The sequence below is a fragment of the Aeromonas sp. ASNIH7 genome (assembly GCF_002903485.1).
Taxonomy (GTDB): domain Bacteria; phylum Pseudomonadota; class Gammaproteobacteria; order Enterobacterales; family Aeromonadaceae; genus Aeromonas; species Aeromonas caviae.
Genome location: NZ_CP026226.1, coordinates 1,713,272 through 1,765,000, shown reverse-complemented (window position 1 = coordinate 1,765,000; position 51,729 = coordinate 1,713,272). Strand labels below are relative to the sequence as shown.

General features: G+C 62.0%; 45 protein-coding genes, 1 tRNA gene, 2 rRNA genes and 1 pseudogene (2 of these 49 only partly in view). 32 read left to right on the top strand and 17 right to left on the bottom strand.

All coding sequences use genetic code 11. The annotated features are described in order from the left end of the window. The 3 genes from C2U47_RS08300 to C2U47_RS08290 form a co-directional block, all read left to right on the top strand. A 23S ribosomal RNA gene (locus C2U47_RS08300) occupies positions 1-833 on the top strand; it begins 2,056 nt to the left of the window's first position. A gap of 121 nt (positions 834-954) precedes the next feature. Next, positions 955-1,069 (top strand): 5S ribosomal RNA (rrf, locus tag C2U47_RS08295). A gap of 98 nt (positions 1,070-1,167) precedes the next feature. Then, positions 1,168-1,244, top strand: a tRNA-Asp gene (locus C2U47_RS08290). Between the two features lie 1,301 nt (positions 1,245-2,545). Here C2U47_RS08290 and C2U47_RS08280 read toward each other — a convergent pair. From C2U47_RS08280 to C2U47_RS08260, 5 genes are all read right to left on the bottom strand, one after another. After that, positions 2,546-3,532, bottom strand: a complete 987-nt coding sequence (locus C2U47_RS08280) for a helix-turn-helix transcriptional regulator (RefSeq protein ID WP_029313511.1) — start codon at positions 3,530-3,532, stop codon at positions 2,546-2,548. A 286-nt stretch (positions 3,533-3,818) separates the two neighbouring features. Then, positions 3,819-4,205, bottom strand: a complete 387-nt coding sequence (locus C2U47_RS08275) for a SirB2 family protein (protein ID WP_039040394.1) — start codon at positions 4,203-4,205, stop codon at positions 3,819-3,821. Then, the gene (locus C2U47_RS08270; protein WP_043154446.1) at positions 4,202-6,058 is read right to left on the bottom strand and encodes a monovalent cation:proton antiporter-2 (CPA2) family protein; all 1,857 of its coding nucleotides are present in this window, start codon (positions 6,056-6,058) and stop codon (positions 4,202-4,204) included. The genes C2U47_RS08275 and C2U47_RS08270 overlap by 4 nt, the downstream gene beginning before the upstream one ends. Before the next feature lie 70 nt (positions 6,059-6,128). After that, positions 6,129-6,728: an NAD(P)H-dependent oxidoreductase gene (locus C2U47_RS08265; RefSeq protein WP_042881940.1), complete on the bottom strand. Its 600-nt coding sequence runs from the start codon at positions 6,726-6,728 to the stop codon at positions 6,129-6,131. Between the two features lie 59 nt (positions 6,729-6,787). Beyond that, entirely contained in the window at positions 6,788-7,630 is an 843-nt protein-coding gene (locus tag C2U47_RS08260) for a LysR family transcriptional regulator (RefSeq protein WP_041212185.1), read from the bottom strand. A 140-nt stretch (positions 7,631-7,770) separates the two neighbouring features. On the opposite strand from C2U47_RS08260, the gene C2U47_RS08255 reads away from it, so the two are divergent. The 6 genes and pseudogenes from C2U47_RS08255 (at position 7,771) to C2U47_RS08230 (ending at position 15,994) form a co-directional block, all read left to right on the top strand. After that, a complete protein-coding gene (locus C2U47_RS08255) occupies positions 7,771-8,493 on the top strand; it encodes an SDR family oxidoreductase (protein ID WP_010672575.1) in 723 nt (240 codons plus the stop codon). 76 nt (positions 8,494-8,569) lie between these two features. Further along, complete coding sequence (locus C2U47_RS08250) at positions 8,570-8,893, top strand: hypothetical protein (protein WP_041214286.1); 324 nt, start codon at positions 8,570-8,572, stop codon at positions 8,891-8,893. A gap of 45 nt (positions 8,894-8,938) precedes the next feature. Further along, a complete protein-coding gene (locus tag C2U47_RS08245; RefSeq protein WP_043154436.1) occupies positions 8,939-9,370 on the top strand; it encodes a DUF411 domain-containing protein in 432 nt (143 codons plus the stop codon). Positions 9,371-9,658: 288 nt separating this feature from the next. Next, positions 9,659-11,823, top strand: a pseudogene (locus C2U47_RS08240) (S9 family peptidase). Positions 11,824-12,370: 547 nt separating this feature from the next. Then, positions 12,371-13,342 carry a TAXI family TRAP transporter solute-binding subunit gene (locus C2U47_RS08235; RefSeq protein ID WP_043154457.1) on the top strand — a complete coding sequence of 324 codons (972 nt, stop codon included), beginning with the start codon at positions 12,371-12,373 and terminating at the stop codon, positions 13,340-13,342. 87 nt (positions 13,343-13,429) lie between these two features. Further along, on the top strand, positions 13,430-15,994 hold the full coding sequence (locus C2U47_RS08230) for a TRAP transporter permease (RefSeq protein WP_069785123.1): 2,565 nt from the start codon (positions 13,430-13,432) through the stop codon (positions 15,992-15,994). Positions 15,995-16,082: 88 nt separating this feature from the next. Here C2U47_RS08230 and C2U47_RS08225 read toward each other — a convergent pair whose 3' ends face one another. Beyond that, entirely contained in the window at positions 16,083-16,241 is a 159-nt protein-coding gene (locus C2U47_RS08225; RefSeq protein WP_005332188.1) for a hypothetical protein, read from the bottom strand. A gap of 172 nt (positions 16,242-16,413) precedes the next feature. Here C2U47_RS08225 and C2U47_RS08220 point away from each other — a divergent pair, with 172 nt between their 5' ends. Further along, a complete protein-coding gene (locus C2U47_RS08220; protein ID WP_039040401.1) occupies positions 16,414-17,040 on the top strand; it encodes a lysoplasmalogenase in 627 nt (208 codons plus the stop codon). A gap of 60 nt (positions 17,041-17,100) precedes the next feature. Here C2U47_RS08220 and C2U47_RS08215 read toward each other — a convergent pair whose 3' ends face one another. Further along, positions 17,101-18,654: a DHA2 family efflux MFS transporter permease subunit gene (locus C2U47_RS08215; protein ID WP_042864576.1), complete on the bottom strand. Its 1,554-nt coding sequence runs from the start codon at positions 18,652-18,654 to the stop codon at positions 17,101-17,103. Next, positions 18,654-19,706, bottom strand: coding sequence for an HlyD family secretion protein (locus tag C2U47_RS08210; RefSeq protein WP_043154430.1), 1,053 nt, complete (start codon positions 19,704-19,706; stop codon positions 18,654-18,656). The genes C2U47_RS08215 and C2U47_RS08210 overlap by 1 nt, the downstream gene beginning before the upstream one ends. Positions 19,707-19,803: 97 nt before the next feature. Between C2U47_RS08210 and C2U47_RS08205 the strand changes: the two genes are divergently transcribed. Together C2U47_RS08205 and C2U47_RS08200 are read left to right on the top strand one after the other, a co-directional pair. Beyond that, positions 19,804-20,706, top strand: coding sequence for a LysR family transcriptional regulator (locus C2U47_RS08205; RefSeq protein ID WP_069785472.1), 903 nt, complete (start codon positions 19,804-19,806; stop codon positions 20,704-20,706). A 240-nt stretch (positions 20,707-20,946) separates the two neighbouring features. Next, positions 20,947-21,261 carry a putative signal transducing protein gene (locus C2U47_RS08200; RefSeq protein ID WP_010672587.1) on the top strand — a complete coding sequence of 105 codons (315 nt, stop codon included), beginning with the start codon at positions 20,947-20,949 and terminating at the stop codon, positions 21,259-21,261. A 15-nt stretch (positions 21,262-21,276) separates the two neighbouring features. Here C2U47_RS08200 and C2U47_RS08195 read toward each other — a convergent pair whose 3' ends face one another. Further along, positions 21,277-22,560 (bottom strand): dicarboxylate/amino acid:cation symporter, encoded by a 1,284-nt coding sequence (locus C2U47_RS08195; RefSeq protein ID WP_041214291.1) that lies wholly within the window; start codon positions 22,558-22,560, stop codon positions 21,277-21,279. Between the two features lie 208 nt (positions 22,561-22,768). Here C2U47_RS08195 and C2U47_RS08190 point away from each other — a divergent pair, with 208 nt between their 5' ends. Together C2U47_RS08190 and C2U47_RS08185 are read left to right on the top strand one after the other, a co-directional pair. Then, on the top strand, positions 22,769-23,014 hold the full coding sequence (locus C2U47_RS08190) for a YecH family metal-binding protein (protein WP_103261582.1): 246 nt from the start codon (positions 22,769-22,771) through the stop codon (positions 23,012-23,014). A gap of 101 nt (positions 23,015-23,115) precedes the next feature. Next, positions 23,116-23,715, top strand: coding sequence for a YhgN family NAAT transporter (locus C2U47_RS08185; RefSeq protein ID WP_010672590.1), 600 nt, complete (start codon positions 23,116-23,118; stop codon positions 23,713-23,715). A gap of 59 nt (positions 23,716-23,774) precedes the next feature. Here the strand turns inward: C2U47_RS08185 and C2U47_RS08180 are convergent, their stop codons facing one another. Beyond that, positions 23,775-24,752 carry a LysR substrate-binding domain-containing protein gene (locus C2U47_RS08180; protein ID WP_010672591.1) on the bottom strand — a complete coding sequence of 326 codons (978 nt, stop codon included), beginning with the start codon at positions 24,750-24,752 and terminating at the stop codon, positions 23,775-23,777. 293 nt (positions 24,753-25,045) lie between these two features. Here C2U47_RS08180 and tatA point away from each other — a divergent pair, with 293 nt between their 5' ends. The 3 genes from tatA (at position 25,046) to C2U47_RS08165 (ending at position 27,161) form a co-directional block, all read left to right on the top strand. Further along, positions 25,046-25,210: a twin-arginine translocase TatA/TatE family subunit gene (gene tatA, locus C2U47_RS08175; RefSeq protein WP_010672592.1), complete on the top strand. Its 165-nt coding sequence runs from the start codon at positions 25,046-25,048 to the stop codon at positions 25,208-25,210. 10 nt (positions 25,211-25,220) lie between these two features. Next, positions 25,221-25,523, top strand: coding sequence for a YfcZ/YiiS family protein (locus C2U47_RS08170; RefSeq protein ID WP_010672593.1), 303 nt, complete (start codon positions 25,221-25,223; stop codon positions 25,521-25,523). A gap of 216 nt (positions 25,524-25,739) precedes the next feature. Then, entirely contained in the window at positions 25,740-27,161 is a 1,422-nt protein-coding gene (locus tag C2U47_RS08165) for a lytic transglycosylase F (protein ID WP_010672594.1), read from the top strand. Between the two features lie 5 nt (positions 27,162-27,166). Here C2U47_RS08165 and C2U47_RS22830 read toward each other — a convergent pair whose 3' ends face one another. Continuing rightward, positions 27,167-27,331, bottom strand: coding sequence for a hypothetical protein (locus C2U47_RS22830; protein WP_158657393.1), 165 nt, complete (start codon positions 27,329-27,331; stop codon positions 27,167-27,169). A gap of 72 nt (positions 27,332-27,403) precedes the next feature. Here C2U47_RS22830 and C2U47_RS08160 point away from each other — a divergent pair, with 72 nt between their 5' ends. Next, complete coding sequence (locus C2U47_RS08160; protein ID WP_103261581.1) at positions 27,404-28,657, top strand: phospholipase D-like domain-containing protein; 1,254 nt, start codon at positions 27,404-27,406, stop codon at positions 28,655-28,657. 469 nt (positions 28,658-29,126) lie between these two features. Here the strand turns inward: C2U47_RS08160 and C2U47_RS08155 are convergent, their stop codons facing one another. Further along, complete coding sequence (locus C2U47_RS08155; protein WP_039040410.1) at positions 29,127-30,245, bottom strand: fatty acid desaturase; 1,119 nt, start codon at positions 30,243-30,245, stop codon at positions 29,127-29,129. A gap of 149 nt (positions 30,246-30,394) precedes the next feature. Between C2U47_RS08155 and fabR the strand changes: the two genes are divergently transcribed. Both fabR and C2U47_RS08145 read left to right on the top strand, forming a co-directional pair. After that, the gene (gene fabR, locus C2U47_RS08150; protein WP_010672598.1) at positions 30,395-31,015 is read left to right on the top strand and encodes an HTH-type transcriptional repressor FabR; all 621 of its coding nucleotides are present in this window, start codon (positions 30,395-30,397) and stop codon (positions 31,013-31,015) included. A 19-nt stretch (positions 31,016-31,034) separates the two neighbouring features. Further along, the gene (locus C2U47_RS08145) at positions 31,035-31,400 is read left to right on the top strand and encodes a YijD family membrane protein (RefSeq protein ID WP_010672599.1); all 366 of its coding nucleotides are present in this window, start codon (positions 31,035-31,037) and stop codon (positions 31,398-31,400) included. A 33-nt stretch (positions 31,401-31,433) separates the two neighbouring features. Here C2U47_RS08145 and C2U47_RS08140 read toward each other — a convergent pair whose 3' ends face one another. Together C2U47_RS08140 and rsmD are read right to left on the bottom strand one after the other, a co-directional pair. After that, positions 31,434-31,748, bottom strand: a complete 315-nt coding sequence (locus C2U47_RS08140) for a DUF1145 domain-containing protein (RefSeq protein ID WP_010672600.1) — start codon at positions 31,746-31,748, stop codon at positions 31,434-31,436. 108 nt (positions 31,749-31,856) lie between these two features. Then, positions 31,857-32,486, bottom strand: a complete 630-nt coding sequence (rsmD, locus tag C2U47_RS08135) for a 16S rRNA (guanine(966)-N(2))-methyltransferase RsmD (protein WP_042864572.1) — start codon at positions 32,484-32,486, stop codon at positions 31,857-31,859. 110 nt (positions 32,487-32,596) lie between these two features. Here rsmD and ftsY point away from each other — a divergent pair, with 110 nt between their 5' ends. From ftsY to hutH, 10 genes are all read left to right on the top strand, one after another. Further along, positions 32,597-34,339 carry a signal recognition particle-docking protein FtsY gene (gene ftsY / locus C2U47_RS08130; protein ID WP_103261580.1) on the top strand — a complete coding sequence of 581 codons (1,743 nt, stop codon included), beginning with the start codon at positions 32,597-32,599 and terminating at the stop codon, positions 34,337-34,339. Positions 34,340-34,561: 222 nt separating this feature from the next. Further along, positions 34,562-35,230 carry a cell division ATP-binding protein FtsE gene (gene ftsE / locus C2U47_RS08125; protein ID WP_010672603.1) on the top strand — a complete coding sequence of 223 codons (669 nt, stop codon included), beginning with the start codon at positions 34,562-34,564 and terminating at the stop codon, positions 35,228-35,230. Next, positions 35,230-36,183, top strand: coding sequence for a permease-like cell division protein FtsX (gene ftsX / locus C2U47_RS08120; protein ID WP_029313524.1), 954 nt, complete (start codon positions 35,230-35,232; stop codon positions 36,181-36,183). Before ftsE ends, ftsX begins: the two co-directional genes overlap by 1 nt. Positions 36,184-36,635: 452 nt before the next feature. Next, positions 36,636-37,490 (top strand): RNA polymerase sigma factor RpoH, encoded by an 855-nt coding sequence (gene rpoH, locus C2U47_RS08115; RefSeq protein ID WP_029313526.1) that lies wholly within the window; start codon positions 36,636-36,638, stop codon positions 37,488-37,490. A gap of 127 nt (positions 37,491-37,617) precedes the next feature. After that, a complete protein-coding gene (gene can, locus C2U47_RS08110; protein ID WP_010672606.1) occupies positions 37,618-38,277 on the top strand; it encodes a carbonate dehydratase in 660 nt (219 codons plus the stop codon). 10 nt (positions 38,278-38,287) lie between these two features. Continuing rightward, the gene (gene hutC / locus C2U47_RS08105) at positions 38,288-38,992 is read left to right on the top strand and encodes a histidine utilization repressor (RefSeq protein WP_010672607.1); all 705 of its coding nucleotides are present in this window, start codon (positions 38,288-38,290) and stop codon (positions 38,990-38,992) included. Positions 38,993-39,148: 156 nt separating this feature from the next. After that, positions 39,149-40,384, top strand: coding sequence for an imidazolonepropionase (gene hutI / locus C2U47_RS08100; protein WP_180911318.1), 1,236 nt, complete (start codon positions 39,149-39,151; stop codon positions 40,382-40,384). Beyond that, a complete protein-coding gene (gene hutG, locus C2U47_RS08095) occupies positions 40,377-41,315 on the top strand; it encodes a formimidoylglutamase (protein ID WP_103261578.1) in 939 nt (312 codons plus the stop codon). The genes hutI and hutG overlap by 8 nt, the downstream gene beginning before the upstream one ends. Before the next feature lie 45 nt (positions 41,316-41,360). Further along, positions 41,361-43,064, top strand: a complete 1,704-nt coding sequence (gene hutU / locus C2U47_RS08090; protein ID WP_042015303.1) for a urocanate hydratase — start codon at positions 41,361-41,363, stop codon at positions 43,062-43,064. A gap of 1 nt (position 43,065) precedes the next feature. Continuing rightward, positions 43,066-44,598 (top strand): histidine ammonia-lyase, encoded by a 1,533-nt coding sequence (gene hutH / locus C2U47_RS08085; RefSeq protein ID WP_010672611.1) that lies wholly within the window; start codon positions 43,066-43,068, stop codon positions 44,596-44,598. 193 nt (positions 44,599-44,791) lie between these two features. On the opposite strand, the gene C2U47_RS08080 is transcribed toward hutH, so the two are convergent. Both C2U47_RS08080 and C2U47_RS08075 read right to left on the bottom strand, forming a co-directional pair. Then, positions 44,792-45,889: a calcium:proton antiporter gene (locus C2U47_RS08080; RefSeq protein ID WP_010672612.1), complete on the bottom strand. Its 1,098-nt coding sequence runs from the start codon at positions 45,887-45,889 to the stop codon at positions 44,792-44,794. 151 nt (positions 45,890-46,040) lie between these two features. Then, positions 46,041-47,576 carry an EAL domain-containing protein gene (locus C2U47_RS08075; RefSeq protein WP_069785512.1) on the bottom strand — a complete coding sequence of 512 codons (1,536 nt, stop codon included), beginning with the start codon at positions 47,574-47,576 and terminating at the stop codon, positions 46,041-46,043. A 517-nt stretch (positions 47,577-48,093) separates the two neighbouring features. Between C2U47_RS08075 and C2U47_RS08070 the strand changes: the two genes are divergently transcribed. Beyond that, positions 48,094-50,013: an EAL domain-containing protein gene (locus tag C2U47_RS08070; protein WP_010672614.1), complete on the top strand. Its 1,920-nt coding sequence runs from the start codon at positions 48,094-48,096 to the stop codon at positions 50,011-50,013. Here the strand turns inward: C2U47_RS08070 and C2U47_RS08065 are convergent. Next, entirely contained in the window at positions 50,010-50,924 is a 915-nt protein-coding gene (locus C2U47_RS08065) for a 1-aminocyclopropane-1-carboxylate deaminase/D-cysteine desulfhydrase (RefSeq protein WP_052224786.1), read from the bottom strand. The genes C2U47_RS08070 and C2U47_RS08065 overlap by 4 nt on opposite strands. A gap of 120 nt (positions 50,925-51,044) precedes the next feature. On the opposite strand from C2U47_RS08065, the gene C2U47_RS08060 reads away from it, so the two are divergent. Further along, a protein-coding gene (locus C2U47_RS08060; protein WP_069785482.1) for an MSHA biogenesis protein MshI crosses the window boundary here: on the top strand, positions 51,045-51,729 show its 5' portion. It continues 179 nt past the right edge of the window; the window shows 685 of its 864 coding nt (coding positions 1-685); the start codon lies at positions 51,045-51,047; its stop codon lies beyond the right edge, outside the window.

The window sequence follows — 51,729 nt, the reverse complement described above, 5'->3', positions numbered from 1 at the left end:
CTTTACTACAGCTTGGCACTGAACATTGAACCTACATGTGTAGGATAGGTGGGAGGCTTTGAAGGCGTGACGCCAGTTGCGCTGGAGCCGTCCTTGAAATACCACCCTTGTATGTTTGATGTTCTAACGCAGGGCCCTGAATCGGGCTCGCGGACAGTGCCTGGTGGGTAGTTTGACTGGGGCGGTCTCCTCCCAAAGAGTAACGGAGGAGCACGAAGGTTGGCTAATCCTGGTCGGACATCAGGAGGTTAGTGCAATGGCATAAGCCAGCTTAACTGCGAGACGGACAGGTCGAGCAGGTACGAAAGTAGGTCATAGTGATCCGGTGGTTCTGAATGGAAGGGCCATCGCTCAACGGATAAAAGGTACTCCGGGGATAACAGGCTGATACCGCCCAAGAGTTCATATCGACGGCGGTGTTTGGCACCTCGATGTCGGCTCATCACATCCTGGGGCTGAAGTCGGTCCCAAGGGTATGGCTGTTCGCCATTTAAAGTGGTACGCGAGCTGGGTTCAGAACGTCGTGAGACAGTTCGGTCCCTATCTGCCGTGGGCGTTGGATGATTGAAGGGAGTTGCTCCTAGTACGAGAGGACCGGAGTGAACGAACCTCTGGTGTTCGGGTTGTCACGCCAGTGGCACTGCCCGGTAGCTAAGTTCGGAATCGATAACCGCTGAAAGCATCTAAGCGGGAAGCGAGCCCTGAGATGAGTCATCCCTGACCCCTTGAGGGTCCTAAAGGGCCGTTGGAGACCACAACGTTGATAGGTGGGGTGTGTAAGCGTAGCGATACGTTGAGCTAACCCATACTAATTACCCGTGAGGCTTAACCATACAACACCCAAGAAGTGTTTCTGGCCTTGTAGCGAATGAACGAACTACTCAAATTCAGTGGTAATGACAACGCACACTAGCGAAGTCGTTATTCACGTCAGCTTTCTGGATTAAGATTTTGCCTGGCGGCAATAGCGCAGTGGAACCACCTGACCCCATGCCGAACTCAGAAGTGAAACGCTGTAGCGCCGATGGTAGTGTGGCATTCGCCATGCGAGAGTAGGACACTGCCAGGCACCCAATTAAACGGTGACGTGAAGAATCACATGACTGGCTGCGAGGATGACACCTCACAAACAAGCAGCAAAAGATTTAGCGAAAGCTAACCGAATGCGGAGCGGTAGTTCAGTCGGTTAGAATACCGGCCTGTCACGCCGGGGGTCGCGGGTTCGAGTCCCGTCCGCTCCGCCACTAAATTGAAAGGCCTTCCCTATCGGGAAGGCCTTTTTGCTTTCTGACATTTACCCAATCCCTCATCCTCAGTGCCAGGTGGCTTGGCCGGGTTATCCTCACCTCCCTACACGACCATCTCCGCCTTGCCGAATGGCATCCACGCTTCATTCGTGGTCACACATATAGACAGTTCAGGGATGACTCAACAATCTGCCTGGCTGAGCAGAAGTCAGTGGCCATCGTTACCTGGAGTTAGTCGCCAGGAAATATCCTGGTTGGTTGCGGCTGATCTGCTGCGTTCTGAGGGCCTAGTGGATGTCGCTGAGCAAAGACGAGGGAGGGCGCAGGAAAGGTAAGGTGCGCTACTGTGGCTGAATCTGATGGGGTTATCCAGGATGCAGAGGATATCTGGTAAAAGCGTGATGTTGTAGGACCGCTCAGGCTGATCCCATTCTCTGATGTGTGGCCGCACAAAAGAAAAGGGGACAGCAGATGCTGTCCCCTCAAGTCATTTCGTCCATTCCCTGAACTGCCATGCTCCCTGCAATCCTTGACGCTATCCTTTCCTTTGGAAATTCCCCTTCCCAATCCGTTGGGGTGTCCTGTGGCCTTCCTAGCCTGGCAATCTGTCCTGATTGCTTCACCCTCTCCTTCCTGGAGGTGTCCATTACCACATCCCGTGGTGTTCCTGCGTCATCCTGACTGATAACCATCCTGGCTATCACGCTTCATCTTGAAGCTGTTCCTGACCGCGTCTTGCGGTGTCCTTTCATCCTTGATGAGCGACAATCCGTGCCACTCAACCTCATCCCGAGGTATCCAACTGCCACATCCTGCGGTTGTCCTGTCGATCCTTGTGATAACCATCCTGGCTATCAACCCCATCCCGAGGTGTTCCTTGCCCACATCCTGCAGACTATTCCTTGTTTATGCGCTGTTTCTGCATCCTGCCGAATCAGCTCGTCCTTGTGAGACCCATACTAAGGCAATTACGGGCTCGAACAAGGTGTGCATTCGGCTTGGGTTCCGTGACATGCGGTGCAGAAATGGGCTTGTGTGGAATATTATCTACGTTTATCAGTTACTTAGATAGTTTCCACGGAAAGCATACCCAGTGCGGGATGGCTTCACGTACGGTTCAACACTGAGGGGTCTTACAGGGGGAATGGCAGATCTCTTACAAGCAGAAATCGGTAGGAAAACGATGGTACAGCCGCTTCAATCAGGGGTGTAAGAGTTCAAAATTAATTGAATACTTATGCTTTAAAAGTAGACAAAAGCCGAGATAAATCTCGGCTTTGTATTGTCTGCTGGTTTCTTTAGCTGACCCTTGTCCCAGGAGTCGGGTAGGCCTTGCGCAGTGATTCGGGTGCAAGTACCTCCAGGTTGCCGCTCATGTTGTTCAGCCAGGAGCGGAACTCGGGCGTATCTTGCACTTCGGTCTCCACCACCACGCTGCGCTTGTCGTAACGGGTCATACGCGGGTTATGTCCCGGGATTTGTCCATCGATCAGGGTCGGGCAGTTGGCATCGATGCGCCCGACGAAGCGGATCGGACCGCTGACGTCCTGATAACCCTGGTCGCGGATTAGCTTCTGGATATTGAAGTCCTTCGGCTGGGTCGCGCTGAAGTTGGTCAACTCCACGTTCTTGATGTGATCGAACGGGATGCCGTAGACCTTGGGATCCAGCTCGGAGAGGGTACAGAGCAGGATGGGGCCATCGGGCTGGTTCAGGATGCCGAGGGGATTGATGCGGTCATAGCAGAGCCAGACAGTACGCTCCTTGATGACACGCTGGATCTCGGCGCTGAACTTGCGGCCACGCCAGAGGGCGTCGCGGATCAGGGTGCTGCGGCGGATCTCAGGATTGCCGGCGAAGGGGCGAGGTGACTGGTGCACGCTCTCCAGCCAGCGCTCGGCCAGTTCGCTCTGGCTGTCGCGGATCACCTGACCAGCCTTGTCGATCAGCGGGTTCAATTCGGTCAGCACGCTTGCCGGCAACAGTTGGCTTGCCTGGTCGCTCCAGGTTTTCAGGGCCACTGCCAGCGAGAGCGGCATGATGTTGGCAAAGTCATTGAGACCATGGCGCTCGAAGCACCAGCCATGAGGCTTGCTGCGCTCATCGGAGGTGAGGTCGAACAGTCCCATGCCGGACATCTCTTCCAGGTCCCGTTGCACGGTACGGAGACTGACGTGAATGCCTTCCTCTTCCAGTTTTACCTGGAGTTGGCTGGCGGTCAGCTTGTAAGGGCGGTGCGGGATGCAACGCGCCAAGGTCAGTTGTCGTAACAGCTTCTTACTCATGGTGCATGCCTTCACTGGTTTAGCGTTGAGTGTATCCTAGCCATGGCCTGCGACAGTCTATGTCGCAAGTTTTGCTGCGACAACTGTCGCCATTTTCATACATGAAGAACCAAGGTGTTGATAAATAAGATAAAATAACAAGTTAAAGGGGTTGTTTGAGCCCTTTTTTTATTGAAAACAAGCCTTGCGAGAATGCTCGCGACCAGGGTGACTGGAAGGAAATGGAAGCAATATGGAGGGGGAGGTGGGAAGGAGGTGAGGGACGGACCCCCACCTCGACACGTCGTTACGCCAGCCAGGACCAGGCTGATTTGGTGATGGCTGCGCCCACCATGTAGCCGAATACTGCGAGAGCGGCCACTCCGGCCACCAGCTTCTGGCCGCGGGCAGGACGCTTGAGCGCCATGACGCCCAGGCCGATGTAGATCACCAGGGCAATCAGCTTGGCCATCAACCAGGGCTGCTGGCCAGGGCTCATCTGCAGGGTCACCGCCAGCAGCACACCAAACAGCAGCAGGAAGGTGTCGTTGATGTGGGGTAGCACCTTCAGCCATTTCTGTTGCAGCCGCCCGCTGCCCGCCAGCGCCAGGCTCCAGCGGTAGAGGAAGAGCAGCAGGCTGACCAGGGCCAGGGTCATGTGAAGGTGTTTGAGCATGGGGTAATAGGCAATCATGTTGCTTCCTTGTCGTTGTCGGGCAGACCGCTGTTCCATTGATGGGCGTGGGTACGCTCCTGTCCTTCCTGATCGTCTTGCAGCAGGTCGGAGAGGATGTCGCGGTATTGCAGGCTCTTGTTGATATAGGTGTGCTCGTCGTCCAGGTAGTTGACCTGTTCCCGCAGCAGCCGGTTGTCATACTGCTTGAACATCTGCCCCGCACGCCAGGCCTGATTGGCCCTGAATCCCAAGAGGGTGAGTGCTTCTACCCCAAGATCCACGGCCGACCCCAGGGTTTCGCGGTGCACGCTGTCTATCCCGTGGCGCAGGATCTCGTGGGCATGGGGTCTATCCTGGGCACGGGCCAGTATTCTGAGGTGCGGGAAGTGCTTTTTCACCATCTCGATCACTTCGAGGGAGGTGGCCGGATCATTGAGGGAGAGCACCAGCAGTTTGGCCTTGTGGGCGCCGGCCGCGTGCAGCAGGTCGAGTCGGCTGGCATCCCCATAAAACACCTGGTAGCCGTACTTTCTCAGCATCTCTATCTGGCTGGCATCCTGCTCCAGGATGGTGGTGCCAATACCGTGGCCGTGGAGCAGACGCCCCACTATCTGACCGAAGCGACCGAAGCCCGCGATGATGACCGGGTGTTCCACCAGCTCGGGCTGTTCGTGTTCGGGGGTGTCGCTCTGGTTGCGGTAGTCGAACCAGGGCTGGATCACCCGATCGTTGAGGATAAGCAGCAGCGGTGTCAGCGCCATGGAGAGGGCGACGACCAGAGTCAGCAGTGAGATGGTGCTGCCCGGCAGTACCTTGTTCTGGGCGGCGAACGAGAACAGCACGAAGGCGAACTCACCGCCTTGGGCCAGGGCCAGGGCGAAGGTCCAGCGCTGGTTCGGGGAGAGGCGAATGACAAAGCCGAGCCCCATCAGCACCAGCCACTTGAGCACCATCAGACCGATCACCAGTGACGGGATCAACAGGGGATGGGCGGCAAAGAGGCTGAAGTCGATGCCGGCACCCACCGACATGAAGAAGAGGCCGAGCAGCAGCCCCTTGAACGGCTCAATGTCCGCTTCCAGCTCGTGGCGGTATTCGCTGTCCGCCAGCACCACGCCGGCGAGGAAGGAGCCGAGGGCGGGGGAGAGGCCGACGGATTCCATGAGCACGGCGATGGCGATCACCAGCAGCAGGGCGGCAGCGACGAAGATCTCCCGCATGTGGGACTGGGCGATGGCGCGAAACACCGGCCGCATCAGGTAATGGCCACCTAGCACGATGCCGGCGATGGCGGCCACCACCAGCAGGCCGTGCTGCCAGCCTGCCAGCTCCGAGCTGCCGCTGCTGGCGACCGGCGCGATGGCCAGCAGCGGCAGGATCGCCAGGATGGGGATGACGGCGATGTCCTGGAACAGCAGCACGGCGAAAGCGGAGCGGCCGCTTTCGCTCTGCATCAGTTTGCGCTCCTGCAGGCTCTGCAGCACGATGGCGGTGGAGGAGAGCGCAAGAATGAGACCGATGGCGAGCCCCTGCTGCCAGGGCAGACCCAAAAGATAACCCACTCCGGTCAGGGCGACACTGGTGAGCAGCACCTGCAGACCCCCGGTGCCGAGGATGGGCCCCTTCAGTTGCCACAACAGGGCCGGGCGCAGCTCCAGACCGACCAGAAACAGCATCAGCACCACCCCGAACTCGGCGAAGTGCATCACGTCTTTCTGCTCGCCCACCAGACCAAGCAGGAAGGGACCTATGATGATCCCCGCCAGCAGGTAGCCAAGGACGGAGCCCAGCCCCCACCGCTTGGCCAGCGGGACGGCGATCACCGCCGCCGAGAGGTAGATCAGGGCATCAAACAGCAATCCATGTCCCATCAGCGGCTCCTCCTTAACATGATGAATGCCGGTGAGGGCTGGCCGGGCCTGCGCCCGGATCGAGTGTGTGTCATGGGAGTACTCCCAGCAGATCGCGCAGATAGGGGCTCTCGGCCAGCTGGGCCGGGGTCAGCTGCTCGTCCCGCAGGGCGCACAGCAGTTGGCGATAGTCCTGGCCGCAGCGGCGCAGCGCCTCGGGATCCTCGATCTTGTGGAAAGAGTGCAGCACGAAAGGGGGCAGCCAGCGCATGCCGCACAGCTGTGCGGTCTGCTGGAAGGGGAGCAGGAAGTCGAGCAGCGGGCGCTGGTTGTAGCCGGCGCGGCAGTAGGATTCGGGGCCACCCCCCGTGGTGATGGCGCTGAGCCACTGCTTGCCGCTGAGGGCGTGGGCCTCGGGGCCGTAGGCATAGCCGTACTCCAGCACCAGGTCCATCCACTCTTTCATGATGGCCGGGCAGGAGTACCAGTAGAAGGGGTGCTGGAAGACGATGATGTCGTGCTCCGCCAGCAGGGCCTGTTCCCGTTTCACGTTGATGAACATATCCGGATAGCGCTGGCAGAGATCGTGCAGGGTGATCCCCTCCAGCCCCTCGATGGCGTGCAGCAGTTGCTTGTTGGCCCGGGAACTCTGCAGCGCCGGGTGTGAAAAGATGACCAGAATGCGTTTCATGGGATTCCTGAAGAGGGTCTGCTGCCGGCACATGCGACAGACTGTGAGCTGAAACGTTATCAAGAAGCTCCCTGGCCCGCCAGTTCCGGGATCAGTGCGCGCAGCGCCGGATTCAGGGTCTGGTGGGCGGGGTAGCAGAGGCCGATGCGGCGGAACATCCGGGGGCCGCTCACGGGCAGGGTGCACAGGCCCGCTTCGTCCTCCACCAGCCCGTCGGGCAGGAAGCTGATGCCCACTCCGGCCAGCACCAGCGCCATCACCAGCCCCTTGCTCTCGGCCTTGGCCACCAGATTGAGGGTGAGCCGGTCACAGGCCAGCAGGCCTATGGTTTGCTGATGGGCTTCGCAGGGGGGACACTCAATGAAATCATGGTGTTGCAACTCAGCCAGCTCGATACGCGCCCTGCCCGCAAGAGGGTGTCCCCTAGGAACGCACAGCACGTACTCCTCTTCCCAGAGCGGCAGGAAGATCTCGTCCTCCCGGCGCAGGGCATCCAGGGTCAGCCGGCAGTCGGCCGGGGTGCCGTAATCGGAGAGGGTGAGATCCAGCTCGGGCAGCACCCCCTGCACCCGCCGAAGCAATCCCGCCAGCCGACGGCGGCTGAGGTCGGGCATGATGGCCATGTTGAGTCTCGCACGCGTCGCCTTCTGGCGAAACAGGGTCGGCAGGCGACGCGCCTCTTCCACCAGCTTGACGGCGTGGGGATAGAGATAGTGGGCCGGATCCTTCGCTTCCACCCCCTTCTTGCCCCGGATGAAGAGGCTGTCCCCCAGGCTCTCTTCGAGCTGGCGAAGGCCGGCGGAGAGGGAGGGTTGGCTCACGTGGCAGCGGGCTGCCGCCGCCGTGATGTTCTTCTCTTCATAGATGGCGATGAAGAAGCGCAGCAATCTCAGGTCCAGCATGGGGATACCATAGTTAATTCAGATGATAACCAGCGGAAAACTATATTTATCGCCGATGGATGTAGCGACTATAGTGACTGGGTCCCGTGCTGGCCAGCCCTTGTTTGACGCCCATTTCAACGCATCAGAAGGAAAACTCCATGTCCAAGTCCCTCGTGGTGATCACCGGCGCGTCCGCCGGGATCGGTGCCGCCATTGCCCGCGCCTTCTCCGCCGCCGGCCATCCGCTGCTGTTGCTGGCCCGCCGGGTCGAGCCCATGCAGGCGCTGAACCTGCCCGATACCCTCTGCATCGGGGTCGATGTCACCGACACCGCCGCCATGAAGGCCGCCGTGGCGCAGGCGGAGGCGCAATTCGGCCCGGTGGGATGTCTGGTCAACAATGCCGGCGTCATGCTGCTGGGACAGGCCGACGTGCAGGATCCCGCCGAGTGGCAGCAGATGCTCAACATCAACGTGATGGGGGTTCTGAATGGCGTGCATGCGGTATTGGCCGGCATGAAGGCCCGCCGCAGCGGCACCATCATCAACATCAGCTCCATCGCCGGTCGCAAGACCTTCCCGAACCATGCCGCTTACTGCGCCACCAAGTTCGCCGTTCACGCCCTGACCGAGAATATCCGGGAAGAGGTGGCCGATGTCGGCGTGCGGATGGTGACCATCGCTCCGGGCGCGGTGGAGACCGAGCTGCTCAGCCACACCACGGACGAGCGCATCAAGGCGGGCTATCACGACTGGAAGGATCAGATGGGAGGCGTCATTGCACCCGAGGTGATCGCCGACGCCGTGCTCTACGCCTGGCACCAGCCGGCCAACGTCTGCGTGCGGGAGATCGTGCTGGCAGCCACCCGTCAGCAACCCTGATGCAAACGGGGGAGGGGTTGACCCTCCCCCTGGGCCAAGGGTTACCATAGGCCCTCTTTCGTCATTGAGTCGTCTCATGGTCCTGACCCGTCGCCAACTCGCTCGCGCCCGCCGCTGGCTCCCCCTGTGGAGTCTGGTGCTGGTGCTGATGTCGTTTGGCAGCCGTGCGGCCACCGATCTCTGTACCCTGACGCCCCATTGCAGCCAGAGCGAGCGTACCCTGGAAAAAGCCATGCCCTGCGGCAGCTTCACCTCGGCGCTCGCCATGACGGTGCTCACCAGCGACAGCCTGACGGTTGCCCGGCTTGAGCCCGACAGGCCGACATACCTCTCTCCCTCTCTGTTCATGCCGGAGGCGCCCCTGGAGCGTCTCGAGCGTCCGCCCCGTCACCACGGCTGAGTCGAGTTTCCCTTTCCGGGCATTTCTTCTTAACCGAGGTGAGATATGTACAAGTCCCTGTTACTGGCCGTGCTGGCCGGTACCATCAGTTTTTCTGCTCTGGCAACCGGGCAGATGACCGTCTACAAGTCCCAGTATTGCGGTTGCTGCAAGACATGGATCAAGCACATGGAAGAGAACGGCTTTGAGGTCAAGGTCGTGGAAACCGAGCAGCTTGACCCGATCAAGCAGCAGCATGGCATCACCCCGCAGCTGGCCTCCTGCCACACCGGGGTGGTGAATGGCTATGTGGTGGAGGGGCATGTGCCCGCTGCCGACGTGCAGAAGCTGCTCAAGGAAAAACCGGCGATCCGCGGTCTGACCATTCCGGGGATGCCCCAGAGTGCGCCGGGCATGGATATTCCGGGGCAGCCCTATCAGGTGCTGAGCATCAGTGACGAGGGCGCGACCAAAGTCTGGTCGAGCTACCCCGGCTGATGGATGCTGACCGTGAGCAGACACACTTCCATCATGTGAGGCACACCTGAGCGAACCCGTGTCGCCTACGGTCAGGGAGGAGGGCCGCCATCGCGAGATGGCGGCCCTTTTTCGTCGATTTGGGGGGGAATGTCCGGGGAGCCCTTGCAACCCCGGGCGACAAGGGGCAGATTGATCGCCAATTTTTATTTTCTCAGGGACGCTTTTCCCGCTGCCTGCCGGTGTGCCGTCTGGATGCGTGCAGCACCAGCGGGAGGGGCGGCCCTGTGACAGCGCAAAGGATGCGACATGTTCACCTTTTCCCGGGGGTTGCTGCTGGCTTGCCTGCTTGCTGCGCCCTGTTCCCATGCCAACGAAGAGTCCGCCATGCCTACAAGCGATACTTCCACCCAGCCTGTCATTGTCCCCCCGGTGGCTGCCAAGCACCCCCATACCCTGAAAAAACACGGGGACACGCGCGTCGACAACTACTACTGGCTGCGTGACGACGAGCGGCAGAAGCCCGAGGTGCTGGACTATCTCAAGGCAGAGAATGCCTACACCGAGGCCATGCTTGCACCGATCAAGCCGCTGCGCGAGCAGCTCTACAAGGAGATGGTGGCCCGTATTCCCCAGCAGGACGAGTCTGTCCCCTATGTGAAGAACGGCTACCGCTATCAGACCCGTTACGAGCCGGGCAAGGAGTACGCCATCTACTCCCGCAGCAAGGTGGAAGGGGACGGGGCGCCCGCCCTGCTGCTGGATGGCAACCAGCGTGCCGAAGGCCACGAGTTCTATGCCCTGGGGGCGCTCGAGGTGAGCCGCAACAACCGCTGGCTGGCGGTGGCGGAAGATTATCTCTCCCGCCGTCAATACAGGATCCAGTTCCTCGATCTGGAGAGCGGCGCCTGGGCCGCCGACACCCTCGAGAACACCTCCGGCAACCTGGTGTGGGCCAACGACAGCAAGACGGTCTTCTACGTGCGCAAGCACCCCAAGACCCTGCTGCCCTACCAGGTCTATCGCCACGAGCTGGGCACGGATCCCGCGAAGGATATCCTGGTCTACGAGGAGAAGGACGACTCCTTCTATGTGAGCCTCTACGCCACCACCTCGGAAGATTTCATCGTCATCTCCCTCTCCAGCACCACCACCAGCGAGGCGCGCCTCATTGATGCCAATGTGCCGGGCCAGACGCCACGCCTGTTCCTGCCCCGTCAGGTGGATCACGAATACAGCCTGGATCACTACCGTGGTCGCTTCTATGTGCGCTCCAACAAGGACGGCAAGAACTTCGGCCTCTATGAGACCAAGGAGAGCCCGGTGGATCGCTGGAAGGCGGTGATCGCCCCCAATCCGGACGTGCTGCTGGAGAGCTATGCCCTGTTCAGGGACTGGCTGGTGCTGGAGGAGCGCAGCCAGGGGTTGACCCGGTTGCGTCAGGTCAACTGGCAGAGCGGCGAACAGAAGGAGATCGCTTTCGATGATCCCGCCTATGTCACCTGGCTTGCCTACAACCCGGAGCCGGACACCAGCGCCCTGCGCTATGGCTACTCCTCCATGACCACGCCGTCCTCCACCTATGAGCTCGACATGGACAGCGGCAAGCGGACTCTGCTCAAGCAGCAGCCGGTGGCGGGCTTCGTGCCTGCGCAATATGCCAGTGAGCGGCTCTGGATCACCGCCCGTGACGGCGTGGCCGTGCCGGTGTCGCTGGTCTATCGCAAGGACAAGTTCAAGAAGGCAGGGGGGGTGCAGGCACCAATCCCCTGCTGGTCTACGGCTATGGCTCCTACGGCGCCAGCATGGACCCGGACTTCAGCAGCTCACGCCTGAGCCTGCTGGACCGGGGCTTCGTCTACGCCATCGCCCATATCCGGGGTGGCGAGGAGCTGGGCCGCACCTGGTATGAAGAGGGCAAGCTGCTCAAGAAGCAGAACACCTTCAACGACTTCATCGACGTGACCGAGGCGTTGGTGGCGCAAGGCTACGGCGCCAGGGATCAGGTCTATGCCATGGGAGGCAGCGCCGGCGGCCTGCTGATGGGGGCCGTCATCAACCAGGCGCCCCAGCTCTATCGCGGCGTGGTGGCCCAGGTGCCCTTCGTCGACGTGGTCACCACCATGCTGGACGAGTCCATTCCCCTCACCACAGGGGAGTATGACGAGTGGGGCAACCCGAACCAGAAGCGCTACTACGACTACATGAAGGCCTACAGCCCCTACGATCAGGTCAAGGCCCAGGCCTACCCGAATCTGCTGGTGACCACGGGGTTGCACGACTCCCAGGTGCAGTACTGGGAGCCGGCCAAGTGGGTGGCCAAGCTGCGTGAGCTGAAGACGGACGACAACCAGTTGCTGCTCAGCACCGACATGGAGGCCGGTCATGGCGGCAAGTCGGGCCGTTTCAAGGCCTATGAGGACATCGCCCTGGAGTTCGCCTTCATTCTGGAGCTGGCTGGCAGCAAGGCGTGATGGCCGGGCCCAAATGAAATCAGCTTGTTACCAAACCCCGTTCCGGCAGCCCCGGATCGGGGTTTTTGCATCTTGGCGACAAAAGCGTCATTAACGTCGTGTTTATGCTGTTCAGTAAGCACTTCGCAATATAACGGACCAGGTTTCTAATCCTTGCCAGTCAAGGGTTGCGAAAGAATCTGGGCGTGCTTTTTATTGCTTCCCTTTGATAGTTCATGTAATTAATCTGCCCTTGAGAAATGAATGATCCGCTTCAAACTTCTCGCTATTTAAATCCGCCATTTTGCTGTTTTGTTTGATTTATGTTGGTGTTATGTGCTTAATCGGGGCGTTAATGCTTTTGAACTGACCCGTTTCTGGTCAGATCACCTCCGATCGGCATGACGCTGATTATCTCACCGCAGGATGATGGTGGCTTCTGGAAGGGCGCGTGCCGCTCGACCATTTCCTCGTACGAGGTCGTATAGGCGAACCCAGTCTTGATGCGGGTCTGTCTCATATTCTCCCGGGAAACGGGTGAAATAAATCAATGAAAAGGATGAAGAACATGAAAGGATTATCCTTGGCGTGCGCCTTGTCGGCGGCTCTGGTCGGTGTGTCGTTTGGTGGTCCGGTGCAAGCGCAGGAGCGCTTCGTGACCATAGGCACCGGCGGTCAGACCGGCGTCTACTACGTGGCGGGCCAGTCCATCTGCCGCTTCCTCAACCGCGGCGCCGCCGATCACCAGATCAAGTGCAACGCCCCGGCCAGTGGCGGTGGTGTTGCCAACGTCAACGGCATCCGCTCCGGCGAATTCAACTTCGGCATCATGCAGTCCGACCATCAGTACAAGGCGATGAAAGGCGTCGAGCCGTTCAAGGCCGAAGGTCCGATGGATGACATCCGCGCCGTCTTCTCCCTGCAGAGCGAAGTGTTCACCATCCTGGCCCGCAAGGACGCCAAGGTAGCCAGCTTCGACGACCTGAAGGGCAAGCGCGTCAACATCGGCAACCCGGGTTCCGGTCAGCGTGACACCTTTGAAGAGATCATGACCGTGAAGGGCTGGGACAAATCCGCCTTCAGCCTGGTCTCCGAACTGAAACCCGCCGAGCAGGCCTCTGCCCTGGGTGACAACAACATCGACGCCATGAGCTACTTCGTCGGCCACCCGAACGGCGCCATTCAGGAAGCCTCCACCACCACGGACACCGTGCTGGTGCCGGTCACCGGCCCCGAGATCGACAAGCTGCTGGCCGAGAAGAGCTACTACAGCAAGGCCGAGATCCCGGGTGGTCTCTACAAGGGCAGCCCGACCCCGACCCCGTCCATCGGTGGCAAGGCGGTGCTCTCCACCAGCGCCAAGGCTGACCCGGAAGTGGTCTACCAGCTGGTCAAGTCCGTGTTCGACAACCTGGACCGCTTCAAGCGCCTGCACCCGGCCTTCGCGGATCTGAAGGAAGCCGACATGATCAAGGTGGGTCTCTCCGCTCCGCTGCATGAAGGCGCTGTGCGCTACTACAAGGAACGTGGCTGGATGTAATCCGGCTGCGTCTTCGGATGTGCCCCGGACTCGCTCCTCCTTCGGGGGAGCGAGTCTCATTTATTGCAGTACCTACAGAGTCACACTATGCCGCAAACACAACAACAAGAGGCGTTCTCGGCCGAGGAGCTGATCGCCCAGGACGTCGGCGCCAGGCTGCCCGTCGGCCCCATGAGCTGGATCATCGCGGGTCTTGCGCTGATCTGGTCCCTGTTCCAGCTCTGGATAGCCTCGCCGCTGCCCTTCTCTCTCGGCATCGGCGTCCTCAACGACACTGAAACACGCTCGATTCACCTGGCCTTCGCCATCCTGCTCGCCTACCTGGTGTTCCCCGCCATGCGCAGCTCACCGCGAGACAGGGTTCCCCTTGCCGACATCGCCCTCGGCCTCGTCGGTGCCGCCGTCGCCAGCTATCTGTTCGTGATGTACCAGGAGCTTGCCCAGCGTCCCGGCAACCTGACCACCATGGACTTCGCGGTGGCCTGCGTCGGCATCCCGCTCCTGCTGGAAGCGGCCCGCCGCGCCCTGGGCCCGGCCCTGGCGGTCATCGCCATCGTCTTCCTGGCCTACAGCCTGGCCGGTCCCTGGATGCCTTCCCTGCTGGCCCACCGCGGGGTGAGCCTGCATGCGCTGGCCAACCACCAGTGGATCACCACTGAAGGGGTGTTCGGCATCGCCCTTGGGGTCTCCACCAGCTTCGTCTTCCTGTTCGTGCTGTTTGGCGCCCTGCTCGAGCGCGCCGGTGCGGGCCATTACTTCATCCAGCTCGCCTTCAGCCTGCTGGGTCACTTGCGCGGCGGCCCGGCCAAGGCGGCCGTGGTCGCCTCGGCCCTGACCGGCGTCATCTCCGGCTCCTCCATCGCCAACGTGGTGACCACGGGCACCTTCACCATCCCCATGATGAAACGGGTCGGTTTCTCCAAGGAGAAAGCCGGCGCGGTGGAAGTGGCCTCTTCGGTCAACGGCCAGATCATGCCGCCGGTCATGGGGGCTGCGGCCTTCCTGATGGTGGAGTACGTGGGCATCCCCTATGTGGAGATCATCAAGCACGCCTTCCTGCCGGCGGCCATCTCCTACATCGCCCTGCTCTACATCGTGCACCTCGAGGCGCTCAAGCTCGGGATGCAGCCCATCGGCAACCGTCAGCCGCGCCCCTGGCTGCGTCGCCTGACCGGCTTCGCCTTCGGTGCCGCCCTCATCAGCGGCCTCTCCATGGCGGTCTACTACGGTCTGGGCTGGCTCAAGCCGGTACTGGGTGACTATGCCCTGCCGGGGATCAGCGTGCTGCTGGCCGTCGCCTACCTGGGACTGCTGAAGATCGCCGCGAGCAACGCGCCGCTGCCGGCGGAAGACCCGGACAAGCCACTGGACGAGCTGCCCGAGACCCGCGCCGTGCTGCTCTCCGGCCTGCACTTCCTGCTGCCCGTGGTGGTGCTGGTGTGGTGTCTGATGGTGGAGCGCCTCTCCCCCGGCCTGTCGGCCTTCTGGGGTTCGGTGATGCTCATCATCATCCTGCTGACCCAGCGACCGCTGCTGAACTGGCTGCGCACCGACGGCAAGCATGACTACGGCTCCTTCACCGATGGCGTAGTGGACCTGCGCGAGGGGCTGATTGCCGGTGCCCGCAACATGATCGGCATCGGCATTGCCACCGCCACTGCCGGCATCATCGTCGGGGCCGTCTCCCAGACCGGCGTCGGCCTGGTGCTGGCGGATCTGGTGGAGTTCCTCTCCATGGGCAACCTGCTGCTCATGCTGATCCTCACCGCGCTGCTGAGCCTCATCCTCGGCATGGGGCTGCCGACCACTGCCAACTACATCGTTGTATCGAGCCTGCTGGCGCCGGTGATCGTCACCCTGGGTCAGCAGAACGGCCTCATCGTGCCGCTCATCGCGGTGCACCTGTTCGTCTTCTACTTCGGCATCATGGCGGACGTGACCCCGCCGGTGGGGCTGGCCTCGTTCGCCGCGGCCGCCGTCTCCAAGGGCGACCCCATCAAGACCGGGATCACGGCGTTCTACTACAGCCTGCGTACCGCGGCGCTGCCGTTCCTGTTCATCTTCAACACGGATCTGCTGCTCATCAACGTGGACTTCTCCCACGGCGTGCTGATCTTCTTCGTGGCCACCATCGCCATGCTGATCTTCGCTGCCGCCACCCAGGGCTTCTTCCTGGTGAAGAGCCGCTGGTACGAGAGCGTGCTGCTGCTGCTGGTGGCCTTCACCCTGTTCCGTCCTGGCTTCTGGATGGATCTGCTGCACGACCCGTATCGCGACACCGCCCCGGCCGAGCTGGTCCAGACCATGGGGCAGGTGGAGGCCGAGAGCACCCTGCGCCTGCGCATGGAAGGGGAAGATGCGGTGGGCAAGTTGCGCCGCTTCACCGTGCTGCTGCCGGTGCCGGAGGGCGCCAGTGGCGAGGATCGTCTGGCCAAGCTGGGGATCCAGACCTATGAGCAGGACGGCAAGATCCTGATCGACACCGTCACCTTCGGCAGCCAGGCCGCCGATCTGGGGCTGGAGATGGATCAGCAGATCCTGAGCGTCAAGGCGCCTACCGAGCGCTGGCCCAAGGAGCTGATGTGGCTGCCGGGCTTCCTGCTGTTCGGGGCTGTGGTCTGGCTGCAACGCCGCCGGGTCGCTCGACCCTGATCATCACCCAATAAAAAACGGCGCCTTCGGGCGCCGTTTTTTATGCTGGACTGTGATGCCGGCCGCTTCGGGTCATCAGTCCAGGGCATCAGTTGGACTGGGTCTGCTTCTGTTTTTGCAGTTGGTCGAGGGTCTGCTGCTCCTGCGGGCTGAGGCCAAGCTGCTCGCAGGCCTGTTCAAAGCTGATGCCAAGATGGCACATCATGATATCGATAGCGGGCAGGTAGTTGGTCATAGCATCTTCCATGGTGATCCTCCAGAGCTGTCTCTTATGCCCGAGGGCGGGGATGGGGGCAATTAGACTTTAGGTGTAGGGAGCCATCTGCTTCAGCCTCTGCCACTGGCCGGGGGAATTTGCTACTCTTGCGGGCACTAAAGAGGTTGCCGCCCCAGGGCGAGCAGCCGGTGAGGAGCAGGGCATGTTATTGAGTTTCTTGATCATCGCATCGGGCTGGTGGCACATCCGCGCGGCTTACGGCTCAGACTCCCGTCAGTTCTACATCAGCAAACCCCTGACCATGCTGTTCATCATCGCCCTGGCGTTTGGCTACCAGGGCGACGATCACAACGGCTCCCACGCCTGGATCCTGCTCGGTCTCTGCCTGTCGCTGGCGGGGGACGTGCTGCTGATGCTGCCACGGGATCGCTTCATCCAGGGGCTGGCGGCATTTTTTGTCGCTCACCTCTGCTACATCGTCGGTTTCGCCCAGGGGCCCCTGGTGCTCAAGCTGGTGGACGGCCTGCTGCTTCTGTTGGTGGCCGGCATGGTGTTCGGGCTCCTGTGGGGCCAGCTCGGCGAGATGAGGATCCCCGTCTTCTGCTACATGCTGGTGATCATCGCCATGGCCTGGGTGGCTGCCGGTGCCTGGCATGCCTCTCTCACTGCCGGCAGCGCCGCCGCCCTGGTGGGGGCGCTGATGTTCCTCTTCTCCGACAGCATGCTGGCGCTGGACAGATTCCGCCGCCCCTTCCCCCATGCCACGGCCTGGATCATGAGCAGCTACTTCGCGGCCCAATTCCTGATCGCCGCCTCCCTGGCGGGCTGACCAGCGGGCAGCCATGAAAAACGGGCCTTCTGGCCCGTTTTGCTATGTGATCCCCACCTTTCACGCCTCGACCGGTTCTGCGTCAGGGGCCCTCGGGGCCGGCTGCTTGAGCAGCAGCATCAGAGCGCTGGCGACGAGCAGGAAGATACCCATCACGTAGAACACCTGGTTGTAGGCCATGATGGCCGCCTCGCGGCTGATGGTGTTCGACAGCATGGCCCGGGCCTGCAACTGGGCCTGCTCCGGCCCGGCTCCCTGGGCCATCATGGTCTGGGCCAGCTGCATCAGATAGGCCTGCCCCTCGATGCTGGTGGCGGCCAGGGTGCTGCCGATCTGGCTGACATGAGTCCGGGTGTCGTTGTCGATCAGGGTGGCGATGATGGCGATGCCGAAGGCGCCCCCCAGGTTGCGCAGCACGTTGAGCAGGGTCGAGGAGGAGGGGATCTCGTCCGGCGTCAGGCTGGCGGTCGCCACCAGGGAGAGGGGCACCATGATGAAGGGCTGCCCCAGGGCCCGCACGATGAGGGACTGGATCAGCTGGGGCCCGGCGTAGTCGGCGTTCATGTTCACGTTCATGAAGCAGCTGATGGCGAAGACCAGAAAACCGAAGCTCACCAGATAGCGCGGATCTATCTTGTGGGTCAGCTTGGGCACCAGGGGGAGCACCAGCAACTGGGGCAACCCCATCCACATCAGCACCTCACCGATTTCCAGGGCGTTGTAATTGTGGATCTGGGTCATGTAGAGGGGCAGCACATAGATGGAGCCCATCAACCCCATGCCGAGCACCAGGTAGGCGAAGCAGGCCAGGGCGAAGCGCGGGTTGTGCAGCAGCCGCAGGTTGACCAGGGGGTGGCGGCGCAGCAACTGGCTGATGACGAAGAACACCAGGGCCACCACCGAGATGACGGTGAGCCGCACGATGAAGCTCGAGCCGAACCAGTCCTCCCGGTTGCCCTCTTCCAGCACCACTTCCAACAGGCCGAGACCCACCGCCATGGTGAGGATACCGATGAGATCCACCCGCTTGATCACCTCCCAGTCCACCGGCTTCCTGTCCAGCCCGTGGGCCAGCATGGCCATCACCAGCAGGCCGGGCGGCACGTTCAGATAGAAGATGTAGTGCCAGGACATCTGCTCCGTCAGCCAGCCCCCCAGGGTCGGGCCGATGGCGGGGGCGAAGGTGGCGCACAGGCCGAACAGCGCCATGCCGGTGGCCCGCTTGTGCAGCGGCAGCAGGCTGACGATGAGGGAGAAGGCCATGGGGATCAGCGCCCCGCCGGTGAAGCCCTGCAGCGCCCGAAAGACGATCATGCTGGTGAGGTTCCAGCTGAACGAGCAGAGCACGGAGGCGACGATGAAGGCGCCCGTGGTCCACAGCAGGTAGCGCCGCACGCTCAGTCCCCGGCTCAGCCAGCCGCTCAGCGGAATGGCGATCATCTCCGCCACCAGATAGGAGGTGGAGATCCAGGAGCTCTCGCTCAGGGTGGCCGAGAGTGCCCCCTGAATGTCTTTCAGGGAGGCGTTGGTGATCTGGATGTCGAGGATGGCCATGAAGGCGCCGATGAGGCCCCCCATGACCGCGATCCAGTTGCGGCGTGGTATGGCGTCCATCAGTGGGCGGCCACCACGGGATCAGGGGTGCGGGTGTCGACGATCACCTCGGTGGAGAGGCCGGGCAGCAGCTTGCCCGCGAGGGAGCCCGGATCCGGGATGCGGATCTTGACCGGTACCCGCTGCACGATTTTGGTGAAGTTGCCGGTGGCGTTCTCCGGCGGCAGCAGGGCGAACTTGGCGCCGGTGGCCGGAGAGAGGCTGTCGATGATCCCCTCGACCGGTTGATCCGGATAGGCATCCAGGATCACCTCCACCTTCTGGCCCGGCTGCATGTGCTGCAACTGGGTCTCTTTGAAGTTGGCCTCGACCCACACCTGGCTCAGGGGCACCAGGCTGGCCACCTGCATACCGGACTGGACGTAGAGCCCTTCCCGCAGGCTGCGCTTGCCGATGATGCCGTCAGCCGGGGCTCGCAGCTCGGTGTAGCCGAGTTCCAGCCTGGCTTGTTCAAGCTGGGCCTCGCTCAATGCCAGCCTGGCCTGGTTCTGCTTGGCTTCGGCATCCAGCACCAACAGCCGCTCGCGGGCGGCCTGCAGGGCGGCTTTGGCCTCCAGTGCCTGGGCCTGGTTGACCTGCAGGCCGGCCCGCACCTCGTCCAGGCTGTCCTGGGAGCTGTAGTGACGCTCATTGAGCTGGCTGACCCGGCGCACCTGCTGCTGGGCCCGGACCTGTTCGGCATTGGCCGAGCTGACTTTTGCCTCGGCCTGGCGGATGAGGCTCAACTGCTGGATACGGGTGGCGGCGAGGTTATCCGCCGTCGCCTGGTTGAGGTGCAGATCGGCCTCGGCCTCCGCCACCTTGGTCCTGTATTCGCGGTCGTCGAGCCGGGCGATGAGCTGGCCGGCCTTCACCGCCTGGTTGTCGGTCACCAGTACTTCGCTGATGTAGCCGGAGAGCTTGGAACCGATGCCGGTCACCTCGCTTTGCAGGTAGGCGTTGTCGGTGCTCTCGAAGTAGCGGCCATGCAGATACCAGTAACCGGCAAACAGCAGGCCGAGCAGGGCCAGCACCAGGGCGGCCAGCAGGGGGATCTTCTTGTGTTGACTCATGATATTGGTTTTCCTGAACTGTGGCGGGCAGGCTAACATCGTGCAACTGTTTCGATTAGTATCCATTCATGAGATATACAGTTTCACTGGTGAAACAATGGACCTGAATGCTGCCTTAATCCTCGTTCGTATCGTCGACAAGGGCTCCTTTACCGCCGCTGCCCAGGAGCTGGGCATGACCAAGGCGACGGTGAGCCGCCGCATTGCCGAGCTGGAGCAGCGTCTCGGCGCGCGGTTGCTCTATCGCTCCACCCGGCAGCTCACCCTGACGGAAGCCGGTGAACAATATTATCTACGCTGCAGCAAGGCGGTGGAGGAGCTGGCCCAGGCCGAACTGATGCTCAGTGCCAGCCAGCAGGAGGTGACAGGGACCCTCAAGCTGGCGGTGCCCATCGAGACGGGACAGCTGGTGGTGGGCAGGCTGGTGGCGAACTTCCTGCAAGCCTATCCGGGCATGAAGGTGGAGCTGGAGCTGACCAACCGCATCGTGGATCCCATCTGCGAGGGGCTGGATGCCATCGTGAGGGTCGGCGACATGAGCGACTCCAACCTGGCGGCGCGGCGTCTCTGGAGCACCGAGCGGCTGCTGTGCGCCAGCCCGGACTATCTGGCGCGCCACCCGGTGATCCAGAGGCCCGCCGATCTGGTGCATCACGAGCGGATCGCGGTCAGCACGGGGTTCCTCGCCTCGCACTGGTGTTTCGAGCTGGATGATCGCGAAGTGCTGGTGGATCCCCCGTCCCGCTTCCAGGTCAACAACATCACCTGTGCCAGGGAGGCGGCGAAGGCGGGGCTGGGGCTGGCTTCCCTGCCCGCCATGCTGTGCCATGATGAGCTGGTGAACGGGACGCTGGTCTCCTTGCTGCCGGAGTGGCAGCAACCCAGGGTGCCCATCTACCTGCTGTTTCCCGAGCGGCGCCTGATGCCGCGCAAGCTGAGGGCATTCATCGATTTTCTGGTGGCCAACGGCCCGGCTTACGGTATCGACAAGCTGCTGTAAGGGTTTCGAGGACAACGTATGGAGCGGTGGATGAATCTGTATCGGGCATCTCACTCCCGGAAGATGCTCGCCCTGGAATGATGGTAGTGCTGGTGATGATGGCACTGGCAAGGGTTTCGAGGACAACGTATGGAGCGGTGGATGAATCTGTATCGGGCATCGCACTCCCGGAAGATGCTCGCCCTGGAATGATGGTAGTGCTGGTGATGACGGCACTGGCAAGGGTTTCGAGGACAACGTATGGATCAGTGGATTAACTTGTATCGCGCCTCTCACTCCCTGGAGGCGCATGCCCTGAAAGGGGCCTTGGAGGTAGAGGGAGTCAGGGTGCGCCTCAGCGGCGAAGGGCTCTCCGGCGCGCTCGGGGAGCTGCCGGTGGATCTGCTGCAAGTGACCCTGATGGTGAACGAGCGGGATCGTCAGCGGGCGGGCCGGATCATCGAGCGCTACCAGCAGCGCCAGGGCAACGGCTGGCTGTGCGGCCAGTGCGGGGAGGAGAACGGCGCCAACTTCGATATCTGCTGGCGCTGCCATCACGATCCCCAGGATCATTGAACGCCCCTCGCGCCCTCAGCGCAGGGTGAAGTCGATGTCATCCCCCGCATGGGCATCGTGGTAGGTGGCGAGATCCAGCTCCTTCTCGCTGCGGGCGATGAGCACGGAGACCAGGATGTCGCCGGAGACGTTGACCGTGGTGCGCGCCATGTCGAGGATCCGGTCTATGCCGGCGATGAGCGCCACCCCTTCCAGCGGCAGTCCCACGGCAGTGAGGGTCAGGGTCAGCAGCATCAGCCCGGTACCGGGTGTGCCCGCCGTGCCGATGCTGGCCAGCGTGACGATGCTGATGATGGTCAGGTAGTCCACCAGATGCAGATCCACCCCGAAGGCCTGGGCCACGAACAGGGCGGTGACCCCCTGATAGAGGGCGGTGCCATCCATGTTGATGGTGGCGCCGATGGGCAGCACCTTGGCGGTGATGGCGGGGGAGACCCCGAGCCTGCGTTCGGCGCAGGCCAGGCTGATGGGCAGAGTGCTGCTGCTTGAACTGCTGGTGAAGGCCACCGCCTGGGCATCGACGATGCTCTTGAAGTAGTGCAACGGGTTGAGGCGCGCCATCAGGAGCAGCAGGCTGCTGTAGACGCCGAGCACGTGGAGCAGGCAGCCGAGGTAGACGGCGCCGATCACCTTGAGCAGCGGCAACAGCAGGCTGACGCCGTACTTGCCGGTCATCCAGGCCATCAGGGCGCAGACGCCATAGGGGGCCAGGGCCATCACCATCTGGGTCAGCTTGAACATGCCCTCCGCCAGAGAGGTAAAGAACAGGATGGCGGGGCGGCCGCGTCGCCCGGTGGCGTTGAGGGCGAGAGCGAGGGCCACGGCGAACACGATCACCTGCAATATCTTGCCATCGCCCATGGCCTGCACCGGGTTGCGCGGCACCAGGTGGCTCAGCACGCTGGCCAGGGTAGGTTGCTGCGCCATGGCGCCCCGTTCATAAGGACCCATATTGGCGCCCATGCCCGGTTCCAGCAGCCAGCCCATCATCAGGCCGATGCAGATGGCGACGGCGGTGGAGCAGAGATAGAAGCCGATGGCCTTGCCGGCGATGCGGTCGAGCCGCTTGCCCTTGAGCAGGGCAGTGAGGCCTGCCAGGACGGAACAGAAGATGAGGGGCACCATCAGCATCTGGATGGTGTTGACGAACAGGACGCCGATGGGCTTGAGCAGCAGGGCCTGCTCGCTGAAGCAGAGCCCCAGACCTATCCCGGTCAGCATGCCGAGCAGGGTCTTCAACCAGAGCGGGCGACGGGTCCAGATCCGCCAGGGTTTGAAGACCAATCCATGGAACAGCATGACGCCAATGTCCTTATTTTCTGTCTGCGGTGGCAAAAAGGGGCGACAGTGTAGCCATCCCCCCGTCAGGTTGCCACATTATCGACAAAGCGGCGCTCACGACCAGCCCGCTGGCGTTAAAAAAGGCGTTTTGTTGGCCTATATCAAGAACCCTCTCCGGGCTTCGGGCTTTAATTGTCATCTGACATGATGATTAAAGAGGTTCGAGATGTCCCAATCGATACACGGTCACGAAGTGATGGAGATGATGCTGGAGCAGGAGAGTCCGTTTACCCGGGCCAGCCTCAGGGCGGCGATCGCCTCGCGCTTCGGTGCCGAGGCCCGGTTCCACACCTGCAGCGCCAGCGAGATGGATGCTGACGTCCTGATCGACTTCCTGGCCAGGCGCGGCAAGTTCATCGACTCGGAGTCAGGGTTCCAGACCCGCGCCGACAAGATCTGCAACCACGGATGATCGCCAGCGGCGAGCGCGGTGGGGCGCTCGCCGAATCCCGCCACCTTTGTTATATTTCGCCCTCCTTCCCCTCTTGTTGAAAGGTTCTGCCCGGGCGCTCTATGGACACATTCTCCGCTGCCGTCATGCTGTTTCTGATCATGGATCCGCTGGGCAACCTGCCGGTCTTCCTCTCCATCCTGCGCCATGTCGACCCCAAGCGTCGACGCAAGGTAATGCTGCGGGAGCTGTTGTTTTCACTGGTGATCATGATGGGCTTCCTGTTCGCCGGTCAGCAGATCCTGAGCTTCCTCAACCTGCGTCAGGAGGCGGTCAGCATCGCGGGGGGCATCATCCTCTTCCTCATCGCCATCAAGATGATCTTCCCGAGCCCCGGTGGCGTGACCGGGCTGGCGGCGGGGGAGGAGCCCTTCCTGGTGCCCATGGCCATCCCCATGATTGCGGGCCCCTCCATCCTGGCTTCCCTGCTGCTTCTGGCCAACCAGGAGCCGACCCGGATGGTGGACTGGTCATTGGCCCTGCTGATGGCCTGGGGGGCCAGCGCCGTGATCCTGATGTTCTACGAGCTGTTCAACAAGCTGCTGGGTGAGCGAGGACTCACCGCGGTGGAGCGGCTGATGGGCATGCTGCTGGTGATGATCTCGGTGCAGATGCTGCTGGACGGGGTACACCACTATCTGGCGGTGACGGGTCAGAACTGACGGGGCGAATGCTGATGTCAACGTGAAACGGGGCTTCTTGAGCCCCGTTTTTTTGCGCGTCAGGCGGCAGCGGCAGGGCCATCCGCCGAGGTTTCCAGCTTGCCCATGATGAGGGCGAGCAGGGTCTCCCGCAGCCAGCGATGGCCCGGATCCTCCTCGTGGCGCTGATGCCAGATGAGCAGGTGAGAGATGCTGTCCAGGGCGATGGGCAGCGGCAGCGGCACCAGGGGATAGACCTGGGTCGCGTGGCGGGCATAGAGGCGGGAGAGGGTCACTATCATGTCCGAGTGCATGCCCATGCGCAGGGCCGCCTCGAAGGAGGGCACGGTCGCCTCGATCCGGCGATAGAGATCCTGCTCCGCCAGCTTGTGATCCAGCATCCAGCGATCCCGCCCCTCGCAGTAGGTCTGCACGTGGGGGTAGGCGAGGTAACGGGCGAGATCCCACTCGGGCTCCTGCAAGGCAGGGTGATCCCGCTGCACTAGGCAGGTGAGATCGTCGATGGTGAGCAACCGCTGGCAGATGGCGTTGGGCAGGGTGTCGAGGCGAAAATCCGAATTGATGCAGTTCTCCCGCACCGTGAAGGCGATATCCACCTGGCCCTGGCTCATCTCGGTCAGGCTGTGCTCGGTCCACTCCTCGTAGCGCAGGCGGATGCCAGGAGCCTGACGCTTCAGTTCGCTCAGGTAGAGGGGGGCAAACAGGGTGAAGGCGCTGTCCATGCTGGCAATGACGAACTCCCGCTCCGTGCTGGCGGGATCGAAGTCCGGCGGCTGGATCAGGTTGTCCAGGGAGAGCAGTATGGGTTGTAGTTGCTGCTGGAGATCCAGGGCGCGCGGAGTGGGATCCATCCCGTAGGCCGAGCGCACGAACAGGGGATCGTCAAAGGTCTCCCGCAACCGCCCGAGGGCCTTGCTGACGGCGGACTGGCTCAGGTGCAAACGGCGTGCAGCCCGGCTGCCGTTGCGCTCTTCCAGCAAGACTTGCAGGATTATCAACAAATTAAGGTCTATGCGTGCAAGCTGTTCCAGCAACATGATATGAATCCTCTTCAATTCCTAGATGAATATATACCATTTGTTTTCATATCTTGGCGATCCTATGCTCGACGGGTCTCTCGCCCTGGTGGCGGCTGGTACAGGATGTAGCGGTTGAGGGGACAAGTAGCACCGACTCATACGGCGGCCCATGGTCGCCGTATTTTTTTTGCGCCTCGTCGCCGTTTTTGCGCGATTTTTTCGCCAACTTGCACCTGCCTTGATTTTGCCCAACAATCGATACGCTTTCTTTTGATACAACCTCCAGGTATCTAACAGTCAGGAGTCTCCCTATGGGACTGGGTGGCATTCATATCTGGCATCTGCTGATCCTGCTCGTGGTCGTCGTCGTGGTGTTTGGCAGCAAACGCCTGGCTGGCGCCGGTGAGGATCTGGGCACTGCCATCAGGGATTTTCGCAACGCCTTGCGCGACGATGACAATATCCGGAATAAGTAGGAGTGAACGTATGTCTGTAGACGAGAAAGTGGAACTGAACGAGACCTGTGACAGTTGCGGCTGTTTCGCCGAAATTGGCACCATCATCGGCGAAGGTGACGACGTCATGGAGCTGGTGATCGAGGCTGCTGCAGAAGCCGACGCCCGCGAGAAATTTGCGGCTTACGAGGCGCTGGCCAAGCAGGTCACTGCCGAAGCCAAAAGCAGCAGCGAGCTGAGCCGGGGCCCGGATGGCGTGATCCTGAAGGCCCGCCTGCAATTCACCTGCACCGCCGAGAAGCTGATCTTCGAGATGCGCGCCCGCTCCCTCTGAGATCGTGATGACACGGCAGGCTTGCCTGCCGTCTTGCTCTGCCCCTCGCTTTTTCCCTCCCTTTGCGTTGTATAGTGAGTTATCCCACGGACGATCCGTTTTCCGTCCGGCATGCGCCGATCGGCAGAAGATCCCGCGACGCCCCATGACTTGGCGCAGGCGCCTTCTCTGACAGACCCGACGGTGCGCACCGGCCCACAGCGAGGTGGTTACATCATGATGCGGCGATGGATCTGGGCCCTGCTGGCTCTCTGCTCTCTCCCTCTGCTGGCGGCGGATCTCAAGCCGCAGTTGCTGCCCCAGGCCGGTGATCTCGAACACATCCTGCAAAAAAAAGAGCTCAGGGCCCTGGTGGTCTATGAGCGGGGGTTTTTCTTTTTCGACAAGGGAGCCCAGTACGGCATCCTGGTCAATCAGCTTCAGGGATTCGAGCGCTGGTTGAACCAGACCTACCTGGCCAAGGAGAAGCTCAAGCTCAAGATCATTTATATCCCGGTGCGCCAGGACAAGCTGCTGGACTATCTGGCCGAGGGGCGCGGGGATCTGGTGGCCGCCAACCTGACGGTCACCCCCACCCGGCGCGAGCAGGTGACCTTCTCCCAGCCGCTGATCGCCCCCATAGAGGAGTGGGTGGTGAGCCAGCGGGAGCTCCCTGCCTTCAATCGCATCACCCAGCTGTCCGGCCGGCGGATCTGGGTGCGCGCCAGCTCCAGTTATTTCGAGAGTCTGCACCAGCTCAACTGGCTGTTTCGGGAGCTGGGGTTGCCCCCGGTCTACATCGAGACGGTTCCCGAATACCTGCAGGACGGGGACCTGCTGGAGATGGTGTCAGCCGGGATCATTCCGCTGACGGTCACCGACAGCTTCAAGGGGCGGATCTGGCTCGACATGATTGGCGGCCTCAAGGCCCACAGGCTGATTCCGCTGCGGGACAAGGGGCGAAGCGCCTGGGCCCTGCGCAACAACAGCCCGGAGCTGCTCAAGGCGGTGAACGCCTACATCTCGGAGTCGAGCAAGCGGACCCTCTACAGTGACATGACATTGCGCCGCCTGCTGGCGCAGAGCGATCGCATGAGCAACATACTGGCACCGGACCCGCTGGGGCGACTGTCGACCATTCGCAAGGTACTGGAGGCCCAGGCGGACAAGTATCAGCTGGACTGGCTGATGCTGGCCGCGCTGGCTTACAAGGAGTCGGGGCTCAATCCCAATGTCGGCTCTCACCGGGGGGCCGTCGGCATCATGCAACTGCTGCCGAGTACCGGCAAGGAGGTGGGGATCCGAGGCGCCAGACTCACCAGTCTGGAGGGCAATGTGGAGGCGGCCTGTCGCTACATGCGGCTCATCCTGGACACCTACTTCAATGATCCCGGGATGGACAGGCTCAATCGCCATCTGTTCGCCCTGGCCGCCTATAATGCGGGTCCGAACCGGGTCCAGGCATTGCAGGCCAAGGCGGCCGACAAGGGGCTGGATCCGAACGTCTGGTTCGGCAATGTGGAGCAGCTGGTGGCCAACGACGTGGGCCAGGGGCCCATCAACTACGTTGGCACCATCTACAAATACTACGTGGCCTACCGTTTCAGCCTGCCCCAGTTAGAGGGCAAGTCAGAGGCCATCGAGGCGGTGCAGCCCTGAGCCTGTCAATGCCGGCCGGGGAGGGGATCCTCATGATGCTGCGCAAGGGGTTCCCAGCCCAGATCCCGGTGCTGCTGGTACCAGGGCATCAACAGCCTGGCCGGGGTGGGATCCGGTTGGCTGGCATGGGGTCTCTGACTGAGGGAGGGGTGGTCGCGCAGTTCCATCATCGGCTCCTTGACACTGGGTTATCGGGGCGGTTGTCTGGGTTATGCCACCACCAGATGACAGGGAGATGACCCTTGATCCCCGCCGACTTTGCCTTGCTCGCCGATCCCGGTGCAGCCCTCAAGGCCCGATGCCAGTTGATCCGCCAGGCTCGCCACCGGATCCTCGCCCAGTATTACAGCTGGGAAGAGGACGGCAGCGGCAAGCTGCTGCTGGCGGAGCTGGTGCGGGCGGCCCGGCGCGGAGTGGTGGTGCAACTGCTCATCGACGATCTCTACGGCGGGGAGAACCGCTTTCTGGAGGCGGTGGCGGCGGAACCGGGCATCGAGGTACGCCTGTTCAACCCCTTCTGGCTGCGGGGCTGGCGTCCCCTTACCTTGTTGCTGGAAGGGGTGCTGAGCTTTCGCCGCATCAACCACCGGATGCACAACAAGCTGCTGCTGGTGGATGGCAGCCAGGCGGTGATCGGCGGGCGCAACATCGGTGATCGTTACTTCGGGCTGGGGATGTCGCCTCACTTCATCGACCTGGATCTGCTCTGCCGCGGCCCCCTCTGTCAGCAGGCCGAGCAGGGGTTCGCGCTGTTCTGGCACAGTCGCTGGAGCCACCCGGTCCGTCGCCTGTTGAGACGCCCCTTGCTGCCAGCCGAAACCCGGGCCCTGAACGATTTCCTGCTGACCCTGACCGACCCCGCCATGGCGGCCGCCTATGATCTGCCGGCCACTCTGTTTGATGAGTGCCCCGTTCCCCTTTGCTGGCATCCCGGGCGAGGGCAGTGCTGGTTCGATCGCCCCGGCAAGGGGCTGGTCGCCCGGCCGACCACGGCGCCCCTGCTGGGACGCATGCTGGCGAGCAATCAGGGGGCCCTGAGGTTGGTGAGCCCTTACCTGATCCTGACACGGGGGCTGCGTCGCCGGCTCAAGGGGCAGCGACGGCAGGGGGTCGACATCGAGATCCTGACCAACTCCCTGGCCAGCACGGATGTGCCCCTGGTCTATGGCGCCTATCGACGTCACCGCCCCTGGCTCGAGCGTCAGGGGATCACCCTGTTCGAGCTGACGACGGAGGCGTTCAGTCTGCATGCCAAGCTGATCCTGATGGGGAAGGAGGAGGCGCTGCTCGGCAGTTTCAACCTGGATCCCCGCTCCCTGATGCTCAACACCGAGTTGATGCTGCACCTCCATAGCCCGACGCTGTGCGACGAGTTGCAGCAACTCATCGATGGCTGGTTGCAGCAGGCCGTGCACCCGGTGGCGGCGTCCCCCTCTGCATGGCGGCGCCTGCTGGCGCAATTGAGCGATTGGTTACCTTTGCACCGTTGGTTGTGAGTGGGATCCGCCTTGTGCGAGATCTCGCAAAGCCTTGTGCGCCTTCGAGGATAACGTTTGCCATCCAAAGACGGGACTGGATTGCATCGTATTGTTTTTAATCGATTTATATTAAGAGTGCAGTAACAATCCAGGGGCCTCGACTGCATAGAGGTGCGTGTAGAACGGTTTTTTATTTTATTTAACTGCGTAGTATCTCGAGTGCAAGGACAAACACGGCGGCTGGTCTGCCGTGTGGGTGACGGCAACAGGGGAAATGGGCCAACCGGATTGCTCCGGCAGGCGAGGCAGATCGGGAGCGGAAACCCGTGATGCCAGACAGACCCCCGTGGTTGCGGTAGCCCAATATGGAACATGCTATTTGCGAGGGGGTGACATGCGAATGTTGCCCCATTTTTTTATGCCCGCCGTCTGCTTGTCCAATAAAAAAGACCGCCTGCTGGCGGTCTTTTGCGTGATGTTTCGGCGATCAGGCGAGGCCCGCCAGCAGACGACTCCAGTTGCGTTTGGCAACGAGGAAACCGTCTCGCAACGTGCGGTACTCCAGTTGCAGCCTGAGCCTGTCGTAGCGTGCGAGGGCTGTGCGCTTGCGCTGCTCCAGCAGTGACTTGCGGCTGGCATAGTAGTGCTGGATCTGCAGGCTCAGCTTGTCGTACTCCTCCTGCAGCAGTGCCTGCCAGCGTTCCCTGTCGTCCTGCTTGTGCACTCTGGCCTGGGCGCGCTTGAGCTGCATCTCCAGCCTGGCCTGTTCGATGCGTTCCTCCGGGCAGGATCTCAGGTCTTTGGCGAGCCCGCACCAGGCGGCGGTGCGGATCAGCCACTTGGTGGGGTCGAACTGCCACCACTGAATGCCGTTGCGGTAGTCGTTCTCGAACAGGTGATGGAAGTTGTGATAGCCCTCGCCAAAGGTGAAGAAGGCCAGGATGCCGTTGTCCCGGGCGCTGTTGCGATCCGTGAACGGCTGGCTGCCCCAGATGTGGGCCAGGGAGTTGATGAAGAAGGTGGTGTGATGGGTCATCACCATGCGCAGCACCCCGGCCAGCAGCATCATGCCGAGCAAATCCCCGTGCAGGAGGCCGAGCAGCAGCGGAATGCCGATGTTGGTGACCAGAGCCAGGGCGAGATAGTGCCTGTGCTGGAAGGCGACCACGGGGTTGTTTTGCAGGTCGCGCACATTGCTGTAGTCGTGGTAGGTATCGCGCTGGTATTCCCGCAGCATCCAGCCGATGTGGGAGTACCAGAAGCCGCGACCCGCACTGTAGGGATCCTTCTGGTTGTCATCCACGTGGCGGTGGTGGCGGCGATGATCCGAGGACCAGTGCAGCGCCGAGTTTTGCAGGGCGAGCGCGCCTCCGATGGCGAAGATCCATTGCAGGGCCGGGTGCGCCTTGTAGGCCTTGTGGGACCAGAGCCTGTGGTAGCCGGCGGTGATGGAGATGCCGCAATAGCAGAACAGCAGCAGGAAGCAGAGCCACTGCCAGAGGTCGTAGCCCTGGCTCAGTCCATACCAGGGGACCGCTATCAGTGCCGTCAGCCCGGAGAGGGCGAACAGCAGGGTGTTGGTCATGATGATCGGGGGGCGGTCCATTTCACTCGGCTCCTTTCAGCGAACAGCTGTTCACTATTCTCCATTGAGCCGGAATGCGGGTCAATGGTAAAAAAGTCGGAGACAAACCTGATCCCGGCCCCGCCTTCGGGTTATCATCTGGCCTCGCTAATCTCAAGGTGACTGTTTTCGTGGGTATTCGCGCGCAACAAAAAGAAAAAACCCGGCGTACGCTGATCGAGGCGGCGTTCAGTCAACTCTGCGCCAACCGCAGTTTCTCCAACCTCAGCCTGCGGGAAGTGGCCAGAGAGGCGGGCATAGCGCCGACCTCCTTCTATCGCCACTTTCGGGACATGGAAGAGCTGGGGCTGACGCTGGTGGACGAGGGAGGGCTGACCCTGCGCCAACTGATGCGCCAGGCGCGCCAGCGCATTGCCGGTGGTGGCAGCGTCATCAGCACCTCGGTGCAGACCTTCATGGAATTCGTCGAAAACAACCCGAACATCTTCCGGCTGCTGCTGCGCGAGCGCTCCGGCACCTCGGCTGCATTCCGTCAGGCGGTGGCCCGGGAGATCCAGCACTTCATCGCCGAGCTGACCGATTATCTGGAAGCCACCACGCAGGCGCCACGGGAAGAGGCCTATATCCAGGCCGAGGCCATGGTGACCATCGTCTTCAGCGCCGGTGCAGACGCCCTCGACATGACTCCGGAAGAGTGCAAGGCACTGTCGGAGCGCACCATCAGCCAGTTGCGGATGATCGCCATGGGCGCCGAGGTGCAGAACCGCAAGCGCCACGAATCTCTCACATAACGCAAGGATGGACAGCCTCATGCATGAACCGAACGCGATTCCGAAGAAGCCCCTGGTGCTGGCCCTGCTGATCGGTATCTGTGGCGATGCCTTCCTGTCGGCCTTGACGGAGTCGGTCGTCCCCTTCTCCTTCTACCCCCTCATCGCCCTGTTGCTGGCGGCCAGCCAGCTCTATCAGCACTATCGCCATGAGCCCATGGTGGGCAACACACCCAGCTGCATTCTGCTCTGCTTCTTTATCGGCGTGTTCGGCCATTCTGCCCTGGTCAAGGTGCAGTACCCCGAGCTTGGCAGCAACTTCTTCTCCCTCATTGCCATGCTGCTGCTGCTCGCCGCTCTCTCCATCAAGCTGGGAATCAGCCTCGGAAAAACGCAAAAGGAGTGACGAATCACTCCTTCTGGTCGGGCCGGGGGTGGCCTAGTCGGCCCTGGGGGGAGTCTCTCCCTTCTTCCTGGCGTCTATGATGGCCTGCAGCTTGGTGCGGATATCCATCATGCCGAACACCCCGAAGATCAGCACCTGGGTGAATTCGAGACGAGTGACCGCGAAGTAGGGTTTGCAGGCCGCCTTGATCATGCTGGCCTGTACCCAGTGCATCAATATCACGATGACGCCGCACACCGGCAGAAAGCCGTTCAGTTTGCCCGGCAGGGTGCCCAGCAGGGCGAGTGCCACACCGAACCAGAAGAACAGCAGCACCCCCATCGCCAACAGATTAAACACCCGCTTCATCGTTTACCTCCCGTACATAGAGTTGATAGCAGGCCTGATGTGATCGACCTGCTTGTCCTTGAGCCGTTGTCCAAATTGACGGAGAAGGGGACTGTGCCCATCTCCCCTTTAAACAGCAGCGTCATGCTTGGTGTCCCGCAGATAGAGCTGATAGCAGACCTGACCAGCCTGCTTGTCCTTGAGTAGTGTCCAGCTGGCGGGCAGCGCCAGATCGGCCATCTCTTTTTCCCGCTCCAGATAGATGAGGGCATCGGATGCCAGCCAGCCGCGCTGCTCGAGCAGCTCGCACACCTGGGGCAGCAGCTCGCGACGAAACGGTGGGTCCAGAAAGACCAGATCGAACGGCGTGGCCGGGCCTTGCAGCCAGCTCACGGCATCGGCCTGGATCACCTGCCCCTGGCTGCTGCCCAGGGTCGTCAGGTTCTTCTTGAGCTGGTCGGCGGCGCCTCTGTCCATCTCGATCAGGGTGACCTGTTCGGCATAGCGGGACAAGGCTTCCAGCCCCAGCCCGCCGCTGCCGGCGAACAGATCCAGACAGCGGGTACCGCGCACGTGGGGAGCCAGCCAGTTGAAGATGGTCTCCTTGACGCGATCCGTGGTGGGTCTGAGCCCTTCCACATCCCTGACGGGGAGTTTGCGCCCCTTCCATTGGCCGCTGATGATTCGTACCACGCCCGCTCGCCCCTGAGGGGCCGGGCTCTTGCTCGGGCTGTTACGGCTGGATTTCACTCTGGGCATCGCGTTTCGTCGTCAGAAAATAAAGTGATAGTATAAGGCGGTTCATTTTTATGCCGACCCGCCGAGGGACGGCTATCTTAGCAGTCAGCCTTTGATGTGAGTATTTTTAGATGGCAAAAGGTTTGTTTTCCTGGCTGGGTTTCGGCCGCAAGAAAGAAGAGGCTGAGGCCGTTCCATCGCAGGCGCCCGACGCTACCCCGGCGGTAGTCGAGTCGGAGGCCGCCGCTGTTCCCGCGCCTGTCGCCGATGTTGCCCCGGCTGATGCCCCCGCTGCCAAGCCCGAAGCGCTGCTGAGCGGCCCTGACGAAGGCCCCCTGGTTGTGGAAGAGCCGGAGGGCGAGCTTGAGCCCGTCATCGTCAATGAGGCCTTGATCTCAACCGAAGCTCAAGTCGCAGACGAAGCCATTGTCGCCGCCGAAGCCCGCGCTTTGGAAGAGGCCCGTATTGCCACCGAGGCTCGCGCTGCGGAAGAGGATTGCATCGCTGCCGAAGCCCGTGCCGCAGAAGAAGCCCGTATTGCCGCCGAGGCTCGTGCAGCAGAAGAAGCTCGTGTTGCCGCCGAAGCCCGCGCTGCGGAAGAGGCCCGTATTGCCGCCGAAGCTCGCGCTGCAGAAGAGGCCCGTATTGCCGCCGAGGCTCGCGCTGCAGAAGAAGCCCGTATTGCCGCCGAAGCTCGCGCTGCGGAAGAAGCTCGTCTTGCCGCCGAAGCCCGTGCCGCGGAAGAAGCCCGTATTGCCGCCGAGGCCCGTGCTGCGGAAGAGGCCCGTGTTGCCGCCGAGGCTCAGGCTGCCGAGGAAGCTCGTGTCGCCAAAGAGGCCCAGCGAGCGGAAGATTTGCGTCTGGTCGCCGCGATGGAGGCTGAGGCCGCCGCTCTGGCCGCTCTGCCACTGGCCGCCAAGGTGGACGACGACACTCAGGAGAAGCCGCAGCGGGAGGGCTTCTTTGCCCGCCTCAAGCGCAGCCTGGTGCGTACCAGGGAGAATATCGGTTCCGGTTTCTTCGGCCTGTTCAGCGGCAAGAAGATCGATGACGATCTGTTCGAAGAGCTGGAGACCCAGCTGCTGACCGCCGATCTTGGCGTCGACACCACCACCCGCATCATCGAGGGGCTGGTACAGCACGCGGACCGCAAGCAGCTCAAGGATGCCGAGGCGCTCTACGGTCTGCTCAAACAGGACATGGGCGAGATGCTGGCCAAGGTCGAGCAGCCCCTGGTGATCGACACCAGCAAGAAGCCTTACGTCATCTTGATGGTCGGCGTGAACGGCGTCGGCAAGACCACCACCATCGGCAAGCTGGCCAAACAGTTCCAGGCCGAGGGCAAGAGCGTGATGCTGGCCGCTGGCGATACCTTCCGTGCCGCTGCGGTCGAGCAGCTGCAGGTGTGGGGTCAGCGCAACAACATTCCGGTGATTGCCCAACACACCGGTGCCGACTCCGCCTCCGTCATCTATGACGCCATCGAGGCTGCCCGCTCCCGCGGGGCTGACGTGCTGATCGCCGATACCGCCGGCCGCCTGCAGAACAAGAGCAACCTGATGGAGGAGCTCAAGAAGGTGGTGCGGGTGATGAAGAAGCTGGACGATGCGGCGCCCCACGAGATCATGCTTACCCTGGACGCAGGCACCGGCCAGAACGCATTGAGCCAGGCCAAGCTGTTCAGCGAGGCGGTGGGTCTGACCGGCATCACCCTCACCAAGCTGGACGGCACTGCCAAGGGGGGCGTCATCTTCGCGGTGGCCGACAAGTTCCAGATCCCGATCCGCTACATCGGGGTGGGCGAGGGGATCGACGATCTGCGCCCGTTCGTCGCCAACGACTTCATCGAGGCGCTCTTCAGCCGCGAAGAATAAATCCGGCTGACATGAGTCGGCCCGGCCGTGACGAGCACGTGTTCCATACCCCGACTCCGGTCGGGGTATGTCACTATGAGGGCGCAGGCATGGCTCATCCGGGCAAGGATGACACGCGGCATGGTTGCGACCGATGTTGTCATCCAGGTGTTGTGCCGGTACGGGGGAGTGAGCGCCCCATGCTTTATCCCGGTCGGGGTTTGTCAATCTCAGGGAACCGTTATGATTCGTTTTGACAAGGTCAGCAAGGTCTACAGTGGCGGTCATCAAGCGCTGCAAAAGGTCAGTTTTCACCTGCGCAAGGGGGAGATGGCCTTCCTGACCGGCCATTCGGGGGCGGGCAAGAGTACCCTCCTCAAGCTCATCAGCGTGATGGAACGGCCGACCGACGGCCGCGTCTTCTTCCACGGCGATGACGTCAGCCACATCCAGCGCAGTCAGATCCCCTACGTGCGCCGCCAGATCGGCATGATCTTCCAGGATCACCGCCTGTTGATGGATCGTACCGTGTTCGACAACGTCGCCCTGCCCCTGGTGATCGATGGCTACAGCCATGGGGACATCAACAAACGGGTGGCGGCGGCGCTGGACAAGGTCGGGCTGCTCGGCAAGGAGCGCTACCAGCCGCGCATGCTCTCCGGTGGTGAGCAGCAACGGGTCGGCATCGCCCGCGCCATCGTCAACAAACCCCCCCTGCTGCTGGCGGACGAGCCGACCGGCAACCTGGATCCCCAGCTTTCCATGGACATCATGCGCCTGTTCGAGGAGTTCAACCGCTTCGGCGTCTCCGTGCTGATTGCCACTCACGATCTGGGGCTGATCGCCCGGATGCGCTACCGCACCCTGACCCTCAAGGCGGGTCGCATGTATTCGTCCGGGGAGGATCGCTGATGGCTATTGTTCGTCATAAACAGCCACCGTTGCGTCGTTTGATGATGTATGGTGTGGATCATGTGCGTCAGGCCTTTGCCAGCCTGGGTGAGCTGTGGCGCAACCCGCTCGCCTCCCTGATGACCCTGGCGGTACTTGGCGTGAGTCTGGCGCTGCCTTCCTGTTTCCACGTATTGCTGAAGAATGCCGAAGTGGTAGAGGGGAGCTGGCAGACCAGCTCCCAGATCTCTCTCTATCTGCGCAAGGATCTGCCGGAGCAGAGCATCCTCGACATGAAGCAGCGGATCCTGCTCTATCCGGAGGTGGAGTCCGTCACTTATATGAACCGTGACGAGGCGCTCAGGGAATTTCGGGAGATCTCCGGTTTCGGTGATGCCCTGGATTATCTGGACAGCAACCCGCTGCCGCCGGTGCTGAGCGTGATCCCGGATCCGCGCTGGCAGAATCCCGAAGGGGCCGCCGAGCTGCTCGCCAAGCTGGAGAACGAGCCCGGTATCGAGCAGGGCAAGCTGGATCTGCAGTGGCTGACCCGGTTGCAGGGGATCATGAACCTGCTGCGCCACACCATTACAGGTATCGCGGTGTTGCTGCTCTCCGCTGTGTTGCTGATCGTGGGCAACACCCTGCGCCTGAATATCCTCAACCAGCGTTCCGAGATTGAAGTGCTCAAGCTGGTGGGCGCGACCGATGCCTTCATCCACCGTCCCTTCCTCTATACGGGCATCTGGTTTGGGGTCATCGGCGGCATGCTGGCCTGGTGGCTGACCGAGGTGATGGTGATCTGGAGCGAGGGGGTGGTGAAGGAGCTGGCGGGGCTCTACAACAGCAACTTCCGTCTGGTGGGGATGGGGGCGTTCGACGGCTTCAATCTCATACTGCTGGGCGCCCTGCTGGGGTTGATCGCCTCCTGGTTCTCGGTGCACAGGCACATTCGCGACATAGAACCGTCCTGATTAATTTGTCAGCATTTTAAAGCGCTGGATTTTGCGAACTGGATCAAGTAAAAGAGTGGCCCGTTTCTGGCACGGGCCACTTTCTCAGAGTAATCTGAATGGTGTCTGCGCCGAGGATCATATGTGGATCCTCTGAACCTTTTGATTTATCAATGGTCTATTGACTGCAGCAGAATGAATACGGGTATGGCCCCTATGCCTTGCTCGTCTGACTTGGCAAGCATGTGAAGGTTGCGAGCTCCGCAACAATGGACTTAGCATGCTACTTTTCAGGGGTCCTTTACTGTGACCCCTTTTTTTTGACTGTTCATTTATGATTCATGCCGTCAGCCTAAGATAGGCCGGGTTCATGCTGGGGTGATGTATGATGCAGCACGCAGAATGATACCTGGTCGGTAGACACGTCTTCTCAGGGTGTTAGACTGATTCGATTGAAAAGTAAGAGGTAGAACATGGGAACTTCATTGCAACGCACTATGGCTCTGATTCCGCAAGGTAGTCTGGAAGGCTATATCCAGGCCGTCAACTCGATCCCTGTGCTGAGCGCAGAGGAAGAGCGCGAACTGGCGATGCGTCTGCAGCAGGATGGGGATCTCGAAGCTGCACGCCAGCTCGTTATGTCGCACCTGCGTTTTGTCGTTCACGTGGCCAAGAGCTACTCCGGCTATGGCCTGCCTCAGGCCGATCTGGTGCAGGAAGGCAACATCGGCCTGATGAAAGCCGTCAAACGCTTCGACCCGAGCGTGGGCGTGCGTCTGGTCTCCTTCGCCGTGCACTGGATCAAGGCCGAAATCCACGAATATGTGTTGCGCAACTGGCGCATGGTCAAGGTAGCGACCACCAAGGCCCAGCGCAAGCTGTTTTTCAACCTGCGCAAGTCCAAGAAGCGTCTGGGCTGGCTGAACCACGAAGAGGTGCAGGCCGTGGCTGCCGACCTCGGGGTATCCGCTGCCGACGTCACCGAGATGGAAGCGCGCATGAGCAATTACGATCAGGCTTTCGATCTGGTCGGTGACGATGAAGACGAGGGTGGCTTCGCGCCGGTGCACTATCTGGAAGACAAATCTTCCGATCTCGCGGCGAACATCGAGAACGACAACTGGGACAGCCATGCCACCCGTCGCCTGAGTGCGGCCATGGCGACCCTGGACGAGCGCAGCCAGCACATCATCCGTGCCCGCTGGCTCGATGACGAGAGCAAGACCACCCTGCAGGAGCTGGCCGATACTTACGGCGTCTCCGCCGAGCGGGTGCGCCAGCTTGAGAAAAACGCGCTGAAGAAGCTGAAAGATGCCATGGATGCCTGACGGCCTCCTCCGGTAAGAAGCAGGGCCTGATGGCCCTGTTTTTGTTTTGCGGGGATCTGGTCGGCCTTGCCTTGGTTACCCTTGTGTATGGTATGTTGCCGCCACTGCCACAGTAGGGAGAGCAGAAGTGAAACTGTTGAACGACTTGTTTACCAACAACCGCGAGTGGGCGGAACGGATCAAGGCCGAGGATCCCAATTTCTTCGCTACCCTGTCCGCCCAGCAGGCACCCGAGTACCTCTGGATCGGCTGTTCCGACAGCCGGGTTCCCGCCAACCAGCTGATGGGGCTCTTGCCGGGGGACGTCTTTGTCCACCGCAACGTCGCCAACCTGGTGGTGCACACCGACTTCAACTGCCTCTCGGTGCTGCAATACGCGGTGGAGGTGCTCAAGGTGAAGCACATCATCGTCTGCGGCCACTATGGCTGCGGTGGGGTCAAGGCTGCGATGCAGAACCAGGAGCTGGGTCTCATCGACAACTGGCTGCGAAACATCAAGGACGTCTACTTCAAATACGGCGAACAGCTCGAAGCCATCGAGGATGAGCACGAGCGCTTCGACTACCTGTGCGAGCTGAACGTGGCCGAGCAGGTCGCCAACGTCTGCCACACCACCATCATCCAGAATGCCTGGCGCAAGGGGCAGGAGCTGGCGGTGCACGGCTGGATCTACGGCATCAAGGATGGCCTGCTGCACGATCTCGATCTCTGCATCAGCGGCCCTGACCAGATCCCGGACGTCTATCGCGCCTGGCCGGACATGCGTCCACCCCACCGTCGTCGCTGAGGACCAGCCGGTGGCTCCTGCGCTCTACCTTCAGATAAAGCAGCACATCCTGGACGGGATCCGCGAACGCCACTATCAGGCGGGCGACCGGATCCCGACCGAGGCCGCCCTGTGCGAGCAGTTTGCCGTGAGCCGCATGACGGTGAACAAGGCGCTGCGTGAACTGGTGGCCGAAGGCTGGCTGGTGCGCACCGCCGGATCCGGCAGCTTTGTGGCCGACAGGCGCACCGAGTCGCCGCTCCTGGCGATTCGCAATATTGCAGACGAGATCGCCGAGCGGGGCAGCGAGTACAGCGCGCGGGTGATCCGGCTGCAACGTCAGGCCGCCGACGAGAAAGTAGCGGTGCGTCTGGGCCTGCGGGTCGGGGCGCCCACCTTTCACAGCCTCATCGTCCATCAGGCCGATGGGGAGCCGCTGCAACTGGAGGAGCGCTTCGTCGATGCCGAGCGACTGCCCGGCTATGGAGAGCAGGATTTCACCCAGCAGACGCCAAACAGCTATCTGATGGAGATCTGCCCCCTCTCCGAGATGGAGCACGTGGTAGAAGCCGTGTTGCCGAGTGCTGGTGAAGCCGGACTGCTGCAAGTGAGGGTCGACACCCCCTGCCTGCTGCTGCACCGGCGCACCTGGTCAGACGGCTTTCTGGTCTCCTATGCCAGATTGTTGTCGCCGGGTTCCCGCTATAAGCTGAGCTCCAAGACGCGTCTCGCATAATTGTATATACATATTAAGCATTTAAAAGCCCACCTCTCGGTGGGCTTTTTTGTGCTTACACTCTAATAAAGCCGCTGTTATCAAGATGTGAACTTGATCCTTTCTTTCTTTTCAGAGATCGGCTATAAATCATTGTATATACATTTAGAGGTCGGTATGAACATGGAACTGTTGAACTGCGAGCGGGTCTGGCTCAACGTGACACCCGCCACCCTGCGCCCCGATCTGGCGGACTACGGCCTGCTGGAGCCCCATGCCCTTGGCGTGCGGGATGGCAAGATCCACGCTCTGGTCCCCATGCAGGATCTCAAGGGCCCCTATGCCGCCTCCTGGCAGGACATGAAGGGGAAGCTGGTCACCCCCGGTCTCATCGATTGCCACACCCACCTCATCTTCGCCGGCAGCCGCGCCGAAGAGTTCGAACTTCGCCAGAAGGGAGTCCCCTATGCGGAGATCGCCCGCAAGGGGGGCGGTATCATCAGCACGGTGCGCGCCACCCGGGCAGCCAGCGAGGAGCGGCTCTATGAGCTGGCGTTGCCGCGGATCAAGTCCCTGATCCGGGAAGGGGTCACCACAGTCGAAATCAAGTCCGGTTACGGCCTCACCCTGGAAGACGAGCTCAAGATGTTGCGGGTGGCCCGTCGTCTGGGAGAGACGCAGCCCATCCGGGTCAAGACCACGCTGCTGGCGGCCCATGCGGTGCCGCCGGAGTATCGCGACGATCCCGACTCCTGGGTCGAGACCATCTGCCAGGAGATCATCCCGGCGGCGGCCGAGGCAGGTCTCGCGGATGCGGTGGATGTCTTCTGCGAACACATCGGCTTCTCCCTTGCCCAGACCGAGCAGGTCTATCTGGCGGCGGATCAGTACAACCTCGCGGTGAAAGGGCACATGGATCAGCTCTCCAACCTGGGGGGCAGCACGCTCGCCGCCCACTTCGGCGCCCTCTCGGTGGATCATCTGGAATATCTGGATCAGGACGGGATCCTGGCGCTGGCCCACCGTGGCGTGGTCGCCACCCTGCTGCCCACCGCTTTCTATTTCCTCAAGGAGACCAAGCTGCCCCCGATCGCTGCCTTGCGCAAGGCGGGGGTACCCATGGCTGTCTCCTCCGACATCAACCCGGGCACGGCTCCCATCGTCTCCCTGCGCATGGCCATGAACATGGCTTGCACCCTGTTTGGCCTGACCCCGGTGGAGGCCATGGCCGGGGTGACCCGCCACGCCGCCAGGGCGCTTGGCGAGCAGGAACGGCTGGGGCAGCTCAAGGTCGGCATGCTGGCGGATTTCCTTGTCTGGAACTGCGGCCATCCGGCCGAGATCAGCTACCTCATCGGTGTCGATCAGCTGGTGAGCCGTGTGGTCAACGGGGAGGAAACCCTTCATGGATAAGTTCAACGGGATCGACATGTCGGTCTGGCAGGGGCGTCAGGATCCCGAAGACGGTGAGTTGGCCCTGCGCTGGCACGATAGGGTGCAACCCTGGCAGGGGAGTCGCGAACCCGGCGTGGTGCTGCTCGGCTTTGCCTGTGACGAAGGGGTGCGCCGCAACAAGGGGCGGGTCGGTGCGGCCGGTGCACCGCTGGCGGTGCGCAAGCTGCTGGCCAACACGGCCTGGCATCTGGGCGCCCCCGTCTATGACGGCGGGGATCTGGCCTGTGAGGACGGCGATCTCGATGCCGCTCACGGGCGCTTGGCCGAACGGGTGGCGAGTGCGCTGGATCAGGGACACTTCCCCCTGGTGCTGGGAGGCGGCCACGAGGTGGCGTTTGGCAGCTGGAGCGGCCTGAACCGTCATCTTGGCGGCGAAGGGCGGGTCGGGATCATCAATTTCGACGCCCACTTCGATCTACGCATGAAACAGGAGCAGGCGAGCTCGGGCACCCCCTTCTTCCAGATTGCCGAGCAGTGCGCTGCCCAGGGCACTCCCTTTCACTATGCCTGTCTCGGGGTGGCCGAAACCGCCAATACCGCGGCGCTCTTTGCTCGCGCCGAGGCGCTGGGAGTCTGGCACGTGCTGGACGAAGCGATGACGCCGACCGAGCTGCCAGCCTTGCTAGGCGGGCTGGATGCCTTCATCGCCCGTTGCGACCACCTCTATCTCACCATCGATCTCGACGTGCTGCCGGCGGCGGTGATGCCGGGAGTGAGCGCTCCCGCCGCTCGCGGCGTGGAGCTGGCGGTCATCGAACCGCTTATCGCCCATATCCGGGCCAGCGGCAAGCTCAGGCTCGCCGATCTGGCCGAGTACAACCCGAACCTGGATCAGGACAACCGCAGTGCCCGCGTGGCCGCGCGCCTGGTTCACCAGTTGACCAAGTAGTGGCGCACCGCGCCGCCTGACTGCATCGCTAAACAAGGAGTGTCTATGTCTGTACAACACCAGGATCCCCGCCACGATCCGAGCCGCGTGATCCGTGCTCCCCACGGCACCCAGCTGACCGCCAAGAGCTGGCTCACCGAAGCGCCACTGCGGATGCTGATGAACAATCTGGATCCGGATGTTGCCGAGCATCCCCAGTCTCTGGTGGTGTACGGCGGCATCGGCCGCGCTGCCCGAAACTGGGCCTGCTATGACAAGATCGTCGAGGTACTGACCCGGCTCGAGGACGATCAGACCCTGCTGGTGCAATCCGGCAAGCCGGTCGGGGTGTTCCAGACCCACAAGGATGCGCCGCGGGTGCTCATCGCCAACTCCAACCTGGTGCCCCACTGGGCCAACTGGGAGCACTTCAACGAGCTCGATAAAAAGGGTTTGATGATGTACGGCCAGATGACCGCTGGCTCCTGGATCTACATCGGCACCCAGGGCATCGTGCAGGGCACCTACGAGACCTTCTTCGCGGTGGCGAACCAGCACTTCAACGGCGAGCCCAAAGGCCGCTGGATCCTGACCGGGGGCCTGGGTGGCATGGGCGGTGCCCAGCCCCTTGCCGCCACCATGGCCGGTTTCTCCATGATCGCCGTGGAGTGCGACGAGACCCGTATCGATTTCCGTCTGCGTACCCGCTACGTCGACAAGAAGGCCCACAGCCTGGATGAGGCGCTGGCCATGATCGAGGAGGCCAAACGCAGCGGCACCGCCGTCTCCGTCGGCCTGCTCGGCAACGCCGCCGACGTCTTCGCCGAGCTGGTGGCTCGTGGCATCACGCCGGACGTGGTGACCGACCAGACCTCCGCCCATGACCCGGTACACGGCTACCTGCCCCAGGGCTGGAGCGTGGCCCAATGGCGCGATCTGCAAAAGAGCGCACCGGACGAGGTCAACGTGGCGGCTCGCCGCTCCATGGCCCGTCAGGTCGAAGCCATGCTGACCCTGCAATCCCGCGGCGCCGCCACGCTCGATTACGGCAACAACATCCGCCAGATGGCGCTGGAAGAGGGGGTCAAGAATGCCTTCGACTTCCCGGGCTTCGTGCCGGCCTACATCCGCCCGCTGTTCTGCGAGGGCATTGGCCCGTTCCGCTGGGTGGCGCTCTCCGGCGACCCGGAAGACATCTACAAGACCGACCAGAAGGTAAAAGAGCTGATCCCGGACGATCCCCACCTGCACAACTGGCTCGACATGGCCCGCGAGCGCATCGCCTTCCAGGGCCTGCCGGCGCGGATCTGCTGGGTCGGTGTCAAGGATCGGGTGCGCTTGGGTCTGGCCTTCAACGAGATGGTGAAGAATGGCGAGCTGAAGGCACCGGTCGTCATCGGGCGTGACCATCTGGACTCCGGCTCGGTGGCGAGCCCGAACCGCGAGACCGAATCCATGATGGATGGTTCCGACGCCGTTTCCGACTGGCCGCTGCTCAACGCCCTGCTCAACACCGCCGGCGGCGCGACCTGGGTTTCCCTGCACCACGGTGGCGGTGTGGGCATGGGCTTCTCCCAGCACTCCGGCGTGGTGATCGTCTGTGACGGCACCGACGATGCCGCCAAGCGGGTCGGCCGCGTGCTGCGCAACGACCCGGCCACCGGTGTGATGCGTCACGCCGACGCCGGCTACGAGATTGCCATCAACTGTGCCCATGAGGCGAAACTGGATCTGCCGATGATCGACGCCACCGGCAAAGGGGTGAAATAAGATGTTCGAACTCAATCTGCAACCGGGCAAACTCTGCCTCGCCACCCTGCGCCGTGTCAGCCGCGAGCCGGTACACGTCAGCCTGGATCCGGCTGCCCTGGCGGGGATCCACGCCTCCGCCGCCGTGGTCACCAAGGTGATCGAGCAAAACCGGGTGGTCTACGGCATCAACACCGGCTTTGGCCTGCTGGCCAACACCCGCATTCCGGTGGAGCAGCTGGACGAGCTGCAACGCTCCATTGTGCTCTCTCATGCGGCAGGGATTGGCGAGTACATGGATGACGCCACCGTGCGGTTGATGATGGTGCTCAAGGTCAACTCGCTCGCCCGTGGCTTCTCCGGCATCCGGCTGACGGTGCTCGAGGCCCTGATGACCCTTATCAACGCCGAGGTCTACCCCGTGGTGCCGAAGAAGGGCTCCGTCGGCGCTTCCGGCGATCTGGCGCCCCTGGCACACATGAGCTGCCTGCTGATCGGTGAAGGCAAGGCCCGTCACAAGGGCGAGCTGATCGACGCCGCCACTGCCCTGAAGATTGCCGGGCTGGAGCCCATCGCCCTGGCGCCGAAAGAGGGGCTGGCCCTGCTCAACGGCACCCAGGCGAGCACCGCCTTCGCGCTGGAAGGGCTGTTCCATGCCGAGGATCTCTACGCTGGCGCCATCACCATAGGGGCCATGAGCGTTGAAGCGGCGCTGGGCAGCCGCCGGCCGTTCGATGCCCGCATCCACGAGGTGCGCGGTCAGCGCGGCCAGATCGATGCGGCCGCCTGCTACCGCCACCTGCTGGTGGACGGCAGCGAGATCGGCATGTCCCACCACAACTGCGAGAAGGTGCAGGATCCTTACTCCCTGCGCTGTCAGCCCCAGGTGATGGGCGCCTGCTTGACCCAAATCCGTCAGGCCGCCGAGGTGCTGGTGTGCGAGGCCAACGCGGTCTCCGACAACCCCCTGGTGTTTGCCGAGGATGAGGAGATCATCTCCGGCGGCAACTTCCACGCAGAACCCGTGGCCTTTGCCGCCGACAACCTGGCCCTGGCCATCGCCGAGATCGGGTCGCTGTCCGAGCGGCGCATGGCGCTGCTCATCGACTCGCGCATGTCTGGCCTGCCGGCCTTCCTGGTGAACAACGGCGGGGTGAACTCCGGTTTCATGATCGCCCAGGTCACCTCGGCGGCCCTGGCCTCCGAGAACAAGACCCTGGCCCACCCGGCCTCGGTGGACAGCCTGCCCACCTCGGCCAACCAGGAGGACCACGTCTCCATGGCCACCTTCGCCGGTCGCCGGCTGGCGGACATGGCCGAGAACACCCGCGGCATCCTGGCGGTGGAACTGCTGGCAGCGGCCCAGGGGCTCGACTTCCGCGCTCCCCTGCGCTCCACCGAGCTCATCGAGCTGGCCAAGGGCCGTCTGCGGGAAGAGGTCAGCTTCTATGACAAGGACAGGTACTTTGCACCGGACATCGAGGCGGCCGCCGCCCTGCTGGGCCGTGCCAGCTACAACGACCTGATCCCGGCCGGGACCCTGCCCAGCCTCTGAATTGGAGCTTGAGCAACCATAAAAAAGACCGCCCATGGGGCGGTCTTTTCATTTTCGTCTCCCGCGCTCCGCGTCGGGGCTATCGAAAGCGCGCTGCGCAGAGTGGCAGCAGGCAGGTGGTGGCTGCCTTATCCGTGTTCAAACATCCGGAACAGATAAACCACGAACAGCACTGGGGTGAGTGCTGGCAGCCTTATCCGTGTTCAAACATCAGGAACAGGTAAACGACAAACAGCACAAGATGGGTGGCGCCGTGCAGGGCGTGGGTGCGGCCGCTGCTGAAGGTCACTTTACAGACCATGAGGGTGGTGATGAGCAGCACCATGTCGGCAGGGGAGAGGCCCAGGCGCACTTCCTGCCCCATCAGGGAGCCGATGAAGAGCACGGAGGGTACCGTGAGGGCGATGGTGGCCAGCACGGAGCCGAAGTAGAGATTCATGGCCCGCTGCAACTGGTTGTTGAAGGCCGCCTTGATGGCGCCGACCGCTTCGGGAGCCAGCACGATACAGGCGACGATGAAGCCACCCAGCGCCATCGGGGCTTCCATCACGTGCACCCCGTAGTTGATGGGGATGGCCAGGGTCTTGGCCAGCAGGATCACCACCACCAGGTAGGCGAGCAGCAAGAGGGTGTGATAGACGTTGCTCTGCAGCGGGCCGTGGTGATCCTCGAGATCCTCGTGATCGCTGTCGACGAAGAAGTGGCTGTGGCTGCGGGTCTGGATCAGCAGGAAGACACCATAGAGCAGGATGGAGATGATGATCAGCATCCATGACATGGCCTTGGAGAGGCTGCCCAGGGTACCGCCCTGGGTGAAGTTCGGCAGGACCAGACAGAGCAGTGCCAGGGGAATGATGGCCACCAGATAGGATTTGACCCCGTCCAGATTGAAGTTCTGGGTGTGATAGCGCCAGCCGCCAAACAGCAGGGTGAAGCCCACCAGACCGTTGGTGACCAGCATCACCACCGCGAACATGGTGTCCCGGGCCATGGTGGGATTGGGATCGCCGGTCAGCATGACGGAGGAGATCATCACCACTTCCAGGGAGATGACCGAGAGGGTCAGGATCAGGGTACCGAAGGGTTCCCCGAGCTTGATGGCGAGGGCGTCAGAGTGACGCACGACGGAGAAGATGGCCCAGGTCACGATGGCAAGCAGGGCCAGCGACACCGGCAGGTAGACCGCAAGGGGGGTTGTCTCTGCCAGCAGGTCGCTCCCCAGGGTTTTGAAGAAGAGCAGGGTCAGCAGACCGGCAGGCAGAGCAATCTCTTGTCGGATAAAAGACTTCATAGGCAGTGGTTCTCATCTCGGGGCGGCCTCGGCCGACGGGGTATGGAGCGACTTGGTGCACCCAAGGTGCACAGACCCATGATAAGGGGAGATGCTCCTCATGCGGAGCATCATTTTGTTGCAAAGGGTGAGAGGCGGGGCAGATACCGCCTCAGTGCGGGTCGGAGGGGCTGGTTGTCTCGCCCTCTTGCCATGCCATCAGCCAGATCTTCAGTTTGCTCAGGGGCATGGGCTTGGCATAGACGTAGCCCTGGATCAGGTGGACTCCGTGGCGATGCAGATAATCCACCTGCTCCTGGGTTTCGACCCCTTCGGCGATCATCTCCATGCCCGATTTGAGGCCAAAGGCGATGGTGGCATCCAGCACGCTGCGCTTGAGGTCGTCCGTGCCTATGGTATCCACGAACATCTTGTCGATCTTGATCTGGCGAATGCCGAGCCGTTGCAGGTAGGCAAAGCCGCCATAACCGGTGCCGAAGTCATCCAGCTTGAAGTGATAGCCCCTCTCCTGCAGGGCTGCGATCTCCGCCATGGCCCCCTGGATGTGCTTGATGGGATCCCGCTCGGTGAGTTCGAAGGTGAGGCGGGCCGGCGAGGGCCAGCCATGGCGCTGCAACTGGGTGCGCAGACGAGGCTGCTCGATATGGCCCGCCACCAGATTGACACTGACCCACTGATGCGGGGCCAGGACGGGGAGATCCGCCAGGATGCGCTCCAGCAGTTGGTCCGTCATCGGCAGGATCAGCCCCTGCTCCTCCGCATAGGCGATGAAGGTGCCTGGCGACACCAGATCCCGTCCTCGCTGCCAGCGCAGCAAGGCCTCGAATCCCACCACCCTTCGGTTTCTGCTGTCCACTATGGGCTGATAGAAGGGGATGAACTCCCGCCGAGCCAGTCCTCTTTGCAGCAATCCTTTGAGGGAGCGCCGGTAGTTTCTAAGGCTCCAGTAGAGGGCAGCCAGCAGCGCCCCCAGCGCCCCGGCCGACCAGAGGCCATCGCGGTGTATCTGTGAGCGGGCGTAGCGTTTCAGTGCCTCGCCAGCCCAGAGGGTCTGCTCCACCTGATGCTGGGGATCGAAACTGAGCAGCCGCATCGGGTTTGCCTCTTCTCGAATGTGCTTGTTGCCACGGGGGAAAAAGAGCCCGAACTGGGCCGGGTGCTTGTGGTTGAACTCCAGATAGAAACAGTCGTTGCAGGGGGTGCGCAGCAGCTCATGGCTCCAGCTGCTGTCGAGCACCCAATAGGCCAGATTGCCGTTGCGTCTCGCATAGACCAGGGTTTCGCGTTCGGTATCGAACATGGGGGCCGTGCTGGAGAGGTGAAAATCAGGGGAGACCGGCATGCCGGCGTCGGCAAGCTGGGGCAGCGCGGGGCCCAGGGTGGAGCAGCCGCTCCCGTTGGCAAGCTGCAGGCCGGCCAGGCGAATATGGCGGTTGTAATACTGGGGTGAGCGCAGCAGCGCCATGTCTGTGGGGCCGCAATCGAAGGCAAAGTGGGCGAGTTGGGCGGGGACATCGTGATCCAGGAGCAGGTTGCGCTCCTGCTGGTAGTCGAGCAGAGCCCTTTCCTTTGTCTGCAACAGGTGGTGAGCCAGTTTGTCGCTCAACAGGGGGGTGAGCAACAGCATCAACAGCGGGGGCACACAGAAGAGGGCCAGAGGAATCCATAGCGGAGATCGTGCTGACATGGTGAGCATCCTTCTTCCATGAAATGAAACAATCCGATTGAGACTCAAGCATCATAGCATTAGCTGCATCGATTTGAGCCAAGTTGGTCACACTTGGAACAAAAACGATAATTAATTGATAAATAAAGGATATGGCTACACACCTGAACAAGATTCAATCGCTGACCTGTCATAAATGACAATTGTCCAGCTTATCTGAAGTGGCTAAAGTAGCGGTGCGGTTTGACTCACCGTGTGTTCAATACTCCTGTATCTATTTTTGTCAGTAGCACAGAGTGTTAGTTTTGATATGAGTGTTTCTTTTGGTCCCCGTTGTGGGACCATTTTTCTGTCCGCTCCTCAGCCTGTGTCCCCTCGCTCTCTCCCTTGATGCCTCTCTCTTTTGCGACCTGCACTACGGCGCCGCATGACGCAGCCGCCCGCTTATTTGCAGAAGCGGGATCTTCATCCATAGGCGGCGTTTGGTCTGGGCTGATACCATGATGCCCTATGGATGCTGTCGGCTACGGAAAGGCACATGAAACTGACCACTCAACTCGTCTCTTTTATTACGCTGTGCGTGATCTCGGCCATGGCCATGGTGATGCTCGGCGGGGTCTTCAGTTTCCGCCAGATGGGAATGGAGCTGCAGCAGAACCGGGTCGACTCCCTGGTGGAGATCATCGACAAGCAGCTCGGGGTGACCGATGACCAGCAAGCCCTTGCCCGCTGGCTGCCCTCCCTGTTGCGGGCCTCCCATGTGGTGGAGCTGGAGATCCGTCAGGACAAGCAGCGGGTTTACTGGTTTCGCGACGTGCAGCAGCAGACGGATGAGAGCCTGCTGATCGCCTACAGCGAGGCGATCCCCAATCAGGCCGGGATGCGGGCCGACTTCAAGCTGGACAGGCCGTTCAAGGAGTTTGAGTACTCCATGAAGGCGATGTTTGGCATCTCTCTGGGTATCTTCATCGTGGTGTTCGGGCTCTGGTACTCCATCCGCTGGCTGCGTCAGCAGTTGCGCGGTGCCGAGCTGCTGGCGGAGCGTGCCCAGCTGATCCTGGATGGCAAGCTGACCAAGCTGGCCCATGATCCTGCCGAAGAGTGGCCTGTCTCGGCCAGTCAGGCCCTCACCCATCTGCTGACCGAGCTGGCCGACGCTCGCAAGGAGCGCAGCCGCTTCGACAACTTCATCCGCAGCAACGCCTTCGTCGACAAGACGACGGGCATCGGCAATCGCCTCTTCTTCGACAACCGGCTGGAGAGCGCCATCATGGAGGCAAGCGTGATCAGCGGCGGTGTGCTGCTGATCGAGCTGGCCGGTCTGGAGGAGCTGGATCCCGAGCTGAGCGGGCGCCCGAGCCAGGAACTCCTGATGGAGGCGAGCGCCACCATCGCCGCCTTCGTGCGAAAGCACAGCGGAGCCCTGCAGGCGCGCTATGCCGGTCAGGTCTTTGCCGTGCTGCTGCCGAACATGTCAGAGAGCGAGATGGTGGACGGTGCCAGCCAGTTGCTCAAGAGTCTGCAGCGGCTGCACTGGCCCGAAGCGGTCAATGCCGACACCGCCGTCTATCTCGGTGCGGTCTGCTATCAGGCACAGGATTCCCTGCTCAAGGTGCAGGAAGAGGCGGAGCTGGCGCTCAAGAGCGCGCGCCTGCAAGGACACAGCGGCTGGTTCCTGTTCGAGAAATCCCTTAACGAGGAGGCGAGCAGCAAGGGAACGGTGCGCTGGCGCACCCTGATCAGCCGTCGCATCGAGGAGCAGGGCATCGACTTCTACGTCCAGCCTGTGCAGCAGGAGCGGGATCAGGTGGTGTTGCAGCAGGAGCTGCTCATCCGCCTTCACGACGAGCAGGGCCGGGAGCTGCAGGCGGGGGTCTTCATGCCCATGGCGGAGAAGGCCGGTCTGCTGCTGCCGCTGGACAGGCTGGTGGTGGCCCGAGCCTTGCGACTGCTGCGCCAGCGACCGGCATCGAGCTGCCCCATCAGCCTCTCTCTGTGCGCCCAGAACCTGCTCACCCGCGAGTTCCAGCGCGAGCTCTTCTTCGAGCTGTTCCAGTTGCCGCGCAGTACCAACGAGGGGTTGATCCTGCAGTTGTCGGAGTCCCAGGTGACCCGCCACTACGAGGCCCTCAAGCGGCCGCTTCGGGCGATGCGCATGCTGGGGTGCAGGCTGGCCATCGATCATGCGGGCCAGGACGTGGTGAGCACCCAGTACATCAAGGAGTTCGAGATCCACTTCCTCAAGCTGCACCCCAGCCTGGTGCGGGAGATCCACCTGCGCCAGGTCAACCAGATGGCGGTACGCAGTCTGGTGGGGGGCTGTGCCAATACCCAGGCCCGGGTCATCGCGGTGGGGGTGGAGAGTGGCGACGAGTGGAAGATGCTGCGACACCTGGGCGTGCATGCCGGTCAAGGTCCCTGGTTTGCCGACCCCGAGCCCCTCAATCTGCCTGACTAGCGTCCCGGCCGGGGTGACAGGCGGCCCTGCTCCTCCAGGCCCGCCAGCCCCTGCAAGCCACCGGTGTGGATGAAGATGATCTTGCTGCCGCGCGCAATGCGGCCTGCCGCCAGTTCGCGAAACAGCCCCCACATCGCCTTGCCACTGTAGATGGGTTCCAGCGGCAAGCCGGTTTCGGCACTGAATGCCTGCACCCATTGCCAGAGTGCCGGACTGAACCTGGCATAGCCGCCATCGTGGTGATCCAGCGCAATGCGCCAGCCCGGAGTAGTGGCCGCCGCCGGATGCAACCGGCATACCTCGCCGGTGATGAAGTCGGCCCCCTTGAGCACCGCGATGGCCAGGATCTGCTCCTGCGCCCGCTTGCCCGCGATGAGCCCCGCCAGGGTGCCGCCGCTGGCGCAGGGCAGCACCCAGAGATCCGGCGAGAAGGGCACCTCGTCGACCAGCTCGGCCACCCCGGGGATGGCCAGCGGGCTGCTGCCTCCTTCCGGTACCAGCAGGGTGTCGTCATCCTCGAACCGGGCAAGCCATTCGGGATCCTGGCGCCGGCGATAGTCCTGCCGGTCGACAAAAACGAGATCCATACCCCAGCCTTTCGCCGCTTTCAGGGTGGGATTGCTGACGGTATCCCCTTCACCGCGTATGATGCCCGTGGTACGCACTCCCAGTCTGAGTCCTGCTGCGGCCAGGGCGTGGATGTGATTGGAGTAGGCGCCGCCAAAGGAGAGGATGTGGCCCTTGCCCAGCATCTGTGCCTGTTGCAGATGGTATTTGAGCTTTCGCCACTTGTTGCCGGAGAGGGTCGGGTGGATCAGATCATCCCGCTTGCACCAGAGCGTGACGTCATGGGCTGCCAGCAGAGGATGCCGGATCCGGTGCAGGGGGGAGGGGAGCTGAAGGGGAGCCATGGGATCGTCTCCCGTGGGTGCCAGCGTGGCCGTCGATGCGTCGTTTGTCATAAAGTTGGAGGCTAATAGCCTGTTTATGTTAAGGTTTAGTCCGTTTTACGCGGCCAGGTGAAGATCCAGATGAAGTCACTGTTCAGGCGTTCTCCCTCCAGCCATCAGGTCGGGATCCTGCTGGCCAGCGATCGCATTCTGCTGGCCTGCGTGGACCCCGTTCCCGTGTTTGCCAGCCAGCCTGTCAACGGCCCCCACGACTGGTCCAAGGCCCTGGCCGAGCTGTTTTCCCGGTACGGTCTGGCCAAGTCTAAGGTGCGGGTGGCCCTCGCGGCCAGCCTTTATCAGCAGATCCAGATCGACAAGCCCGCCGTCCCCGATGCCGAGATGGCGGGGGCCCTGCCCTGGGCCATCAAGGATTTCGTCAACGAGCCGGTGTTGCAGCTCGCCATGGATTATGTGGATCTGCCGACGCCCCCTGCCGGGCGTCCGCGCATCAACGTTGTCTGCATGCCCAAGAGCCGGGTGCAGCAGGTGGCGGATGCGGTCAACGGCGCGGCGACCCTGGAGGCCATCGTCAGTGACGAACTGGCCATGACGGCCCTCTACGAGGCGGACCAGATGGTGCGCATGCTGCTCTGGCAACCCCGGGGGCAGGAGCTGCAACTGCTGGTCTTCCATCGGGGCGGACTCTGCTTCTCCCGCCAGTTGCGCGGATTTGCGAGCCTCACCGGCAGCCATGAGCCAGATGCCGACCAGCTCGACGCGCTGGCGTTGGAGATCCAGCGATCCATCGATTATCTGGCCGGCCATC

Excerpts from the sequence above, each read along its gene's own strand:
- C2U47_RS08280 (WP_029313511.1), bottom strand. The coding sequence starts at position 3,532 with ATGAGTAAGAAGCTGTTACGACAACTGACCTTGGCGCGTTGCATCCCG.
- C2U47_RS08270 (WP_043154446.1), bottom strand. The coding sequence starts at position 6,058 with ATGGGACATGGATTGCTGTTTGATGCCCTGATCTACCTCTCGGCGGCG.
- hutI (WP_180911318.1), top strand. The coding sequence starts at position 39,149 with ATGAACATGGAACTGTTGAACTGCGAGCGGGTCTGGCTCAACGTGACA.
- C2U47_RS08220 (WP_039040401.1), top strand. The coding sequence starts at position 16,414 with ATGTTATTGAGTTTCTTGATCATCGCATCGGGCTGGTGGCACATCCGC.
- C2U47_RS08170 (WP_010672593.1), top strand. The coding sequence starts at position 25,221 with ATGTCTGTAGACGAGAAAGTGGAACTGAACGAGACCTGTGACAGTTGC.
- hutU (WP_042015303.1), top strand. The coding sequence starts at position 41,361 with ATGTCTGTACAACACCAGGATCCCCGCCACGATCCGAGCCGCGTGATC.
- ftsX (WP_029313524.1), top strand. The coding sequence starts at position 35,230 with ATGGCTATTGTTCGTCATAAACAGCCACCGTTGCGTCGTTTGATGATG.
- C2U47_RS08185 (WP_010672590.1), top strand. The coding sequence starts at position 23,116 with ATGGACACATTCTCCGCTGCCGTCATGCTGTTTCTGATCATGGATCCG.
- C2U47_RS08195 (WP_041214291.1), bottom strand. The coding sequence starts at position 22,560 with ATGCTGTTCCATGGATTGGTCTTCAAACCCTGGCGGATCTGGACCCGT.
- C2U47_RS08250 (WP_041214286.1), top strand. The coding sequence starts at position 8,570 with ATGGTCCTGACCCGTCGCCAACTCGCTCGCGCCCGCCGCTGGCTCCCC.
- C2U47_RS08260 (WP_041212185.1), bottom strand. The coding sequence starts at position 7,630 with ATGCTGGACCTGAGATTGCTGCGCTTCTTCATCGCCATCTATGAAGAG.
- rsmD (WP_042864572.1), bottom strand. The coding sequence starts at position 32,486 with ATGCCCAGAGTGAAATCCAGCCGTAACAGCCCGAGCAAGAGCCCGGCC.
- C2U47_RS08275 (WP_039040394.1), bottom strand. The coding sequence starts at position 4,205 with ATGATTGCCTATTACCCCATGCTCAAACACCTTCACATGACCCTGGCC.
- C2U47_RS08065 (WP_052224786.1), bottom strand. The coding sequence starts at position 50,924 with ATGGCTCCCCTTCAGCTCCCCTCCCCCCTGCACCGGATCCGGCATCCT.
- C2U47_RS08200 (WP_010672587.1), top strand. The coding sequence starts at position 20,947 with ATGGATCAGTGGATTAACTTGTATCGCGCCTCTCACTCCCTGGAGGCG.
- tatA (WP_010672592.1), top strand. The coding sequence starts at position 25,046 with ATGGGACTGGGTGGCATTCATATCTGGCATCTGCTGATCCTGCTCGTG.
- C2U47_RS22830 (WP_158657393.1), bottom strand. The coding sequence starts at position 27,331 with ATGATGGAACTGCGCGACCACCCCTCCCTCAGTCAGAGACCCCATGCC.
- C2U47_RS08230 (WP_069785123.1), top strand. The coding sequence starts at position 13,430 with ATGCCGCAAACACAACAACAAGAGGCGTTCTCGGCCGAGGAGCTGATC.
- C2U47_RS08145 (WP_010672599.1), top strand. The coding sequence starts at position 31,035 with ATGCATGAACCGAACGCGATTCCGAAGAAGCCCCTGGTGCTGGCCCTG.
- C2U47_RS08255 (WP_010672575.1), top strand. The coding sequence starts at position 7,771 with ATGTCCAAGTCCCTCGTGGTGATCACCGGCGCGTCCGCCGGGATCGGT.
- C2U47_RS08075 (WP_069785512.1), bottom strand. The coding sequence starts at position 47,576 with ATGTCAGCACGATCTCCGCTATGGATTCCTCTGGCCCTCTTCTGTGTG.
- C2U47_RS08235 (WP_043154457.1), top strand. The coding sequence starts at position 12,371 with ATGAAAGGATTATCCTTGGCGTGCGCCTTGTCGGCGGCTCTGGTCGGT.
- hutH (WP_010672611.1), top strand. The coding sequence starts at position 43,066 with ATGTTCGAACTCAATCTGCAACCGGGCAAACTCTGCCTCGCCACCCTG.
- hutG (WP_103261578.1), top strand. The coding sequence starts at position 40,377 with ATGGATAAGTTCAACGGGATCGACATGTCGGTCTGGCAGGGGCGTCAG.
- rpoH (WP_029313526.1), top strand. The coding sequence starts at position 36,636 with ATGGGAACTTCATTGCAACGCACTATGGCTCTGATTCCGCAAGGTAGT.
- C2U47_RS08215 (WP_042864576.1), bottom strand. The coding sequence starts at position 18,654 with ATGGACGCCATACCACGCCGCAACTGGATCGCGGTCATGGGGGGCCTC.
- C2U47_RS08210 (WP_043154430.1), bottom strand. The coding sequence starts at position 19,706 with ATGAGTCAACACAAGAAGATCCCCCTGCTGGCCGCCCTGGTGCTGGCC.
- C2U47_RS08070 (WP_010672614.1), top strand. The coding sequence starts at position 48,094 with ATGAAACTGACCACTCAACTCGTCTCTTTTATTACGCTGTGCGTGATC.
- ftsY (WP_103261580.1), top strand. The coding sequence starts at position 32,597 with ATGGCAAAAGGTTTGTTTTCCTGGCTGGGTTTCGGCCGCAAGAAAGAA.
- C2U47_RS08080 (WP_010672612.1), bottom strand. The coding sequence starts at position 45,889 with ATGAAGTCTTTTATCCGACAAGAGATTGCTCTGCCTGCCGGTCTGCTG.
- C2U47_RS08225 (WP_005332188.1), bottom strand. The coding sequence starts at position 16,241 with ATGGAAGATGCTATGACCAACTACCTGCCCGCTATCGATATCATGATG.
- C2U47_RS08205 (WP_069785472.1), top strand. The coding sequence starts at position 19,804 with ATGGACCTGAATGCTGCCTTAATCCTCGTTCGTATCGTCGACAAGGGC.
- C2U47_RS08190 (WP_103261582.1), top strand. The coding sequence starts at position 22,769 with ATGTCCCAATCGATACACGGTCACGAAGTGATGGAGATGATGCTGGAG.
- C2U47_RS08180 (WP_010672591.1), bottom strand. The coding sequence starts at position 24,752 with ATGTTGCTGGAACAGCTTGCACGCATAGACCTTAATTTGTTGATAATC.
- C2U47_RS08165 (WP_010672594.1), top strand. The coding sequence starts at position 25,740 with ATGATGCGGCGATGGATCTGGGCCCTGCTGGCTCTCTGCTCTCTCCCT.
- C2U47_RS08265 (WP_042881940.1), bottom strand. The coding sequence starts at position 6,728 with ATGAAACGCATTCTGGTCATCTTTTCACACCCGGCGCTGCAGAGTTCC.
- C2U47_RS08245 (WP_043154436.1), top strand. The coding sequence starts at position 8,939 with ATGTACAAGTCCCTGTTACTGGCCGTGCTGGCCGGTACCATCAGTTTT.
- C2U47_RS08155 (WP_039040410.1), bottom strand. The coding sequence starts at position 30,245 with ATGGACCGCCCCCCGATCATCATGACCAACACCCTGCTGTTCGCCCTC.
- ftsE (WP_010672603.1), top strand. The coding sequence starts at position 34,562 with ATGATTCGTTTTGACAAGGTCAGCAAGGTCTACAGTGGCGGTCATCAA.
- C2U47_RS08140 (WP_010672600.1), bottom strand. The coding sequence starts at position 31,748 with ATGAAGCGGGTGTTTAATCTGTTGGCGATGGGGGTGCTGCTGTTCTTC.